The organism is Gellertiella sp. DMC107 (assembly GCF_056313605.1).
In genome coordinates this window covers 903,480-960,117 of sequence record NZ_JBQUZZ010000001.1, presented here as the reverse complement: position 1 = coordinate 960,117, position 56,638 = coordinate 903,480, and the positions used below count along the sequence as shown (strand labels likewise).

Here is a 56,638-nt window from a genome sequence, read left to right as displayed (position 1 = left end):
CACTGGCCGTTGAGGCCGGGGAACAGGACGCCGAGATAGGTGCCGATGCCGAGCGCGATGACGGCAATGATGAGCACGATGGAGATGGCCACCATGGTGAAGGTGATGAAGCCCCAGGCGCGGCCGAGGACCCTCCCGATCATCACATATTCGGCCCCCGCATGGGGAATGGCCGATGAGAGTTCCGCATAGACGAGGGCCATGCAAAGGCCGATGATCGCGGCCAGCACCAGGCTCAGAAGCGCGCCGCTGCCCGCAAGCGCGATGACGCCCGGAAGGATGATGAAGACCGACGAGGCGGGACTGATGGCAGACAGGGTAATCATGACGGCATCGAAGGCCGAGAGGCTGCGGTGCAGCCCTTGGGTGTCAGGGGTGGCGTTCAAATCGGTTTCCTCCTCCAAATTTGAATTGAATTAAAATTGACAGGAGGAAAGCAATTGTCAATAAATATTCTCAAAGGCGGGATTTGTCGGGTTTCAAGCGTCCCGCAATTCTGTTGAAATGAACGGAGTTAAAATTGAAAGTCACGAAGTTGCGTTCTGCCGAACAGCGTCGCAAGGAATTGCTGGAGGCGGCGGAGGAGCTGATCGCCGACCAGGGTATCCATCAGGTCAAGCTGCGCGACATTGCCGGCAAGGCCGGCATGACGCCCAATGCCGCGCTCTATTATTTCGAAACGCTGGAGGCGATCTTCGAGGATGTGCTGGCCCGTTCGCTGAACCGGTATTGCGATGACCGGCAGCTGATTGCCAACGGTCCGGAGGCCCCGGCCGAGAAGCTGCGCCGCCTCATGGCCGCCGGTCTGCCCGGCGGACCGGAAGACCGGCTCGGCCGGCTGATCTACGAGATGGGCAGTTTTGCGCGCACGGATGCGGCCTCGGCGGCCCGGTACATCACGCTCTTCGAACGGCAGGTGGCCATCTATATGGCCGTGCTGGAGGCAGGCGCAGCGCGGGGCGACTTCCGTCTCGCCGGCCCCGCGCGTGACATTGCGCGCAGCCTGGTCGTCATGGAGGACGGTCTCGGCCTCGGGCTGACCAACAAGGTGCAAACCCTCAGGAAAGAAGAAGCGATAGCGCTTCTCACCACCTATGCCGGCGCAATGACCGGCTTTTCGCTTCGGGAGGAAGATGAAAATGACGCATGATGGAGCCGTATCGGATCATTGGCTGAAGGCGCCGGACGGCGCGCCGCGCGCCCGCGCCTTCGGGCTGGCCTTGCGCGGCCAGCCGGGCGCCCTCAATGCGATTACCGATGTGGCCGGTGTGGAAGTGGGGGTAACGACGCTGATCGAGGACCGGGAGGGCAAGGCGATCCGGACCGGCGTCACCGCCATTCTTCCCCGCGGCAAAAAAGGAACCGGCGCTTCCTGCGCGGCGGCTGTGCACAGCTTCAACGGTAATGGTGAAATGACCGGCTTCAGCTGGATCGAGGAATCCGGAAGCCTCAGTCAGCCGATCGCCATCACCAATTCTCACTCCATCGGTGCGGCCCATGAGGGGCTGATCCGCTGGATGGTCGACAATCGTCCGGATGTGGCCCGTCAATGGATGTTGCCGGTCGCTGCCGAAACCTATGACGGATTCATGAGCGATATCAACGGGGTGAATGTGCGTCCCGAGCATGTGATCGCCGCGCTTGACGGAGCGAAGGGTGGTCCGGTGCCGGAGGGCTCCTGCGGAGGCGGCACCGGAATGGTCTGCTATGGCTTCAAGGGCGGGAATGGCACCGCCTCGCGTCAGGTGGAACTCGGTGGAAAGACCTATACGGTCGGCGTCTTCCTCCAGACCAATTTCGGCTCCCGCGAGGAGTTGACCGTTACCGGCACCTGGCTCGGCGAGATCCTCAAGGACAACAATCCGATCGAGGACCTCGTACGGTCCGGCGCGGCGGTGGAAGGGGCTGGCTCCTGTATCGGCATCGTCGCCACCGATGCGCCGCTCCTGCCGACGCAATTGAAGGCCATGGTGCGGCGGGTTCCTTTGGGCCTGGCACGGACGGGAACGACCGGTTCGCACTTCTCGGGGGATATCTTCCTCGCCTTTTCCACTGCCAATACGGGTGTCCTCGACAGCCGCATCCCGGACGCGGACCCGGCCGCCGGCACGCCGCGCGCCTTCGACATCCTTCCCTGGCCGGCCATGAACGGCCTTTACGAGGCTACGGTGCTGGCAACGGAAGAAGCCGTACTGAATGCCCTGATCGCCAACCGGTCCATGATCGGCAAGGGCGGGCTGGCCATGCCGGCCTTTCCGCATGCAGCGCTGGCCGAACACGTGCTCAGCCGTTGACCTCGCATCAGGCCGCCGCCCCGATTTTTGGCGGCGGCTTTGCAGCCCGGCGGGACGCCGTGCACCGCTTCCGAACCCGCAGCTCTCGTATGTGACTTCTCGCAGGCGGGCGCAAAGATTGATTTACTATAATAGTTATAAAAAATAGTTTGAATGCGCGTTTTGACCGCATTTCCGGCCGTGGACATGGGGTTCGCGGCTCTCTTCAGGCGTCATGACGACGTTATTCCTTCAAATCTTGTCATACTCGGCGTCCGCTTTCCGGATGCCGACGGGAGGGACGATGTCCATTCGTGCACGCATCTATTTCGTGGTCGGCCTCATGGGGGTGATCTGCGTCTTCACGGGAGCCGTGGCTGCCTTTGTCGCCATCCGTTTCAATGCCGACCTGGAGGCCTACCGGAACATTTCCGAGCGGGCTTATCTGGGCGAGCATCTCAACCGCCAGGTGACCGCCACGGTCATGGAGGCACGCGGCATCTATGCCGCTGCCGATACGGAAAAGGCCAAGAAATTTGCCGATGGCCTGATGGAGCAGCTCGATGGCATCGACGAAACGCTGAAGGCCTGGCGGCCGCTGGTGCCGGCGGAGGGGCAGGCGGCTTTCGAGGCTGTGGCAGCCCGTGCCGCAGAATTCCGAACCTTCCGTTCCGAGACGGCACGCCTTGGCACGACCGCTTCCATCGAAGCAGCGAACGAGCAGGGCAACAACGAAGCCAACCGTGCAAACCGCAAGGCGTTTCAGGCCGAGATCGATGCCGTCATCCAGGCCGACCGGGAAAATCTCGAAGCGGTCAAGGCCGGTATCGGTAGCCTGATGACCACGATGATCGCCGTGGTGCTGGCAACGGTAGCGGGTGGGCTGATCGTCGGCGGGGGCGTTGCCTTCCGCATCGCGCGGCGCGAAATTTCCATCCCGATCCAGGAACTTACCTCGACCATGACCCGCATCGCCAATGGCGATCTGGCGACCGCTGTTCCCTATGGTGACCGGCGCGACGAGATCGGCGAAATCAGTGCGGCCGTCTCCATTTTCCGAGACAATGCGCTCAAGATCCGCGAGATCAGCGCCGGCGATCAGCATATGCGCGAACGGACCGCACAGTTCCAGCGCGCCGTTGCGGCTTTGGTGGAAGAGGCCAATGCCGGCCGGTTCGCCTCGCGGCTCGGCGATGATTATGGTCGCGATGACCTCAATCTGCTCGCTCGCAGCCTGAACACCCTTGTTTCAGGCGTGGGAAGCGCCCTTGGCGAGATGCAGTCGGTCATTCAGGCGCTCGCCGGCGGCGACCTCACGCGCCCGATGGCAGGCAGCTATTCCGGCGCCTTTGCCGATCTGCAAGGCAACATCAACAATGCGCTGGTCCATCTTCAGCGCAGCCTCGGCACGGTGCAGCACACGACGACCGAAATCGGTCGCAACGCTTTTGAGCTGCGGGCTGCCTCGGACAATCTTGCCAAGCGGACCGAGCAGCAGGCTGCCTCGCTGGAGCAAACCTCCGCAGCGCTGGAGGAGATTACCTCCGCCGTCAAGGCGTCCAGCGAACGGGCAGAACGGGTGAATGTGACGGTGCAGGAGGCCACGAAAAGCGCCAAGCAATCCGCCTCCATCGTCCGCGATGCGGTCGATGCCATGGGGCGGATCGAGGCAGCCTCCAGCGAGATTACCCAGATCATCAACGTGATCGACGAAATCGCCTTCCAGACCAACCTGCTGGCTCTCAATGCCGGCGTGGAAGCCGCGCGGGCGGGGGAAGCGGGCAAGGGGTTTGCCGTCGTGGCGCAGGAGGTGCGCGAACTGGCGCAGCGGGCTGCGCATGCGGCGAAGGATATCAAGGGCCTCATCACCAAATCCGGCGAAGAGGTGACGGTCGGCGTCCGGCATGTGCAGGCCACGGGCGAGGCACTGGCGGAAATCGAAAGCCGCGTCGTGCGGATCAGCGAGGATATCCACGCCATCGCCACCGCTTCGCGCGAGCAGTCCATCGGACTGAGCGAGGTCAGCACCGCCGTGAACCGCATGGATCAGGTGACCCAGCAGAATGCCGCGATGGTGGAGGAGACGGCGGCCGTCACGAGCCGACTCAATGAGGAATCGGAGAGCCTGGAGGCGATCGTTTCCGGTTTCCGGACCGGTGGAGCGTCATCGAATACGGGTCGCCGCGCGGCCTGATGTACGGGCCGGGGGATGCAATCCCCCGGGAACCTGCGTTCAGCAGAGCGAAGCCGTGGGACATCGCGTCTTGCGGCTTTTTCTTTTTCAAATCAGGGGGATCAGATGGTGGGCGTGACAGGGATTGAACCTGTGACCCCTACGATGTCAACGTAGTGCTCTCCCGCTGAGCTACACGCCCATCCGATGAGGCGCATACATCACATTACCCCTTGCTCCGTCAACTGCCTTTTTGATGTTTTTTTGAATGCCGACCACGCAAGCCCGCATTTGCAGGCTATCGCGCCTGTTGAAAACATCTGTTTTGCCCAAAAGCGGAAACAAAAAAATCCGGCTGCGCATCCGCAACCGGATTCCTGAGCCTGTTCAACAGGATCGGCCTGTGCGTCAGGCGACGAGGAGCTTGTTGACCTCATCGACGAGGTCGCGCAGGTGGAAGGGTTTGGAGAGAACCTTCGCATCCTTGGGCGCCTTCGAATCGGGGTTCAGCGCCACCGCGGCAAAGCCGGTGATGAACATGACCTTGAGGTCAGGATCGAGCTCGGTGGCGCGACGCGCCAGCTCGATGCCATCCATCTCCGGCATCACGATGTCGGTGAGAAGCAGCGAGAAGGGTTCTTCGCGCAGCCTGTCATAGGCGCTGGCGCCATTATCGAAGGAAGAAACTTTGTAGCCTGCCTTTTCCAGTGCCTTGACCAGAAACCGGCGCATATCGTTGTCATCTTCGGCGAGAAGAATTTTCTGACTCATACTGTGGGACCGCTGCTCGAAAGAAGTGAAAACTCCGGATTTCAACAATGAACGTTAGGGCGAATTCGGTAAAGATCTAGTGAAGACGCCGAAAGTCCATCCGCGAATTCACATATTTGATCATATGGACTTCGCCTTGCCATACTGGCAACATGAGACAAAATTGTAACAGATGATTTGATCGGGGGCCACGGGAATTGATGCCGCATGATGCAAGCGGACATGGGATATTCGAGGTGCGGGAGCCCTCGGTCCAGCGCATTCCGTTCGTGTTCAATTCTCCCCATAGCGGGCGGGTCTATTCTCCATCCTTTCTGGCGCAGTCGAAACTGAGTGCCCACCAGATCCGTCGTTCGGAAGATCCTTTCGTCGACGAGCTCTTCGCTGCCGCAACAGCGTTCGGCGCTCCCATGCTGGTCGCGCATTTTCCCCGCGCCTATGTGGACGTGAACCGGGAGCCCTACGAGCTGGACCCGCGCATGTTCGACGGTCAGCTGCCACCCTATGCCAATATCGGATCGCCCCGGGTGGCCGGAGGACTGGGCACGATCCCGCGCATCGTTGCGGAAAACATGGAAATCTATGGCCGCCGGCTGCCGGTCAGCGAGGCCATGGAACGAATCGAAACCATCTACAAGCCCTATCATGCGGCGCTCCGGCGGCTGATTGCCCGCACCCATGCCCGATTCGGATTCTGCGTGCTGGTGGATTGTCATTCCATGCCGGGCAATGTCCGCCTGCCGGGTTCGGGCGACCGGCCCGATGTGATCCTCGGCGACCGCTATGGCACAAGCGCTTCGGGCACCCTGTCTCGCGGCGCGATGGATATCCTCGACGATCTCGGCTTCAGTATCGTCCGCAACAAGCCCTATGCCGGCGGCTTCATTACCGAACATTACGGCCGGCCCGCCCGGGGCCTGCATGCGCTGCAGATAGAAATCAGCCGTGCGCTTTATGTGGACGAGGGCACGCTGGAAAAAAGCCGCGCCTTTCCCGGGGTCGTGCAGGCGCTGACCGCCTTCATGCAGCGCTTCATCGCCCATGCCTGTCATGGAGACCAGGTGGGCAGTCTGGCTGCAGAATGACGGCCTGAAACAAAACCTCCATTTGCAATCCCGGTCAGATCGTTTATTGAAAAGATCTCTTCAATGCCGCCGGACGGGCAGAATTCCAAGGGGTCTACCGCATGTATCCAGATCGCGCCTTCTTCAACCGTCTGGCCGATGCTGCCCGGGCGGAAACCCTGCCGCGTTTTCGCACCGGTCTCGATGTGGTGAACAAGGAGCAGAAAGCCGGATTCGACCCCGTGACCGAGGGCGACCGGGCTGCGGAGCTTGCCATTCGCGCGCTGGTGGAGGCCCATTTCCCCGAGCATGGTTTTCTGGGCGAGGAGCATGAGGATGTGGGTCTTGACCGCGATCTCGTCTGGGTGGTCGACCCGATCGATGGAACCCGCGCCTTCATTTCCGGCGTCCCCGTCTGGGGCACGCTGATCGGCCTGCAGGAGAAGGGCCGCGCCATCATGGGGCTGATGGACCAGCCCTTTACGGGCGAGCGCTATTTTGCCGACGGCCAGAAGAGCTGGTATTCCGGCCCGGGTGGCGAACGTCAGCTGAAGACGCGCGATTGCGCTTCGCTTTCCGATGCCATTCTCTTCACCACCTCGCCGCATATCTTCGGTGAGGACCTCGACCGGTACATGCGGGTGCAGAACAGCGTACGCCTCTTCCGCTACGGCATCGATTGTTATGCCTATGCGCTGCTGGCCGCCGGGCATGTGGACATCGTCGTGGAAAATTCGTTGAAACCCTATGATGTCGGGGCGCTCATTCCCATTATCGAACAGGCCGGTGGGATCATGACCGACTGGGAGGGCGGACGCCCGGAAAAGGGCGGGCGGATTCTTGCCGCTGGCAGCAAGGCCGTGCACGAAGAGGCCATGGCGCTTCTCCACGGGTGAGCTTCTTTCCCGCCAGGCCTTCTGCGCCGCTCAATAGGCGGCGCCCATCCCCTGTTCCACCGCATCGCTGCCCGGCATGAAGGCGGCAACGGCGCCCAGCGCCTGTGCCCTGAAGATATCCCGCTCCTGAAATATCTCGTGGCCCGACCCGGCAATGGGAATGAGCTGGCAGGCGCGGAACTTGCGCGCCAGCGCTTCCTGTGCGGAGAAGGGAACGAGCTTGTCCATGGTCGGAGCCAGGATGAGGGTGGGAATGGTGATCCGCGTCAGGTGATCCGGCCGGGCGACGCGATCCATGGCGCGAAACGCCTCCGAAAGCCAGCGACAGCTGGGCGGCCCGAGGCCGAGCTCGGGATGGGTTTCCAAAATCATCTGATTGCGCCGATAGCGCTGCGGATCCGTGGTGACCACATTGTCCGCGAAAGGAACGGGGGAGGGCTCGCCGGTCAGCGGTAAATTCCCGAGACCCGTCAGGCAGAGGGTGCGGGTGAGGAACCGGATCAGGCCGCTTGGCAGCGTCTGGCCGGTCAAGCCGAGAAAGGGCGCACTCAACGCCATGCGCTCGATCCGGCTTGCGAGATAAGGCGCGGCGGAAAGCGCGATCAGCGCCCCGGTAGAGTGGCCGATCAGGAAGAAAGGCAGCCGGGTATCCGGCAGGACGATATCCGTCAGGAAGATGGAGAGATCTTTTTCATAATCGGTAAAGCGACGCACGTGGCCGCGTCTCTGCCGGGGCAGGAGCCGGTCCGAACCGCCCTGTCCGCGCAGGTCGAAGGCGGCGACCCAGAGGCCTTGCGCATTCAGGTCGCGGATCGTCTCGAAATATTTCTCGATGCATTCGTTGCGACCCTGCAGAAGCACCACCGTACCCTTGGCCACCGAGTGGGAGGAGCGAAAGATCGCATAGCGCAGCTTCACACCCTTGTGGCCGGTGAAATAGCCCGCAGTGTGATTGTCCGGCACGGGATTGTCGGGTGAGGAGCGAAGAATGGGAACCATGAAAGGCAATCGGCGGGAGAGGATCGGAGCGACACCCTATGGGTAGCGCCCGCCTTCGGAGCGGTCAAAGAAAAAAGCCGGAACGCGTCATTTTTGGGGGCGGCGCACGTTCCGGCTTCTTAGCAGCAACCGGTGAAATCGGGGGCGACACACCGGTGACCAGGAGTGTTGTCCTCCTGTTGTCATGACCTAGCAGGGGCCGTCTGAACTCTCCCCGAATGGCCGGTTCATCCGCCATTCAGCTTCGGCGAAAATCTCCTTCCCGCGCTCTTGAAACGGGAAAATCGCCTTCCCATCTCCTTTCTGCAGGCGCCAAAAAGGGCCTGTGGCGCTCCCCGGCAATTGCCAATGCGGGATTTTGGGGAGCCACCGACATCGCTATCCGTCGCTCAAAGGAGGACACCATGCGTCACGTAGATTTTGCTCCGCTTTACCGTTCCACCGTCGGCTTCGACCGCCTTTTCAACATGCTTGATGGCGTCGGCCAGGCCGAACAGTCCTATCCGCCCTACAATATCGAGCGGACCGGCGAAAACACCTATCGCATCACAATGGCCGTTGCTGGCTTCGACGAGAAGGAACTCTCCATCGAAGCGCATGCCCATGTGCTGACCGTCAAGGGTGAAAAGGCCGAGGAAGCCGCTGCCGAAACGGAATTCCTCTATCGCGGCATTGCCAAGCGCGCCTTCGAGCGCCGCTTCCAGCTTGCCGATCATGTGGAAGTCCAGTCGGCTTCGCTGAAGAACGGCCTGCTGCACATCGACCTGCTCCGGAACATTCCCGAAGCCATGAAGCCGCGCCGCATTTCCATCGCCGCCGATGCGGCCGGTGCCAAGTCGATCGAGGGCCAGGTTTCGGTCAACTGAACCTGAAGTCCGGTCGCGACAAGCGCGATCCTCCCAAGCGCTCGCAAGCCTCCCTTCCCGCACGGAAGGGAGGCTTTTTCGTGGGTTTCAGCGCAGAATGGCGAGAAGGTCGTCCACGTGCTGCTGTGTCGTCGCAAAGCTCGTGACCAGACGGGTGAGAACCTCGCCTTCCCCGACGAGATGGGGCTGGTCCGCCGGGACGGGCCAATCGTAAAAGCGGGCACCGGCGGCGAATGCCTTTTCCATCTTCGTCTGCGGCATGATGGCGAAGACTTCGTTGGCGGTTGTCTTCCAGGCATTGCGGCAGTCGGACAACTGATCCAGGCCGGCGCGCAAGCGATCGGCCATGCGGTTGGCATGGGCTGCCAGTTCCAGCCAGAGATCGCCCTCCAGATAGGCGTCGAACTGGGCGGCGATGAACCGGGATTTTGAAAAGAGCTGCGCCGAGCGCTTGCGCAGGAACGGCATTTCGCGGGCCAGATCCTGATCGAAGAAGACCAGCGCTTCCGCCATCCAGCAGCCATTCTTCGTGCCGCCGAAAGAGAGAATGTCCACCCCGCTCTTCCAGGTCATCTCGGCGGGCGAGCAGCCAAGCGCGGCCAGGGCATTGGCAAAACGCGCACCATCCATATGGAGCGGCAGGTTCCGGCTTCTGGCAACCGCCGCAATCGCCTCTATTTCGCTGCGCGTATAGACCGTGCCGAATTCCGTCGCCTGGGTGATGCTGACGGCTGCCGCCTGGCCGAAATGCACGCCGCCCTCCGGGAAACGGGCCATCGCCGCGGCGAGTGCGTCCGGATCCACCTTCGCTTCCGCGCCACCCACCGGATGGAGCCGCGCGCCATGGGCAAAGAAGCCCGGCGCACCGCATTCATCCGTGTTGATGTGCGCCTCGTGATGGCAGAAGGTCAGGCCGCCCGGCTTGGTGACGCTGGCCAGCGCCAGCGAGTTGGCGGCCGTGCCCGTGCCGACGAAGAATACGGAAACATCCTTTTCAAAGACTTCGCTGAAGCGTGCATCGACCTTCCGGTCGAGGTCGCTCGTGCCATAGGCGGAGGCAAAGCCTTCCGAGGCATCGAAAAGAGCCCGGGCGATCACCGGATGGGCGCCAGCCCAGTTGTCGGAAGAAAAATACATCGGAAACGGACCTTCGTGAGAGGCGAACAAGAGGACAGGAAACGAGATTAAGGAATCGTCCCGCCTTATCAACCATTGCTCGCTGACCTTTTATACGTCTGCATAGTTTTGAAATTATCGAACCTCTGCGGTGATATTCGCGACATAAAATTTCACGACCTGTCATTCCACTGTAATCTTGCTGCGCAAATTTCGCCTACGTGTCTAGAAAGCGCTTGCTAAAGCGCCTTCGCTCTGGCATAGAAAACGGGAAATTAGGACAGTCTTGCTGTCCTAATTTCCGGAAATGCCCCCTCGCATCGCTTCCTTTCACCGAAGGCTGGCGTGTCGCGGATGGCAAAAGATAAATCGATTTGAGGGACTTGGCCGCTGCGTTCTCGTCCCTCGGGGTCGACCGGGAAGGTCCCGGCGGCGAGCCGACAGGAGGAAGACGATGTCCGAGCATGAGTTCAAGGGGCGCGATGCCCGCGAAACCACTGTCACGGCGGCGCGTTCGACGAAAGCGGCGGAGCGCACCTTCGAAGGTCTTCCCCGGGCGCAGGGTCTTTACGATCCCGCCAACGAGCACGATGCCTGTGGTGTCGGCTTCATTGCCCATATGAAGGGACAGAAGTCCCACCAGATCGTCAAGGACGGCCTGTTCATGCTCGAAAACCTCACCCATCGCGGCGCCGTCGGCGCTGATCCGCTGATGGGCGACGGCGCGGGCATTCTCGTCCAGATCCCGGACCGTTTCTTCCGCGAGGAAATGGCAAGGCAGGGTGTGATCCTGCCGAAGGCCGGCGAATATGCGGTTGGCTACCTCTTCATGCCGCAGGACGAGCAACTGGTCGCCCATTTCAAGGATGTGATCGCGGACGTGGTGGCGGAAGAGGGGCAGGTGCTGCTCGGTTTCCGTGACGTGCCGGTCGACAATTCCTCTCTTTCCAAGGCGCCCGACATTGCGGCGACCGAGCCCCGCCATATCCAGGTCTTCATCGGTGCCGGCCGCGATGCCGCCACCAATGACGAATTCGAACGGCGGCTCTTTACCCTCCGCAAGGTGATTTCCAACCGCATCTATGCGGAAGCGGATGGTGGCGATCTCGGCTTCTATGTCGTCTCGCTCTCCACCCAGACGGTCGTCTACAAGGGCATGTTCCTCGCCTATCAGGTGGGCGCCTACTACAAGGATCTCGCCGATCCCCGCTTCGAGACGGCGGTTGCGCTGGTGCACCAGCGTTTCTCGACCAACACTTTCCCCTCGTGGAAGCTCGCCCACCCCTATCGCATGGTGGCCCATAACGGCGAAATCAACACGCTGCGCGGCAATGTGAACTGGATGGCGGCGCGCCAGGCTTCGGTTTCCTCGCCGCTCTTCGGCGAGGATATTTCCAAGCTCTGGCCGATCTCCTACGAAGGCCAGTCCGATACGGCCTGCTTCGACAATGCGCTCGAATTCCTGGTGCGCGGCGGGTATTCCATGGCCCATGCGGTCATGATGCTGATCCCGGAAGCCTGGGCCGGCAACCAGTCCATGTCGCATGAGCGCAAGGCTTTCTACGAGTACCACGCCGCCCTGATGGAGCCGTGGGACGGCCCGGCCGCCGTTGCCTTTACCGATGGCCGGCAGATCGGCGCGACGCTCGACCGCAACGGCCTGCGTCCGGCCCGCTACATCGTCACCGACGACGACCGGGTGATCATGGCCTCCGAAGCAGGCGTGCTGCCCGTTCCGGAAGAGAAGATCGTCAAGAAGTGGCGCCTCCAGCCCGGCAAGATGCTGCTGATCGACATGGTCAAGGGCCGCATCATCTCCGATGAAGAGGTGAAGTCCGAACTGGCCACCGCCCATCCCTACAAGGAATGGCTCGACCGCACCCAGCTGATCCTCGAGGACCTGCATCCCGTCGAGCCGCGCGCGCTGCGCCGCGACGTGTCGCTGCTCGATCGCCAGCAGGCCTTCGGCTACACTCAGGAAGACACGAAGCTCCTGATGTCGCCGATGGCGACGACCGGCCAGGAAGCGGTGGGCTCGATGGGGACGGATACGCCGATCTCGGCCATGTCCTCCAAGTCGAAGCTGCTTTACACCTATTTCAAGCAGAACTTCGCGCAGGTGACGAACCCGCCGATCGACCCGATCCGCGAAGAGCTCGTCATGAGCCTCGTGTCCTTCATCGGCCCGCGTCCCAACATCCTCGATCACGGCGGGGCGGCCAATGCCAAGCGCATGGAAGTGCGCCAGCCGATCCTGACCAACGGCGATCTCGAAAAGATCCGCTCCATCGGCCATACGGAAGACCGGTTCGACACCAAGACGCTGGACTTCACCTATGACGTCTCGCGCGGTGCGGAAAGCATGCCCGAAATGCTCGACCGGCTTTGCGAGCGCGCCGAGCAGGCGGTTGCCAGCGGCTACAACATCATCGTTCTCTCCGACCGTCAGGTGGGGCCTGACCGTATCGCCATTCCGGCGCTGCTCGCCACCGCTGCCGTCCATCACCACCTGATCCGCAAGGGCTTGCGCACTTCGGTCGGCCTCGTGGTGGAATCGGGCGAGCCGCGCGAAGTGCATCACTTCTGCTGTCTCGCCGGTTTCGGTGCCGAGGCGATCAACCCCTATCTCGCCTTCGACACCCTGCTCGACATGCACAAGCATGGCGCCTTCCCGCCGGAGGTGGACAAGGAGGAAATCGTTTCCCGCTACATCAAGGCGGTGGGCAAGGGCATCCTCAAGGTGATGTCCAAGATGGGCATTTCCACCTATCAGTCCTATTGCGGCGCGCAGATCTTCGATGCGGTCGGCCTGTCGTCGGATTTCGTGCAGAAGTTCTTCTTCGGCACCGCGACCACCATCGAGGGCGTCGGTCTCGAGGAAATCGCCCGCGAAACCTTCGCCCGCCATCAGGCGGCTTTCTCCACCAGCGCGCTGACGGCGCGCACGCTCGATATCGGTGGCGAATATGCCTATCGCATGCGTGGCGAGGACCATGCCTGGACGCCCGATGTGGTCGCCTCGTTGCAGCACGCGGTCCGCGGCAATGCCAAGGATCGGTATCTGGAATTCGCCGAGCAGGTGAATGAAAGCACGGTGCGCATGAATGCCATCCGCGGTCTTTTCAAGATCAAGGGTGCGGACGCGCTCGGCCGCAAGCCGATTTCCATCGACGAGGTGGAGTCGGCTTCCGAGATCGTGAAGCGTTTCTCGACCGGGGCCATGTCCTTCGGCTCGATCAGCCGCGAGGCGCATACGACGCTGGCCATTGCCATGAACAAGCTTGGCGGCAAGTCGAACACCGGCGAGGGCGGCGAGGAAGCGGATCGCTATCTGCCCCTGCCGGATGGTTCCATGAACCCGGAGCGCTCGGCGATCAAGCAGGTGGCTTCCGGCCGCTTCGGCGTGACGACCGAATATCTGGTCAATGCGGACATGCTGCAGATCAAGGTCGCCCAGGGTGCCAAGCCCGGCGAGGGTGGCCAGCTGCCCGGTCACAAGGTGGACGCGACCATTGCCAAGACCCGGCATTCGACCCCGGGTGTCGGCCTGATCTCGCCGCCCCCGCATCACGACATCTATTCGATCGAAGATCTGGCCCAGCTGATCTACGACCTGAAGAACGTCAACCCGGCAGCGGATATCTCGGTCAAGCTCGTTTCCGAAGTGGGTGTGGGCACGGTGGCTGCCGGTGTTGCCAAGGCCCGCGCCGACCATATCACCATTTCTGGCTTCGATGGCGGCACGGGCGCTTCACCGCTCACGTCGCTGAAGCATGCCGGCAGCCCCTGGGAAATCGGGCTTTCCGAAACCCAGCAGACGCTGGTGCTGAACGGCCTGCGTTCTCGCGTGGCCCTTCAGGTCGACGGCGGCCTGAAGACCGGCCGGGACGTGATCGTCGGTGCGTTGCTCGGCGCGGATGAATTCGGTTTTGCCACCGCGCCGCTGATTGCGGCTGGCTGCATCATGATGCGCAAGTGCCATCTCAACACCTGCCCGGTTGGCGTCGCCACCCAGGACCCGGTGCTGCGCAAGCGCTTCAAGGGTGCCCCCGAGCATGTGATCAACTACTTCTTCTTCGTTGCCGAAGAAGTGCGGGAGATCCTTGCATCGCTCGGCGTTCGCTCTCTGAACGAGATCATCGGTCGCTCGGACCTGCTCGAAAAGGATGAGGCGATTGCCCACTGGAAGGCCCGTGGTCTCGATTTCAGTCGTCTCTTCCACAAGGTCGAGGCGCCGAAGGAAGCGACCTTCTGGACCGAACGGCAGAAGCATCCGATCGACGATATTCTCGACCGGAAGCTGATCGAGAAGGCAAAGGCGGCGCTGCAATCGAAGAAGTCGGTGACCATCGAAAGCACGATCCGCAATGTCGACCGTTCGGTGGGCGCGATGCTTTCCGGCGAAGTCGCCAAGAATTACGGTCACAGGGGCCTGAAGGACGATACGATCAATGTGAAGTTGACCGGCACGGCTGGCCAGTCCTTCGGGGCCTTCCTCGCGCGCGGCGTCACGCTTTCGCTCGTCGGCGACGGCAACGACTATGTGGGCAAGGGCCTTTCCGGCGGCCGCATCATCGTCCGCCCGCCGGAGGACACGAAGATCGTCGCGGAAGAGTCGATCATCGTCGGCAACACGGTTCTCTACGGGGCCACCGAGGGTGAGTGCTACTTCCGCGGTGTCGCGGGCGAGCGCTTCGCGGTCCGCAATTCCGGGGCGATCGCTGTCGTTGAGGGCGTGGGTGACCATGGCTGCGAATACATGACCGGCGGTGTCGTCGTCGTGCTCGGTGAAACGGGCCGCAATTTCGCGGCCGGCATGTCGGGTGGTGTAGCCTATGTGCTGGACGAGAAGGGCGATTTCGCCTCCCGCTGCAACATGGCCATGGTCGAGCTGCAGCCGGTGCCGGAAGAGGACGACCTGATGGAGAAGCTGCACCATCGCGGCGGCGATCTCCAGCACAAGGGCCTGGTCGACGTGTCGGGCGACATGACCCGTCACGACGAGGAGCGTCTCTATCAGCTGATCGCCAACCACCATCACTATACCGGTTCAGAGCGCGCCCGCGCGATCCTCGACCGGTGGAGCGACTATCGTCCGAAGTTCCGCAAGGTCATGCCGGTCGAATATCGTCGCGCCCTCGAAGACATGGAACGGCTGGCCATGGGGGTCGCGGCGGAGTGATTGCTTGATCTCACCGGTCGGCATATGCTGTTGGCATATGCCAAGCCGCAGGAGGGGAAGATGGCCTATCCAGACCAAAGCAATGACCGACCGGTCCGCAAGACGGTTCAGGTCTTCAAGAATGGCCGCAGCCGCGCGATCCGGATTCCGAAAGAGTTCGAGTTCGAAGGTGACCAAGTGGAAGTGACAAGGGATGCGAAAGGCAATCTCATCCTTTCTCCGGTCTCATCTCTGAAGAGCTGGGCTGAAGTCATTGCCTTTATCAAGGAAGGACCGGCAATCGATTTTCCCGAAGTTGAGGATTATCCGCCCCGGGCCGTAGGCCTTGATTGGGAAGACGAGAGATGACGTATCTTCTGGATACGAACATCATCTCGGATTTTCTCCGGAACCCAGATGGGTCGGGGGCAAGGCGGATTTCTGAATGCCCTGGTGGTCAGTTGGCCACCAGCGTGCTTGTGCAGGCAGAGCTTCGGTTCGGTTACACCAAGAGTGGAGTCCTGAGGCACAAGCTTGCGGTCGAGATGATATTGGCGCGACTGACTGTCTTTGGATGGGATCATCCTGCCGATCTTGTCTATGCGGAGATCAGATCATCTCTCGAGAAAAGAGGTGAGCGCATCGGGCAGATGGATATGCTGATCGCCGCCCATGCCATGGCGCTTGATGCGGTCCTGGTGACTGACAATGTGAAGGAATTTTCCCGGATTTCGGGATTGAGAGTGGAAAACTGGATCCGGTGAGCCGGAGCGACTGAACGGACGGACAAGACGATGGGCAAGGTTACAGGTTTCATGGAAATTGACCGGCAGGTGGCGAAGTATCAGCCGGCCTCCGACCGCATTCGCCATTTCCGCGAATTCACGCTTCCCATGTCGGACCCGGAAGTGCAGAAACAGGCGGCACGCTGCATGGATTGCGGCATTCCCTATTGCCACGGCCCGACCGGCTGTCCGGTTCACAACCAGATCCCTGACTGGAACGATCTGGTCTATAACGGCAACTGGGAGGAAGCGATCCGCAACCTCCACACCACAAACAATTTCCCGGAATTTACCGGCCGCGTCTGCCCGGCTCCCTGCGAGGAGGCTTGCACGCTGAACCTCGAAGATACCCCGGTCGCCATCAAGACCGTGGAGCAGGCGATTGCCGACAAGGCCTATGAACTGGGCTTCATCGTGCCCCAGCCGCCGACCACCCATACGGGCAAGAAGGTGGCGATCATCGGTTCCGGCCCTGCGGGCCTCGCCGCCGCGCAGCAGCTCGGCCGTGCCGGCCATGAGGTGCATGTCTACGAGCGGGAAACCAAGCCCGGCGGTCTGCTCCGCTACGGCATTCCGGACTTCAAGATGGAGAAGAACTTCATCAACCGCCGCGTCGAGCAGATGCGCGGTGAGGGCGTGACCTTCCATTGCGGCGTCAATGTCGGCGTGACTCTGCCGGTCGAGAAGCTTCTCGCCGAACATGATGCCGTTCTCTATTGCGGCGGCTCGGAAACCCCGCGTCCTGCGGGCATTCCGGGCGTCGATCTGGCCGGCGTGCATGATGCCATGCCCTATCTCGTCCAGCAGAACCGCCGCGTCGGCCGGGAAAACACCGACAGCACGGGCTGGCCGTCCATGCAGATCCTCGCCGGCGGCAAGCATGTGGTCGTGGTCGGCGGCGGTGACACGGCGTCTGACTGCGTCGGCACCGCCTTCCGCCAGGGCGCCGTCAAGGTGACCCAGCTCGACATCCGTCCGCAGCCGCCGGAAAAGGAAGACAAGCTCGCCGTCTGGCCCTTCTGGGCGACGAAGATGCGCACCTCTTCCTCGCAGGCCGAGGGCGCGATCCGCGAATTCCAGGTGGCAACGCTCGAATTCATCGGCGAGGACGGTGTGCTGACCGGGGTGAAATGCTGCGAGGTGGATGAGCGCCGCAAGCCGATCGCCGGCACGGAATTCGTCATCAAGGCCGACCTTGCCTTCATCGCCATCGGCTTCTCGGGTCCCTTCAAGGACAGCGTGCTGAAGGAGCTTGGCAACAAGCTGGTCCTCAACACCGACAAGCGCGGCTCCACCAATGTGGTGGCCAATGACCGGGATTACCGCACCTCAGTGGACAAGCTCTGGGCCGCTGGCGACGTCCGTCGCGGCCAGTCGCTGGTGGTCTGGGCAATTCGCGAAGGACGCCAGGCGGCCCGCGCCATCGACGAAGCGCTGATGGGAAGCACCATCCTGCCGCGCTGAAAAAGCTCCATGCTCCCAAGCATCTTGGCCCCGTCTTCGAAAGAAGACGGGGCCTTTTTATCGATCATATTCCGTTGCAAATCGCCGCGATACGAGCCCTTCGGTCGAACCTAGAGATTGGGCAGGCTGAAATCATCAACGCGGCCGGTGGGGGCGGGGGCGGCTCCGACCGGCATGGTGCTGGCGAGCGTGGCCGGGCGACCGGGCGCTCCGAGGAGCTCGCTGCCACCATCCAGTTCCGGATCCGTCAGGCTGATGGGCGGCGTTCGAACCGGTGGACCGCTCGGTTTGTCCGCCTGCTTGTCCGTCAGCAGGCTCCGGTCATCCAGGCGGATGACATCCTCGACGGTCAGTGGCTCCCCAAGCAACTTGCGGATCGGCTTTTCCGCATAGAAGGCCAGCTTGCGTTTGCCAGCCGCAGCCATACCGACGCCATCCGAGGTACGAAGGCGGGCGGGCTGGCCGTTGAAATCGGAGCCCGACTGGATGAATTTGCCGTTTTCGTCGACGAAACCATCCCAGATGTCGACAAATTCCGCGCCCATTCTGGCGGAAGCATTGCGATAGACAATGTTGAATTGCAGCGCGGCAGCGGTGGACTTGGCACTCTTGAAGGCCGGCAGGCCGACCCAGATCATCGGCACGCCCGCATCCTTGCCTATCTTCAGCAGGGATTCGACGCGGCTTGCATAGGCCTCATTCCAGGCTGGCGTATCGAATTCCGCCTTGCCGGACGCCAGGCGCATCTGCTGGCGGTCGTTGGAGCCGATCATCAGAACCACGGCCGCGGGCTTCAGGTCGCGGATCATGTCCGGCAGGTTCTTCTGCCAATCGTAATAATCGTCACGCACAAGACCGGATGCATTGTTGGCCTTGGTATCGACCACCATGGTCGGATCCTGGGCAAAGGCAGCCGTTAAGCCCTGCGCGAGACCCGAGGCCAGGAAATCGCCGATCACGAGCACATGCCGCGCATCCGGGTTCTTGGTCACCGGCGGCGTGGCGGTTTCCAGCAGTGTCACGCTTTGCGAATTGCGTTTCTTGATCCGTGGCTTCTTGCGGGTCGGCAATTCGATGATATCCGGCTGCTGCCGTTTCGGGCCTCCGAATATCCAGTCGAAAAGGGTCTGGCGCTTGCGCACTTCCTGGGCCTGCGAGGCGGAGGGGAGGCCACCCAATAGAAAGGCCGCGGCCATCATGACAAGAAGGACCGCCCGGATACCGGTTCGTTGTACAATGGCGAGAAACATGCGCGGCTCGTAGAGGTCGGCAACCCAAAAATTGCCCGGAGCACCATTATAGGCCTAACCGTGACAGGGAAAAGGCCAAAACGCCATTTCCCGCAATGGCTTTACTGGCGCAGCGCCTTGAGGAGCTGCCGCGACGGTTCGCCATCCGGCTGCAAGCCGAGCCGTTGCTGGATCGAGGTAATGGCCGCCTTCGAGCCGGAGCCGAAATTGCCGTCGACTTCGCCCTCGTAATAGCCGAGCTCCTTCAGTCGCGACTGCAACTCGAATTTCTCGTTAATGTCGAGAGAGCTGTCCGGGCGGGGCCAACTCTGGCGCATGCCGGGATAGCCCGCGATCTGGTCCGCCAGCTGCCCGACGGCGAGCGCATAGGTATCGGCCGCATTGTATTTCTTGATGACGAAGAAGTTCTTGGCCATCAGGAAGCCGGGGCCCTTGCCGCCAGCGGGCATTTTCAGCTGGGCGCGATCGCCGCCATTCTTGAAGCCCTTGCCGTTCGGGCGGGCGAAGCCGAGTTGCTCCCACTGCGCAAGCGTCAGGGTCTTGCCCGCATAGGCCTGGCCGCCGGCGGGCACCATGACCTCATAGCCCCAGGTCTTGCCGGAGACCCAGCCATTCTGCTTCAGCAGGTTGGCGGAAGTGGCCAGTGCATCGGGGATCGAGTTCCAGATGTCACGCTTGCCATTGCCGTCGGCATCGAAGCCGTACAGCAGATAGCTCGTCGGAATGAACTGGGTGTGACCCATGGCGCCGGCCCAGGAGCCGGTCATCTGGCGCGGGCCGATATCGCCAGCCTGCAGGATCTTCAGCGCCGCAATCAGCTGTTTCTGGGCGAATTTTGAGCGCTTGGGATCGGAATAGGCAAGCGTGGCCAGGGCTTGCGGGATGTAATGGAGCTTTTCTTCCTTGGCGAGGATCGCGCCGTAATTGGATTCCATCGACCAGATGGCGAGAAGAATGTGCTTGTCCACGCCGAAATGGCGTTCGATCGCAGAGAGGGTCGAGCCATAGCGGTGCAGCATTTCCTGGCCGACCCGAACGGTATAGGGATTGACGCGACTGTCCATGTATTCCCACACGGGCGTCTTGAATTCGGGCTGGAAGCCGGCCTTGCGCAGGACCTCCGGATCGGGCTCGTTCACGCCCGCAAAGGCGGCTTTGTAGGTGCGCGCCGAAATGCCGGCCTTGGCGGCCGTCGGATAGAATTTGATGACGAAGTTGCGGAACGCCTCGTCGGCCAGGGCCGGTGTGTGGCCGCCCAGCTGCAAGGCAACAAGTGCCGAGAGTGCCAGTTTTCCGAGTGTCAGGCTTTTCCTGGTCCGCATCGTGCAATCCCGTTCATTGGCTATACGCATGGTGCAGGGCAGCTCATGCCGCTCCCTGCAGCGAGGCTAACGCGAGACTCTCAACAAAATCTTTACCATGTTGCCGCACTGGCGTCATTCTTTGGAAAAAAGTAGCATTTCGAAACTAATTCAGAGACCGCATGGCATGATCCGTCATGTTCGACGCGCCGTTGGAGGCCAATTTGGGACAGCATCGTAAAGTTCGCAAGGCAGTTTTCCCCGTTGCGGGTCTGGGCACCCGCTTTCTTCCCGCTACCAAAGCCGTTCCCAAAGAAATGCTCACCGTCGTCGACAAGCCGGTCATCCAGTATGTGGTGGATGAAGCGCTGGAAGCGGGCATCGAGCATCTGGTCTTCGTGACCGGTCGCGGCAAAGGCGTGATCGAGGATTATTTCGACATTCAGTACGAGCTGGAGCGGACCCTCAAGGAGCGGTCGAAAACAGTGGAGCTGACCCTTCTGTCCGATATCCTGCCAAAGGCGGGCATGGCGAGCTTTACCCGCCAGCAGGAGCCGCTGGGTCTCGGTCATGCGGTCTGGTGCGCGCGCGACATCGTGGGCAACGAACCCTTCGCGCTGTTGCTCCCCGACATGATCATGCGGGGCGAAAAGGGCTGCATGGCGGGCATGATGGATCTTTACAACCAGTCCGGCGGCAACGTGATTGCGGTCGAGGAATGCCATCCAGACCAGGCCCACAAATATGGTATCGTGGGCGTGGGCGATGCGGTCGGTTCCGGCTTCAAGATCACCGGCATGGTGGAAAAGCCGGCCAAGGGCACCGCGCCTTCCAACTATTTCATCAATGGCCGCTACATTTTGCAGCCCGAGATTTTCGACATCCTGGAAACGCAGGAGCGCGGTGCCGGGAACGAAATCCAGCTGACCGATGGCATGCTGAAGCTGGCCGGACGTCAGGATTTCGTCGGATATCACTTCCGCGGCGAGACGTTCGATTGTGGCGCGAAAGACGGCTTCATCCTCGCCAACGTGGCCTTTGCTCTCGAGCGGGCGGATATTCGCGGCAGTGTCCAGGCGGAGATTGCCAAGCTGCTGGCGCGCGCCGGCGGCTGAGCGACGAAAAGGACACGGGGACACAGCCGCTGCGGACAGCCCGCGGCGGCTTTTTTTATCGCTTCAGGGTAAGCCCGACGCCGGCGCGCATCACGTCGGTTTCCGAGCCCACATCCGGCTGGGTGCGCTCCCAGGAAACATCGGCCGTCAGATCGAGATAGCGGTTCAGACCGTAGGCCATGCTCGCGCCCAAAGTCGTGACCACATCATTGCTTGCCGTTCCGGCGGGCCGGTAATCGCGCCAGTTCGCGCCGGCAGAGAGCTTGGCCACGAGATCGTCCCGCACCTGCTGGGTCAGCGCCAGGGTGAGCGCGCGGGATACATAACCCGACTGCCCGGCTGCCACGGAGGGTTCCACATCGGTCAGCAGGCCCAGCGTGATATCCGTGCCGCGGCGTGGCGACCAGCTGGCGGAGGCATCGAGAACCACGGCATCGATGGCCGCAAGCCGGGCATCGGCAAAGGTCACGTGGCGATATCCCAGCCCCAGCTCCCCCTTCAGCTTTTCGCCGAGATCCACCTGCACGCCGGCTTTTCCGCCGAGCGTTTCGGAATTGCGCTCGTAACCCGCGCTATCGGCCGCCTCGTCATAGAAGGTGCGGCCCGCCGACGCTTCCAGGAAAGGAATGAGTGCCGGGGACAGATCGTAGCCGACGCGGACACGGAGATTGCCCTCATTCCGGTTCCGGTCGCTCAAGGAAACGGTCGACCCATCGGACAGCGTTGCATCGGAATAGGTGGTGCGACTGACATCGACTGCCGCAAGACCGCGCAGCAGCCCGAAATCCCGTTCGATGGTTGCGCCCCCGGTCAAGGTCTGGACGCGGGACTGGTCCACGGCATCGAGCAGTGCATTCGGATCGGTCGCGCTTTCACGGGTCAGCGAATAGCCGCCGGTGAGATGGGCTATGGTATCCCTGGAGAGATCGAGCCTCAGATCGGCATTCACCGAAGCGGAAGGTTTGGTCTGGCCTTCCCCGGAAAGATTGCGCTGGAAAATGCCGTCGCCCGTCACGGTTAGCTGGTGTCTGGACCAGTCGGAGGTGAGCGTGCCTTTCAGCTCCGTCTGCATGTAGGTGCGTGTCGTGTCCGTGCCGGCCGATTTCGTCGTCTCGCTTGCAAGGGAATTGTTCAGCGTCGGGCGGAGGGTAAAGGTGCCAAGGCCTATCCCGGGTGTCTGCTCCTGGTCGGAGCGCAGTGCCGGCCGAAGCCCATCGATTGGTTGCGCCCGGAGATTGTCGCGGCCGAGATTGGGATCTTCTTCCGGAAGATCGTTATTGTCATAAACGGACAGCCTGGTCGCTCGCGCATTGACCGGTTCGCCATCGGAAATCTGCGTTCGTAAGGCCGGCTGCTGGAGAACCGTTCCGTCGGCGGGAGCGGCGGAGGTGTCGGACATTCCGGGATCGGCCGTATCATCAGGCGTGGCCATTACAGCGCCGTTCGCCGGATAGGCGGACGGATCGAGGCTCTGCGCCTGGACGGATGGAGCCAAAAGCGCGGCCACGGCAACACCGGCCAGCAAGCCCGACCGGGACTTGAGGCGCGGAAAGCCTGATGGAAGGCGGCAAAGGATCATCGACGTGCAGAACCCGGAAACTGGAATGGTTACCCATTTCTAAAGTGTCGTGGTTAATGCTTGGTTTATTTCTCGACGCCTTGCCGTCTGAGCGGACATTTCGTAGAGGGGAGGGCAGGTCCTGCAATCGGGACGGACGAAGGTGCGGTCGGCGGAGACGGGCAAACCCGAAAAACCGCTCCCGAAGCGGGGTTTTCGGGCTCTGGGAATTGGACAGACGGGCCGGAAAGCGCTAACGCTCCTGCCATGAACGAGATTGCTGCACCCACCCTCGCCGCCGATGCGATTGCCTCGGCGCTCAGAACCATCGAGACCGAACGCAACGGCCTTCTTTCACTCGAGAAGGCCCTGAGCGGCCCGCTCGCGGCGCCCTTCGCCGCTGCGGTCGAACGTATTTTCGGAATCAGCGGGCGCGTGATCGTCACCGGCGTCGGCAAGAGCGGCCATATCGGATCGAAAATGGCAGCCACCTTTGCCTCCACCGGCACGCCGGCCTTCTTCGTCCATCCTGTCGAGGCCAATCACGGCGACCTCGGCATGATCACGCGGGACGATGTGATCATCGCCATGTCCTGGGGCGGCGAAAGCACGGAGCTGAAGGGCATCATTGCCTATTCGCGGCGCTTCCGCATTCCCCTGATTGCGATGACCTCCGGCGAGACCTCCACTCTGGCGCGGGAATGCGATATCCTTCTTCTGCTGCCGAAGGAGCAGGAAGCCTGCCCGCACGGGCTTGCGCCCACCACATCGACCATGATGCAGCTTGCCATGGGGGATGCGCTGGCGATTGCGCTTCTGGAAAGCCGGGGCTTTACGGCCCAGGATTTCCGCACCTTTCACCCGGGTGGAAAGCTGGGCGCGAGCCTTACTCACGTGGGCGATATCATGCACAAGGGCGACCGCATTCCGCTGGTCCCGGCCGGCACGCCGCTGACCGAAGCCGTCATGGTTCTCTCCCGGAAGCGCTTCGGCTGTGTCGGTGTCGTCGATGCCGATGGCCGGCTCTGCGGTATCGTCACCGAGGGCGATCTTGCCCGCAATCTGGCCCGTCCCCTTTCGGAGCTGCTGGTCGACGACATCATGACGCGCACGCCGAAGACCATCACCGCAAGCGTGCTGGCCCCCAGCGCGGCCGCCATGCTGAACGAAATGGGGATTACGGCGCTCATCGTGATCGATGAGGAGAGGCGTCCCACCGGTATCGTGCATTTCCACGACTTCCTGCGGGTTGGGGTCGCCTGACAGGAAAAGGGCGGCTCGCCGCCGCCCCCTGACCTAAGCTGCTTCCACCGACAATGTGGCTCCATCGGCTGCCGTCACGCGGACGCGTGTTCCTGCGGGCATGTCCGCGCCCTGGACGGGCCAAAAGGTGTCGTCGATCTTCAAACGCCCGCGGCCATCGCGGACCGGCTCGCCAAGGGTGGCAACGCGGCCGACAAGCGAGGCGCCGCGCTGGTTGAGAAGCGGCTCGTCACTTCCGCCGGGACCGGCATAGAACCGCCGTCCGGCCAGTACGAAAGCCACAGAGAGGATGGCGAAAGCAATCAGTTGCACTTCCCAGGGCCAATAGGTGCTTTGCCACAGGCCAAGGGACAGAAGGCCGATGGCAATGGCCGCCAGACCGATCCAGACCAGAAACACGCCGGGCAGGATGAGTTCGGCACCGAGCAGCACAAGCCCCAATACCCACCAGCTCCACGGACCGAATTCTGCGAGAAAGGCCGTCAGCATGGGTTCAGGCCTCCGGCGGCTGCTGTCCGGGGGTGGCCGGCCAGACATTGACGGGCGGCTGCTCGCGCGGAGAGGGTGGCGTGGCGGCCGCCATCTGGACTTCCGGCGTGCTGCGGGGTGCCGGGCGGCGCGGTGCGGGCTCGGAGCGGGGCGGATCGCCGAAGACATCCTTGGCGATGGCGCCGATGCCGCCGAGCGAGCCGATCAGGGAAGAGGCTTCCATCGGCATCAGCACGATCTTGGCATTGTTGGCCCGGCCGATCGAGGCCAGGGCCTCGGTATATTTCTGAGCGACGAAGTAGTTGATGGCCTGGACATCGCCTGACGCGATCGCTTCCGACACCATCCTGGTCGCCTTGGCTTCCGCCTCGGCCAGGCGTTCGCGGGCTTCTGCGTCACGGAAAGCGGCTTCGCGCTCGCCCTCGGCCTGGAGGATGGCAGCCTGCTTGGCGCCTTCCGCGCGCAGGATCTGCGCATTGCGGGAACCCTCCGCCTCCAGCACCTGGGCGCGCTTTTCGCGCTCGGCCTTCATCTGCCGGGCCATGGCATCCACGAGATCGACCGGCGGACGGATATCCTTGATCTCGACGCGGGTGACCTTGATCCCCCAGGGGCCGACGGCATCGTCGACGACGCGCAGCAGCTTCTCGTTGATCACTTCCCGGTTCGACAGAAGTTCGTCCAGATCCATCGAGCCCATGACCGACCGGATATTGGTCATGGTGAGGTTGAGGATCGCGTTTTGCAGGTTGGAGACCTGATAGGCGGCTTGGGCCGGGTTCAGCACCTGATAGAAGGCCACCGCATCGGCGGCGACCGAGGCATTGTCCTTGGTGATCACTTCCTGGGTGGGAACGTCGAGCACCTGCTCCATGATATTCATCTTGGCGCCGATGGTCTCGATGAACGGGGTGATGATGTTCAGACCCGGCTGGAGGGTGCGGGTATAGCGGCCGAAGCGCTCGACCGTGTAGAGATAGCCCTGAGGAACGGTCTTCACCCCGGCAAACAGAACGAGAATGACCAGCAGAACCAGCCCGACCACCACAATATCGAAACCCGTCATTCCCTCTGCCCTCCGAAGGTTACCCGCCGATTCAGTCCGGCCAACACTACAACTGGAGGGTCACTCCTCCAATTGCAAGACGGGACTGACGCGCGCTTTGCTTTTCCCGTCAGATCCAGCCGCCCAATTCGCGGCGGACCACATGTTCCAGAACCCACATGCCGTCTGTGCTGTCGTTGAGACAGGGAATATGCGTGAACTTCTCGCCGCCATTGTGCAGGAAGAGCTCGCCTGCCTCGCCGGCAATTTCCTCAAGCGTCTCCAGACAGTCGGACACGAAGCCGGGGTTCATGATTGCGATCTTCTTCACGCCTTCGGAAGCGAGCTTTTCCACGGTCTTGTCGGTATAGGGCTGCAGCCATTCCTCCGGCCCGAAGCGGGACTGGAAGGTGACCATCAGCTTGTCCTTCGGCAGACCGAGCTTTTCGCGCAGCAGGCGCGCGGTCTTCATGCACTGGCAGTGATAGGGATCACCCTTCTGGAAGTAGGATTGCGGAATGCCGTGGAAGGACGTGATCAGGAGGTCCGGCTCCCAGTCCAGCGTCGCATAGTGGTTGCGAACCGAATTGGCGAGCGCCTCGATATAGACCGGGTCGTCGTGATAGGGCGGCACGGTGCGCAGCGCCGGCTGCCAGCGCAGCTTCAGCAGCGTCTCGAAGGCCTTGTCGTTCACGGTTGCCGTCGTGGCGGCGGCAAACTGCGGATAGAGCGGGAAGAGCAGGATCTTCTCGCAGCCCTGGTCCTTCAGCCAGTGGATGCGCGAGGGAATGGACGGCTGCCCGTAACGCATGCCCCAGTCGATCACGACATTCGGATGATCCTTGAAGGCTTCGGCCAGCTTTTCGCCCTGGCTGCGGGTATAGGTGCGCAGATAGCTTTCGTTGAGATCGTGGTTCCAGATTTCCTCATAGGCCTTGCCCACCTTCTGCGGGCGGCGGTTCAGCACGATGCCGAACAGGATCGGATACCAGAAGAGGCGTGACCATTCGATCACGCGGCGATCCATCAGGAATTCCTTCAGGTAGCGCCGCATGGAGGTGTAGTCCGTGCCGTCGGGCGTTCCGAGATTGACGAGGAGAACGCCCACCTTGCCGAACTTCACCGGGGGATGATTGGCGGGGAAATGGGATGTGTCAGCGGCCATGGAGAGATCTCTTTTTGAATTCTGTAAATCAGGCGCAGCCCATATAGGGCAGGCGACGTCTGGAAACATCCCTCTTTTCACGAAAAACCGGCCCGGGAAAGCCGGGCCGGTCAATTTGTCTCAAGCGTCTATCCGGATTACTTCGCCGGAATGGTCAGCTCCTTGCCGACGGGCAGCGCACGCGGCTTCGGATTGCCATTGGCCTCGGAGATCTTCTTCCAGTCGGCACCAGCGCCGAGATATTTCTTCGAGAGATCCCAGAGCGTGTCGCCCTTCTCGACCACATGCCGGTTGCCAGCGGCCGAAGGTGCGACGGCAGCGGACGGGGCAGGGGCGGTCGCAACCGCCGTATCGGTCGAAGCAGCCGGTGCGGCGGGGGCGGCAGGGGCTTCCGCCGGTGCTGCCGCCATCTCACCCACGCCGGTGATCCGGCCATCCGTATAAGGCTTGTAAGGCCGGTTTGCGGTCAGGTAGGCGGCAACGGCGTCTTCCAGGCTCGGGCCGTAATCATAGGCCTTCATGCCCTTCTCGGCGAAGATCGCGTATCCGTCACCGCCGCTGCGCAGATAATTGTTGGAGACCACGCCATAGGTCTTTTCCGGATCGAGCGGCTGGAAGCCTTCGCCTTCCTTGACGGACACCTCGGTGATGCGGCTGCCTGCCGGTTTGGAGCGGTCGAAGGTGAACTTCATTCCCGCGACCTGCGGGAAGCGTCCGCCGCCTTCTTCCACCTGGCTCACGCCATTTTCCAGGGCAGCCTTGATGTCTGCGCCCTTCAGTTCGAAAGTGGCAATGGTGTTCTGGAAGGGCAGCACCGTCAGCACTTCGCCCATCGTCACCGGGCCGGCATCGATCGAGGCGCGCAGACCGCCGCCATTGGCAATGGCGATGGTCACGCCCTGACCCTTGACGCGGTCGAGCATGGCATCGGCGACGAGATTGCCCATGGAGCATTCCTTCTGCCGGCAATTCTCACGCGCGCCATCGATCGCTTCGGTCGTCTCGGAGACTTCCTTCTGGCGGATTTCCTCCAGCGGCTTTGCCAGCTCCGCAACCCGTGTGGCAAAGCCCGCATCCGGCGTCACCGATTTGTCGAGAAGCTTCGGTGCGCCGCTCGTGGCCTTGACCGTGCCCTGGTCGTCGAAGGTTACGGAGAGGTCGCCCAGATATTTCGAATAGGCGTAGGAGGTGACGATCGGAACATCCTTCCCGGCCGGGTTCTTCACCAGCGTCGGGTAGGGACCGGCGGCCTTCTCATCGGTATTCGAAAGCAGGGTATGGCTGTGACCACCGACGATCACGTCGATCCCGTCGACGGCGGCGGCGATCTGCTTGTCCCGCTCGTAGCCCACGTGCGAGAGCAGCACGATCTTGTTCACTCCCTGGCCTTCGAGATCCTTGACCTGTTCCTTCAGCGTCGAGATTTCGTCACCGAAGAGAACGTCCTTGCCCGGCGAAGAGGTTTCATCCGTATCCGTGGCCAGCACCGAGACGACAGCCACCTTGTCGGCGCCGAATTCCTTGATGACATAGGGCTTGTACTTGCCGGCAATGGGTGTGTTGAGGCCGGCCAGCGTGTTCGCCGAAATCATCGGAAATTTCAGGGCTGCGATGAACTTGGCCAGCTCTTCCGGCCCGTCATCGAATTCGTGGTTGCCGATCGCCATGGCGTCAAAGCCGATGCCATTCATGAATTCGGCAACCGGCGCGCTCTTGTAGGTCGTGTAGAAGAGCGACCCCTGAAACTGATCGCCGGCATCCAAGACCAGCACGTTCTTGCCGGCGAGCTCAGAGCGGCGGGCATCGATGGCCGCCTTGACACGGGCAATACCGCCGAAGCACTCGCCCTTCTGCTCGTCTTCCGCACCACAGGTGGAATCATATTTGTTGATCGGCTCGATGCGCGAGTGGAAATCGTTGATGTGCAGAATGTCGAGCTGGAAATCGGCAAAGGCAAAGCCGGAACTGAAGCCGATGAAGGCGCTAGCCAGCAGCGCGGAACGGAGGGGGCGAAACATGTCTCTTCTCCTTGTCTTAGTCATCAAGACCGGAAATCAATCTGAAAACCATCATGATTTCATGACAGGCGGCGGCCTGTCCCTCGTCATTCGCGGCCCTGGACCGGCGAAGACAGGGAAATGCTTTCATCTGCGGGGGCGGCTTGCAAGCAAAAAGAGCAGGGGGCGGATGGGGTGGTAAACGCCGTGCTTCGCAATCGGGTGCGAAAAAGAAGGCCCCCGGCGCATGCGCGGCGGAGGCCTTTTCTCGGAAAAGATGCGTGCGATCAGTTCGGCATGGCCGCTGGCGGGGTGATCCCACCGACCGGCTGGACCGGAGCAGCCGCAGCGACCGGCATGTCGGAACGGCGGGAGAGAGAGAATTGCGCCCCGCTGTCGGAGGTGCAGTTCAACTGGCTTGCGGTCGCCAGCTGGCAGTTGGCTCGCTGGGACTTCTTGGTTTTGGCCGATATGAAGGAGACCTGCACGAGCCCGGACGGATCGACGGTATAGGTGCCGGTTGCGAGCACCGCATTGTAGCCATCGGTTGTCCGCGTGACGAACTGACCGCCCTGGAACGTAGAGACCAGGGCATTCTTGTCTTGCCAGGCGCCTTCCACCGTCGGTACCTTGGCCGGGGCTGGCAGCTCACGGGCCGGCTCCGACGTCTGGCAGGCGGACAGCAAGGCTCCGGCGGCGAGAAGTGCGAGAACCCTTTGGCTATGCATGGTCTGTCTCCGGCGATTCGCGTGTATTCGATAGCAAAAACATGGACCGCCACCGGCGGCATGACAAGGCCGGGACAACGCAAGAATGCGTTCCCGGCCCCGATTTCACGCACCCTGTGGCTTAACGGACAAGGATATTCCGGAACTGCCAGGGATCGGACGTGTCCAGATCCTCGGGGAAGAAGTCATTGCGGTTCTTCAGCGGGGTCCAGTCCGTATAGTGGCCTTCGACTGGGCCGAGATAAGGGGACTGCACTTCCAGGCAGCGGCGGTAGTCCATCTCGTCGGCTTCGACGATGCCGGCCTTCGGGTTTTCCAGCGCCCAGACCATGCCGGCGAGAACGGCCGAGGTGACCTGCAGGCCCGTTGCGTTCTGGTAGGGGGCGATCTGACGGGTTTCTTCCAGGGACAGGCGCGAGCCGTACCAGTAGGCGTTCTTGTCGTGGCCGTAGAGCAGGACGCCCAGTTCATCCACGCCATCGACCAGCTCGTCTTCGTTGAGCACGTGCAGCTCCGGCTGGTGGTTGCCGCCGTTGCCGAACATCTCGTGCAGCGACAGAACGGCATCATTGGCCGGATGGTAGGCGTAATGGCAGGTCGGGCGGAAGGTCACGTCGCCATCCTTGTCGCGGACGGTGAAGTAATCCGCGATGGAGATGGATTCGTTATGGGTCACCAGGAAGCCGTACTGCGCGCCCGGCGTCGGGCACCAGGTGCGCACGCGGGTATTGGCGCCCGGTTGCTCCAGATAGATGGCGGCCTTGCTGCCCTTCTTGTGCTTCTTGGCATTCTTCGGCATCCACTTTTCATGGGTGCCCCAGCCGAGTTCGGCCGGCTGCATGCCTTCGGACAGGAAGCCTTCGACGGACCAGGTGTTCCAGAAGATGTTGAGCGGCTTCGGGCTCTTGGCGCGCTGGGTGTCGCGCTCGGCAATGTGAACGCCCTTGACGCCCAGCTTCTTCATCAGCTTGGCCCAGCCTTCGCGGTCATCCTGCGAGGGCTCATCGAACTTCACCTTCATGTCCTTGGCGAGGTTGACGAGCGCCTGCTTGACGAACCAGGAGACCATGCCGGGGTTTGCACCGCAGCAGGATACGGCCGTGGTGCCGCCCGGGTTCTTTTCCTTTTCCTTGCGCACGGTTTCACGCAGCGCATAGTTGGTGCGGCTGGCATTGTCGGCTTCGCTGTCGAAATAGAAGCCGAGCCAGGGTTCGACCACCGTATCGATATAGAGAACGTCGAGCTTGCGGCAGAGCTTCATCAGATCGAGCGAGCCGGTATCGACCGACAGGTTGACGCAGAAGCCCTGGCCCTTGCCTTCGGTGAGCAGCGGCTTCAGCAGGGACTTGTAGTTGTCCTTGGTGACATATTCCTGGATGTGGCGAACCCCATGCTTCTCGAAGATCTCGGCATCGCCCGGATGCATCTTCGGATCGATCACCACCAGCCGGCTCTTGTCATACTTGAAATGACGCTCGATCAGCGGAAGCGTTCCGCGACCGATCGATCCGAAACCGATCATCACGATCGGGCCGGTGATTTCTCCATGAACCGGATGGTTTTGTTCTGCCATTTTTTGCGCACTCCTGGGAATGTTAGATCGAATATCCGCCGGAAGCCGCCGGCATCGGAGATCAATGCGGATGAAACGGCCCTTCCGGGGCCGTAAACCGTGCTGGCAGCAGGGAGTATTGCCCTTATCGGGCCGCGTCAAGGCTCGTCAGGGTGAATGTCCGCCGCCAGAGGCCACCGGACCTGTCGTAGCGCAGGCCTGTGACGATTTTGTGCAGATCTCAGTCTTTTAGCGCGTCGAGGCCCGCCGCCGTGCGGGTGACGGCCATTTCGGTGATGCGATATTCGGCTATGGCATGGATGGTGAAGGGATCGGCGGCACAATAGGCTTCGATTTCGTCCCGCGTCCCCTTTGCGAGAATGACACCGCCGGTGCGCGGGTTCTTGCGTCCCGAGGTCAGGAAAAGACCGCGGGCATAGCCCTCGTTCACCCAGTCCATATGCGGACCCATAACGGCATCCGCCGCTTCGAGCGGGGCGACATAGGTCAGGTCGAGAATGAACATGCGCGTTCCTTTCGGTCAGGGATACAGGCGCGCCGGGATCAGGCCGCGCAGGGAATTGCCGAGGAACAGGTCCTGACCGGCAAGATCGGCTGGCGTGAGGACGGCTTCCCGTGCCACGCCGGCGTCGATCAGCGATTGGCGCTCCACGCCGGCCAGCAGGCCGCAGGCGAGCGCGGGGGTGAGAAACCCGCCCTTTCCATCCGGCAGGAACAGGCTGGTGATCGTGCCTTCGCAGATTTCGCCACGCTCGTTGAGGAGGAGCACCTCGTCGGCTTCGGCAAGGGGAAATTCGGCGCGGGCCGCCTCGTAATGGCCGCGGTGGCTTGTCTTGTGGCGCAACAGGGTATCGGCCGAGGAGAGATGCGTTTCTGCCGCAATCCGCGCCAACCAGACCGTGCCTTCGGACACCGGTGCGAAGGCGGCATGGGTCAGCGTCAGGCGACCCGTCGGGTGAAGTTCGATCCGCACCCGGCGCAGGCCCTCGTCATCGGGAACCGCGTTCAGCACCTCCTCGAAATCCTCCGCACGGAAGGAGAGGCCCAATGCGTGCGCAGAGCCCGCCATGCGGGCACGATGGCGGTCGAGATTGCGGAAGCCGACACCCGGTTCGAACCGCAGTGTCTCGATCAGCGAGAGCGCGCTCATCGTTCGATCCGCTGGTCGCCGACGGCAAAGCGGGCCTTGAGCAGGCATTCCTCGTATTCGGCCTCGGCCACGCTGTCGAAGACGATGCCGCCGCCGACATTGAAGACCGCCCGTCCGTCGTCGAAGAGGCTGATGGTCCGGATCGCGACCGAGAAGCGCATGGCGCCGGCCGGATCGATGAAGCCGATGGCGCCGCAATAGATATCGCGCGGGCCGGCCTCCAGCGCATGCAGGATGGACATGGCGCTCATCTTCGGCGCGCCGGTGATCGAGCCGCAGGGGAAGAGGGCCGCAAAGATGTCGGTGAGCGTCACCTCGGGCAGGAGTTTCGCCCGGACATGGCTCACCATCTGGTGGACGGTCGGGTAGGTCTCGACATCGAAGAGCTTGGGCACGGAGAGCGTGCCGACTTCGGTGATCCGCGAGATATCGTTGCGCAGCAGATCGACGATCATGCGGTTTTCGGCCTGGGTCTTTATGTCGTCCTTCATGCCCTGGATGATCGCCTGATCCTCCACCGCATCGCGCCCGCGCTTGGCGGTTCCCTTCATCGGATGTGTCTCGATCCAGCCGTCGCGGTCGACCTTGAAGAAGAGTTCGGGCGAGCGGGAAAGGATGACCGGCCCGTCGAGATTGACAAGCGCACCATATTTCACCGGCTGGCGGTCGATCAGAGACCAGAAGGCGGCGCGCGGGTCCCCCTTCCAGCGGGCCTCGATCGGCATGGTGAGATTGCACTGATAGGCATCGCCCTGGCGCAGATGCCAATGCAGCTTGTCGAAGCGTGTCCTGTAGGTGTCGAAATCCCAGATGGCCCGCGGACTGTCGAGCAGCGGCTCGTTTTCGACGCGCTGCACCGGTTTCGACAAGGGGTGGCCTTCCTCGGACGGCATGGCGAAGACGCCGAACTGCAGATAGGGCGTCTCGCGCCCGTCCACGGCAAAGCCTTCGAGCTTTTTCTCGAAAAGGTGGCCGGCTTCATAGGAAAGCGCGCCGGCAAGCCACTTGCCAGCCTTCTGGGCCGCTTCCATGCGCTGAAGTGCGGGAAGGAAATCCGCGCGCGAACGCACGGAAATCACCTCTTCCGGCTCGGAAAAGATCGTGCACTGCCCTGTCGTGTCGTCCCTGAAGAGGACAAAGGGGTCGGTGTTGGTCATGTTCTGGTATGTGCCCCACGGGCAAGGCGGCATCCGCCTTGCCCCGATGTCAGAAAGTGGCTCTCATCTGGCGCAGCCGCCCGTTCGGGCAAGTGCGTCAGGCTGTCCCATCAAGCGCTTCCAGCTCGTCGATCAGCCCTTCAATCATCGACAGGCCCTTGCTCCAGAACGACGGATCGGTCGCATCGAGGCCGAAGGGCGCGAGGAGTTCGGAATGATGGCGCGAGCCGCCGGCCTTGAGGAGCGCGAAATACTTGTCCTGGAAGCCCGTTTCCGCCTTCTGGTAGACCGCATAGAGCGAGTTTACCAGGCAATCGCCGAAGGCATAGGCATAGACATAGAAGGGCGAATGGATGAAGTGGGGGATATAGGCCCAGTAGGTCCCGTAGCCCTCCGATATGCGGATGGCAGGCCCGAGGCTTTCGGACTGGACGGAAAGCCAGAGATTGCCGATATCCTCCGAGGTCAGCTCGCCTTCCTTGCGGGCCGTGTGGAGCCGCCGCTCGAATTCGTAGAAGGCAATCTGGCGCACGACCGTGTTGATCATGTCCTCCACCTTCTGGGCCAGCATGGCCTTGCGCTGCCGCTTGTCCGTGGTTTTTTCGAGCAGGGCGCGGAAGGTCAGCATTTCGCCGAAGACGGATGCGGTTTCGGCGAGCGTCAGCGGTGTCTGGCACATCAGGGCGCCCTGTCCGGCAGCCAGCACCTGATGCACGCCATGGCCGAGTTCGTGGGCGAGTGTCATCACGTCCCGCGGCTTGCCGAGATAGTTGACGAGCACGTAAGGGTGGGCAGAGGGCACGGTCGGATGGGCGAAGGCGCCCGGCGCCTTGCCAGGGCGAACCGGCGCGTCGATCCAGCCTTCCTCGAAGAAGCGGCCGGCAATGCGGGCCATTTCCGGATCGAAAGCGCCATAGGCAGAAAGCACGGTGTCCTTGGCTTCGGTCCAGGAAATCGTCTCATTGGCGGTTTCCGGCAGCGGGGCATTGCGGTCCCAGAAATTCATCTGCTCCATGCCGAGCCACTTCGCCTTCATCGCATAGTAGCGGTGGGACAGGCGCGGATAGGCTTGCCGGACGGCAGCGGCCAGCGCATCAACCACTTCACGCTCCACGCGGTTGGCCAGATGGCGGCTGTCGGCAATGTCCTCGAAGCCGCGCCAGCGGTCGGAAATCTGCTTGTCCTGCGCCAGCGTGTTGGTGATCAGCGTGAAGGTGCGGATGTTCTCCTGGAAGGTGGCGGCTAGCGCTTGTGCCGCTTCCTTGCGCTTCTCGCCATCCGGATCCTGAAGCTGGTTCAGGGCCACTTCCAGCGACACCTTCTCGCCGCCGATCTCGAAGCGCAGCGCTGCCATGGTTTCGTCGAACAGGCGGTTGAAGGCGGCGGCCCCTGTCATGCCCTTCTCCATGAAAAGCTGTTCGAGCTTGTCATCGAGCTGGAACGGCTTGTCCTTCCGCAGATCCACGATCCAGGGCTTGTAGTGGCCGGTCTTGCCGTCGCGGGCCATGGCCGCATCGATCAGCGCATCGTCGACGCGGTTCAACTCCAGCGTAAAGAAGATGAGATGCGTCGACAGCGCCGTCAGACGCGCCTGAACATCGCCGTAAAGCTTGCCGTTTGCAGGATTGGTCGTATCCGAGAAATAGGTGAGGCCGGCAAAGGAAGAAATCTTGCCGAGCAGATCGTCCAGCGCTTCATAGTCGGCGATGGCAGCGCCGAGCCCGTCTTCACCATCCTTGCCGGCGGCTTCGGCCAGTTTGCCCTTCCAGCGCGCCTCGAATGCCCTAGAGAGGCTTTCCGCCTTTTCGAGATCGGCCTTGAAGGCCGGATCGCTGCCCGAGGCGTAGAGATCGGAGAGCTTCCAGCTCGGCAGATCGCCAAGGCCTGGATCGCGGGCGGCGGCATCCGCAGAAGAGCGGAGGGGGAGGGCATGGTTCATCGACGGCATCCTCGTTGGTGGTCGCGCGGGCCGCATCGGGCCGCGCGTGAAGTGCCCAGAGATGTATTGCTTCGTCCGCTGCGCGGCAAGACGGGGCAGGGGCAAGAAGCTTAAAGGCCCGGCCCAAAAGCGGCCGATGTCTAAAATGCGAGCTTTTCCTAAAACGAGATGTTCAAGCCGCTCTGACAAGGTCGCAGAGAATAATGATGATTGAGCATGCCTATAAATTGGAGAACCAGACGTGACGGCACACATTCTTGTCGTGGACGATGATCCGGTCCAACGCCGCCTTCTCAAGGGTGCGATCGAGCGGCATGGTCATATTGCGCATCTGGCCGAAAATGGCCGGGCCGGTCTCGAATTTCTCAAGGCGGCCGCGGTGGAATACCGCGTCGTCGTTCTCGATCTTCTCATGCCGGAAATGGACGGACTTCAGTTTCTCGAGGCACTCGGCGACCTCGGGATCGAAATTCCGTGCATCGTGCAGACCGGACAGAGCGGCATCGACACGATCGTGCAGGCCATGCGGGCCGGCGCCTTCGACTTCGTCGTCAAGCCGGTGTCGCCGGAGCGAATCGCGACCGCGATCGCAAATGCCCTGAAGCTTGACCAGCGCGAAGCGCGGGCGAGAGCCGGACGGCGCGGCAAGAGCGGCGCCGTGGGCTTCTCGGATATTGTTTCGGCAAGCCCGGCCATGCTGCGGGTGCTGGAACTGGCGCAACGGGCGGCCACGTCGGACATTCCCGTGGTGCTCGAAGGCGAATCAGGCGTGGGCAAGGAATTGATCGCGCGCGCGATCCAGGCCGGCAGCGACCGGGCCGGAAAGCCTTTCGTGACTGTCAATTGCGGCGCGATTCCTCCGAATCTTGTGGAAAGTATTCTGTTCGGTCACGAGAAAGGGGCCTTCACCGGCGCCACCGAACGGCACAGCGGCAAGTTTGCGGATGCGGATGGCGGCACGCTCTTCCTCGATGAAATCGGCGATCTGCCGCTCGAAGTACAGGTTAAACTGTTGCGCGCCGTGCAGCAGGGCGAGATCGAAACCGTCGGCGCCAGCAAGGTGCAGAAGGTGGATGTGCGGCTGATTTCCGCGACCAACAAGGATCTGATCGAGGAGGTGAAGGCCGGTCGGTTCCGTGAGGATCTCTATTACCGCCTGAATGTCTTCCCGATTTCCATTCCGGCCCTGCGTCGGCGCAAAGAGGATATTCCGCATCTGGTGCGGGTGTTCCTGCAGCGCTTCGCGGCCGAGCAGAAGCGGCGCGGACCGCTCGGGATAGCGGGCTCGGCCATGGCGCTTCTGACGGCCTATGATTGGCCGGGCAATATTCGCCAGCTGGAAAACGCCATGTTCCGCGCCGTCGTGCTTGCCGAGGGCGACGAGCTGACGGAGGCTGATTTTCCACAGATTGCGGCGCAGGTGCCGGGCTATCTGGCGCCGCTCGCCGGGCCTCCCCGTCTCGAGCTCGCGGAAACGGGACCGGCCCGCTCTGTCGATTTCGCCCGTGAACCGGATGCGGCAGAAGCGCGCATGCCCCGGACCACAACGGCCACGATTGCCAGCACCAGCCCGGCCGGCGAGGTAAGAAAACTTTCCGAAGTGGAAGAGGAATTGATCCGCTTTGCGCTGAAATTCTATCGGGGGCAGATGAGCGAGGTTGCGCGCAAGCTCGGCATCGGACGGTCCACGCTTTACAGAAAGCTCAAGGATTACGGCATCAATCCCGACGATCCGCTGCAGACGGCCGCCTGACACTCCGCCTCCGGACAGGGTCGGGTTTGCTCCACCCGGCCTGACGTCCCTGTTGCTTGCGCATCCCGATCCGGCCATGATCGGATGTTAACGGTGGCGCAAGCATATTTTGTCACCATCTGTAAAGAACTTGTTAGTCACATGTTCACTATGTATGAAGAGGTTGTCTAACTGTGGCAAATTTGCCATTGTGCGGCCGCAATTACAGGTGATCTGGAGCAGCACGCGCAATCAAGTGCGTGGGACGGGGATTGAGTTGCATAGCGATTTCGAAAAATCCTGCATGCAGACGGGCGATGACCGGGGCCTGATGGCCCGGCTGACGCGCCGTGTTGCACGCATGATCGGTACGGGAATGCTTCTCGGAGCCTTGTCCGCGCCCTTCCTCATGGCGTCGCATGCCGATGCCCTGGCGGAAACCCGCAGCCTCAAGCTCTATTTCGTGCATACGGGCGAAAAGGCTGTCATCACCTTCAAGCGGAATGGCGTGTATGACCGGCAGGGACTGCAGCAGCTCAATCGCTTCCTGCGCGACTGGCGCCGCAACCAGCCGACGAAGATGGACCCGCGCCTTTTCGATCTGATCTGGGAAGTTTACCGCAAGAGCGGCTCCAATACCTATATCAACGTGGTGTGCGGCTTTCGCTCGCCCGAAACCAATTCCATGCTGCGGTCGCGTTCCAAGGGCGTGGCCGAGAAGAGCCAGCACATGCTCGGCAAGGCCATGGACTTCTTCATTCCCGATGTAAAACTGGCGAAGCTGCGCGAGATCGGCATGAAGATGCAGGTCGGTGGCGTCGGTTTCTATCCGAGGTCCGGTTCCCCCTTCGTCCATATGGATGTGGGCAATGTGCGCGCCTGGCCGCGGATGAGCCGTCAGGAACTCGTGCGTCTCTTCCCGAACGGACGGACGCTGCACGTGCCTGCCGATGGCAAGCCGCTGCCGGGCTACCAGGAAGCCATGGCCGATTACAAGCGTCGCGTCGGGTCTACCCATATCGAGATCGCGGATACCGGCGGATCGAAGAAGAAGGGCCTGCTGGCCTTCCTGTTCGGCGGTGGTGCGGACGAGGGTGAAGATACTGCGTCTGCCGAAACGGCAGTTGCCTCCGCTGCGCCGACGCCCCGCAAGGAAGAAGTGCTGACCAACCCCACCGAAACGCAGCCGATCCTCGCCGCTGCGGGTGAAGCGCCGTCGGCCGCCATCAATGCGCCGATCCCGCTTGGCCGTCCGGCCTTCAACGATCAGGTCGGCAACAGCGGCGTTGCTGCAGCGCTGGTCGAACCGCCACAGAATTCTGCCGCCGAAGCCCTGGCTGCCGCCTCCATGCCGCAGCCGACGGGTGAAGAAAGCTATCCGGACCTTCAGGCCTATCACATTCCGGTGCCCACCCTGCTCGGCAAGCGCCTGCAGAATGGCGATGCCCAGCCGGATGTCGAAACGGCCGCGCTTGCGCCCGACGAGATGCCGCAGGAGCTTGCCGATGTTCCCGTTCCCGTCAGCCGTCCGGCTGGCGCGGAGGCTCTGCTTGCCAAGGCGGAGGGTGCGGAAGAAGCGGCTGCCGACGAGCAGGAAGTGGCCGCTCTGTCTCCGGATGCGGCTGCCGCGCTGGAAAACGGCGCCGTTGCCGCCAAGGGCGGCCCGATCGCCACCGTTCCCGAAGTGGCGGCCCTGGCCGATGCGCCAGCTGAAGAGGCCCAGCCCGCAGCGGATACCGCTGATGAGGCCTACAGCACCGATGAAGGCGAAGACAGCGAGGAAGTCGCGGCCCTCGAAGGCCAGCCCGACGCCCAGTCGGCCAACTTCGGCGACAGCTTCGACCCGCCGGTTGCCGCGGCCGAACCGGCTGCTGACGCGCCGATCGCAAAGGGTCTGCCCGTGAAGGCCGGTCGCCCGACGGCGAAGGATGCGGCTGTGGCTGCCAAGAGCCAGAAGGCCCTGACGGGCGACATGCTGGCCAAGTGGGCGCTCAACAACGCGCATTCCGGCGACGAGAGCAAACAGGTCAAGGCACCGCGCTTCGTCAGCCTCGCCATGCGCGAACAGGCGCAGGCCCCGGCTGCCGGTGGCTTCACGACCAAGATCACCACCATCGATCCCGCCCGTTTCAACTGATTTCAGGCGCAGGAACAGATAAAGGGCTGCAACGGAGTTCGTTGCAGCCCTTTTGTTTTTTGACATCGAGTCTGACGAGGCTTGAGGTTCGCGGCCTGTTCCCGGAAGGTCACACATACACTGGTTTATGCAAAATATAGTATATTATAAAAAAATAAAAAACCATTGATTGCAGACGCTTATTTGCTAACCTTGTGCCCCGGGGGTGCCGGAACATGGTAGCGGATATCGAGCAATTCATCAGTCGATGGCAGGGGCAGGAGGGAGGCCAGGAGCGAGCCAATTACGGCATGTTCCTAGTGGAACTCTGTGACGTCCTCGGACTGCCGCATCCCGACGCGGCAAGCGCATCTCACGAGACGAACGATTACGCATTCGAGCGCGTGGTCAGAGAAGCGGGTCGCGACGGCGCAGCGTCGTTGAAGCGGATCGATCTCTACAAGCGCGATTGCTTCGTTCTGGAGGCGAAGCAAAGCCGGCTTTCAGGAGATAAAAAGATCCCTGCTGCTCCGATGTTGTCGGGCCTCGAGAGCACGCCACGGGGACGCCGGGTGAGCGCCAACCGGTCTTGGGACGTGCTGATGATGAATGCGCGCACGCAGGCGGAGAATTACGTGCGCCTTCTCCCGGCCTCGCATGAGCCGCCGCCATTCGTACTGGTTTGCGATGTCGGGCATTGCATCGAGGTCTACGCGAATTTTCGCCGCGACGGCAAGGCCTATGACCAGTTCCCGGACCGGCGGTCGTTCCGTATCTACCTGGAAGATCTGCGTCAGCCGCATATTCGCGCGTTGCTGGTGGCGGTATGGACAGACCCGCTGTCGCTCGATCCTTCCCGTCACGCCGCAAAGGTCACCCGTGATATCGCGGCCCGGATTGCCAAGGTCAGCCAGGCGCTGGAAAAGGCGGGGCATCCCACCGAAGAGGTGGCGATGTTTCTGATGCGCGTGCTTTTCACCATGTTCGCCGAGGATGTGGAACTGCTGCCGAAGGACAGCTTCAGCCAGTTGCTCGCGCTGTGCGCAGGAAAGCCCGCGATATTTCCCGGAATGATGGAGGACCTCTGGAAGGCGATGGATGAAGGCAAATTCGCCGCCGCCATCCAGACCAACGTCAAAAAGTTCAATGGGGAATTCTTCAGGAATCGGCGCGCGCTGCCGTTGGCCGGGGAGGAAATCGGCGAGCTTGCCGCCGCAGCCGCCTATGACTGGAAGGATGTGGAGCCGGCCATTTTCGGCACCTTCCTGGAGCAGGCGCTCGATCCCGGAGACCGGCGCAAGCTCGGCGCGCATTACACGCCGCGCGCCTATGTGGAGCGGCTGGTGATCGCAACCGTCATCGATCCGCTGCGCGCCGAATGGGATGTTGCCCGTTCAACGGCCGACCGTCTGAAATCCGAAGGGAAGGCCGAAGCGGCCATCCGCACCGTGCAGGCCTTTCATGACAGGCTCTGCGAAATCCGGGTGCTCGACCCGGCCTGCGGCACGGGCAATTTCCTCTATGTTTCTCTCGAGCTGATGAAGCGGCTGGAAGGCGAGGTGCTGGAGGCGATCAACGATCTCGGCGGGCAGGAAGCGCTCTCGCTCGAAAGCCATACGGTCGATCCGCACCAGTTTCTCGGCATGGAGATCAATCCGCGTGCGGCGGCCATTGCCGAACTGGTGCTCTGGATCGGCCATCTGCAATGGCATTTCCGCAATCGCGGCGTTGCCCCATCGGAGCCCATCCTGAAGGCCTTTCACAATATCCAGTGCATGGATGCGGTGCTGCTGTGGGATGGCTACCCGGTTCCGAAGGTGGAAGCGGGCAGGGAGATCTGCCCGAACCCTCGCAGGCCGGTATGGCCGGAGGCGGATTACATCGTCGGCAATCCGCCTTTCGTCGGGGGAAAGGATATCCGCGCCCGCATGGGCTCGGCCTATGCCGAGGCGCTCTGGAAGGCGCACCGGCACATGAACGACAGCGCCGATTTCGTCATGTACTGGTGGGATCGCTCGGCAGAAATCCTGCTGGAGCCGAAGAGCCGGCTGAAGCGCTTCGGCTTCGTCACCACCAATTCCATCAGCCAGGTTTTCCAGCGTCGGGTCATGGAGCCCTATCTCAATGCGAAGAAGCCGCTTTCGCTTCTCATGGCCATCGCCGATCACCCGTGGACCAAGGTCACCCGCGACAGCGCCGCCGTGCGCATCGCCATCACGGTGGCGGAGGCGGGGAAGAAAGACGGCGTACTTCTGGAGGTGATCGGCGAAGAGGGGCTGGAGACAGACAGTCCGGTCATACAGTTCGCCGAGAAACGGGGTAAGGTAAATTCGGATTTGACGGTTGGGGTGGATGTGACTGGTGCAGCCGAACTCAAGTCAAATTCGGGTATCTGTTCACCCGGTGTGAAGCTGCACGGTGCGGGGTTCTTAGTAAGTCAATCAAAAGGATCTGAGTTAGGCTTGGGTAAGTATCCTAGTTTGGAAAAACATATCCGGAATTATCGCAATGGTCGCGATTTGATGGCTAGGTCGCGCAATTTCTTGGTGATTGACGCCTACCCGCTATCCCAAACCGAACTTCGAATGCTTTATCCCGAAGTCTACCAGCATGTCTTATTGAACGTGAAGCCAGAGCGCGACAGAAACAACATGCAATTCAGGCGGGATAACTGGCATTGGTTTGGTGCGACCCATGAGACGTTCAGAAGCTTTTCAAAGTCCTTAGAAAGGATAATTGTTACCGTCGAAACTGCCAAACATCGCGTTTTCCAGTTTCTTGACGCGTCGATCTTACCGGACAACATGCTGGTCGCCATCGGCTTGCGAGACGGCGTTTCTCTTGGCGTTTTGTCTTCGCGTTTTCATGCGGCTTGGGCGCTCCGCGCAGGCGGCTGGCTTGGTGTTGGCAATGATCCTCGGTACTCCAAATCCCGCTGTTTCGATCCCTTCCCATTCCCCGCCGCCGCCGAGCAACAGAAAGCCACCATTGCCGCCATCGCCGAGGAGCTGGATGCCCATCGCAAGCGGGTGCTTGCCGCGCACACACATCTGACGCTGACCGGCCTTTACAATGTTCTGGAGCGGTTGCGGGCCGGGGCAAGGTCCGGCGATCTCGATCCGAAGGAGCGGCGCATCTTCGATGACGGGCTGGTTCTGATCCTGAAGGAATTGCACGACCGTCTGGATGTTGCCGTGGCGGAGGCCTATGGATGGCCTGCGGATCTTCCCGAGGAGGAGGTTCTCGCCCGGCTCGTGGCGCTCAACCGGGAACGGGCGAAGGAGGAAAAGCGCGGGGTGGTGCGCTGGCTTCGCCCGGATTACCAGATTCCGCGCTTTGGCTCCGACCGGGAAAAGGCCGAGCAGCTGGAAGCGGATCTGGGCGAGACCGATTCGGCAAAGGCGGGCACAAAACCGTCCTTCCCCGTCAACGAACTGGATCAGACACCGGCGGTGCTCTACCAGCTCATGGCATCGCAGGAGGCGCTCGATGCCGCCCTCATTGCTGCCCGTTTTCGGCAAGGCCAGAAGGCCCGGCGCTCCGTCGCGGCGGTGCTCGCCTCGCTGCACCGCATGGGCATCATCTCCACCGAAACGGGCAGGACCTACCAGTTCCGGCGCGCCGCCTGAGCCCTCCCCCTTGCGGGGAGGGAAAACGCGCCTCTTTCGAGGCGGGCCTTGACGTTATTCCATGCCCAGTGCGGCCATGTAGGTCTGGAGGATGGTTTCTTCTTCCATGCGCTCGTTGGCATCCTTCTTGCGCAGACGGATGATGGTCTTCATGGCCTTGGTGTCGTAGCCACGGCCCTTGGCTTCGCCGTAGACATCCTTGATATCGTCGGCAATCGTCTGCTTTTCCTCTTCGAGGCGCTCGATGCGCTCGATGAACTGGCGAAGCTCGGCGGCGGCGACGTTTTCGACCGTATTCTGCTCATCCATGTCTCAAATCCCTTTGGCTCATCCGTCGGCGCCCGCCATTCGGCGGGCTGGACGGGGTTGAAATGAATTGGCTGCTGACCTGCCCAGAACTTGCGGCAAAATCAAGTCCCTTCCGGAGCGCTTCGGAAAAAAGCAAGCGTGCCGTCAGTAGGGGCCGGTGCGGGAGGGGAAGATCTGCCGCTGGTGCAGGCGGGGATCGGCATCGAGCGCCGCGAAGATCGGTGCGAGGCGATCCACCCAGGCATCCACGCCCGGATCGTCGCCGATCAGGTCCTGGCGAAGCTCCAGAAGGGCGTGCGGAATGCCGGTGCGCATGCAGTGCCGGTAAAGCGTATCGCCCTTCAGCGCGCCGTCATAGGGCTCGTTGTCGCCGATCACGAGATCGCCTGCGGCGTTCAGCCGGTCGATCAGCGGCAAGGGCGCACGGCCATCGGAATCCCAGAGCACCGCCGCGTGCCAGGGGCGGGGAACGCCCTTCCAGACGGGCGTGAAGGAATGCAGCGACAGAACCAGGGGCACCGCGCCCGCTTCCCGTTCTGCCCGAGCGATGGTTTCCGCAATCGCATCGTGGTAGGGGCGGTGGAAACGCGTGATCCGGCGTTGCCATTCCTCGCCAGATATCGGATGGTTCCCCGTCACAATCGCGCCATCCGAGATCTTCATGATCAGGGTCGGATCGTCCTCGCCCCGGTTGGGATCGATGAGAAGGCGCGAGAAACGGGACAGGACGGCATGGCAGCCAAGGCGCGCGGCAAGACGGCGCGTCAAGGGTTCGATGCCGATGTCATAGGCAATGTGACGGCTGAAGGCGGAGGCGGGCAAACCGAGGTCGCCATAGGCCGCAGGAATGATATTGGTCGCGTGATCGGCGAGCAGCACCAGGCTGGACCGCGGATTGCCGGCAAGGATTTCGAAGGGCCCGTCGTCTTCAGGGGGCGCGGGCAGGGGCGAAGTTGGCATGAATGTGAACCGTTTCGTGTCATCCGCAGGAGGTGGTGATCGCATGGCTTCGAAAGGAGCGCAACCATTGAATGTTTTGCATGCGACGCCCGCTGGTCCTCTTAAATACAATCGATTGAATTTGGTGGCGGGGTTGCGTTGACATTCCCGGCCCGCCGTCGCAAGAAGTGAAAAGGACAAACAAACATGGAGTCCCAGCGGAACGCCGTGACCTCTTCCAGCAGATCTCTTTCCAGACTTCTTCTCGGCCTTGCGGTGGCCGCCGGTGCCATGGGCGTTTCAGGGGTCGCGCATGCGGAATTCCGCGTGTGCAACGGCACCCAGAACCTCGTTGGCGTGGCCATCGGCTATCGCGCAAAGGAAGGCTGGACGACGGAAGGCTGGTGGCAGATCCCGGCATCCACCTGCGCCACCCTCATCGAGGGCAAGCTGCAGTCCCGCTATTATTATCTCTATGCCGAGGACGCCGCCCGTGGCGGGCGTTGGACCGGCGACATCAAGATGTGCGTGGCCCAGGACAAGTTCAAGATCACCGGCGTGAAGGACTGCTTCAAGCGCGGTTATCTGCAAATGGGCTTCAAGGAATATGATACGGGCCGTCAGGCAGGCTGGATGGTACAGCTTAACGACGCCTCCGGCAGCCAGGAAAGCCAGAAACAATGAAGCGTAACCGCAAAGTCAAGATTCTCGCCACGCTCGGACCCGCCTCCGCCGAGGAGGAGATGATCCAGAAGCTGCACGAGGCCGGCGCGGATCTTTTCCGAATCAACATGAGCCATGCCAGCCATGATCTCATGCGCACGCTGGTCGGGCGCATCCGCGCGGTGGAAACCCGCTGCGGCCGCCCCATCGGCATCCTGGCGGATCTGCAGGGCCCGAAGCTTCGCGTCGGCAAGTTTGCCGAAACGAAAGTGACGCTGAAGGTCGGCCAGACCTTTACCCTCGACAATCGCGACGAGCCGGGCGACGAAAACCGCGTTTACCTGCCGCATCCGGAAATTCTCCAGGCCGTGAAGCCGGGCCATCGGTTGCTGATCGACGACGGCAAGCTGGCACTGCGCGCCGAGACCTGCAACGGCACCTCGATCGTCTGCACGGTCGTCGCCGGCACGAAGATTTCGGACAAGAAGGGCGTGAGCCTGCCCGATACGCTGCTGCCCGTCGGCGCGCTGACCGACAAGGATCGCGCCGATCTCGATGCGGTGCTCGCCACCGACGACGTGGACTGGGTGGCGCTTTCCTTCATCCAGCGGCCGGAGGATCTGGCCGAAGTGCGCAAGATCGCCCGCGGCCGCGTGGGTCTCATGTCCAAGATCGAGAAGCCGCAGGCCATCGAACGCATCGAGGAAATCATCGAGCTCAGCGACGCGCTGATGGTCGCCCGTGGCGATCTCGGTGTGGAAATGCCGCTGGAATCGGTTCCGGGTCTGCAGAAGCAGATGATCCGCGCCTGCCGCCGGGCCGGCAAGCCGGTGGTCGTCGCCACGCAGATGCTCGAATCCATGATTTCCTCGCCGGTTCCGACCCGCGCGGAAGTCTCCGACGTCGCCACAGCCGTGTTCGAAGGCGCGGATGCGGTCATGCTCTCGGCGGAATCGGCTTCGGGCGAATATCCGGTCGAGGCGGTGTCCACCATGGCATCCATCGCCTCCACCATCGAGCGCGACCCGCATTATTCCGGCATCATCTACGCCCAGCGCCCGCAGCCGGAAGCGACCGGTGCCGATGCAATCTCGCTTGCCGCCCGCCAGATTGCCGAAACGCTGAAGCTTTCGGCCATCGTCACCTATACGTCTTCGGGCACGACCGGCCTTCGCGCCGCCCGCGAGCGGCCGCAGGTGCCGATCATCGCGCTCTCGCCCATCGTGCAGACGGCGCGCCGCCTCTCCGTGGTCTGGGGCCTGCATTGCGTGATCGCGCAGGATGCGACCGATCTGGACGACATGGTCAATCGCGCCTGCCGTATCGTGTGCGCCGAAGGCTTCGGCAAGCCGGGCGACCGGGTGATCATCTCCGCAGGCGTGCCGCTCGGCACTCCCGGCGCCACCAACATGCTGCGCATCGCCTATATCGGCTCCGACGGCCTCAGCGGCATCTGAGTTCGGGCTTTACGGCAATAACAAAAGGGCGCTTCGGCGCCCTTACTTTTTTGCAGCAAGCCGCTTTTCCACCTGCCGGGCGAGCGCCTGAAGATCGCGGGGCTTGCCGCTGATCTTCTCGATTGCAGCGATGGCAAGGTCGGTGGCGAGGTAATCCGGCTTGTGGCCGAGGCCGTGGATCCAGAGCAGTTCCGAGCCGGCAATGTCGCGATGCAGGCCCCGGGAATGGATGTTTTCGAGCACGATCTCGTCGGCATCGCCGGTGATGATCACCGTTTGCGTCCGGATGTCGGGGTAGTGGCGGGCAATGCGGCTCACGTAGTCGTGGAGGTTGGCGACGTCGATGGCGTTGTACCGGAAGGTTTCCGGCCGCAACACGAGGGGAATGGCGGCCTCCTCGAGATAGTTCTCCGGCGGCCTGTTGGGATGGAAAACCGATTCGGCCCCGGAAGCGATGCGCTGCAATCCGGCGGGCAAGGCAAGCGTGTGCGTAAAGAGCCAGCCGACGACCGGCATCGAGGCAACCCGGTAATACCAGTCAACGCCGCCCGGCCATGGATGGGTGGCGGCTGCCAGGAAGACCAGCCCCCGCACCCGGTCCGGATGACGCAGCGCCAGGCTGGCCGCGATGGCGCCCCCGAAGGAATGGGCCACCACGACGGCCTGCCGGATCCGGTAGTGATCCATGACCTTGACGATGGCATCCGCCTGTCCGTCCGGAAACCCGTTCTCCGGCCCGCCACGATCCGAATAGCCGTGGCCGGGGCGGTCGACGAAGAGCAGTTCCGCGCGGCCTTCCAGCGGCGCCAGGAAGGCGCCTGCGGGGTCGCGCAGGTTGCCGCTCGCCCCGTGAATGAAGAGGAGGGGCGGGAGATCTGCGTCCGGCCCTGCTGCGCGGTGCAGCGCGTTCAGGCTGTAGCCTCCAACATCGATCCGTTCGCCGATGTTCGGAAAGGCTGCCTCCAGCGCGCGTCCCTTGAGCCAGGAGAAGAGGAGCAGCCCAGCGAGAAGCAGAATTAGAAAGGCAAGGATGAAAAGCACGATGCGCAAGGGAGGTATACCTGATCGGGAATAACAAGCGGAACGGGCCTGGCCCTCCGCTTAAGTGCGGCTCCCGGCAATTTTTTCAAGGAGGTCACGGGCCTGATCCTGCGCGGTGCGATCTGCGGGATAAAGATCGAGATAGGCCTGCCACACCTTCAGGGCGGCCTCGTCGCGCCCTTCCATGGTGAGGATGCCGGCCAATCCGGACAGCGCGCCGAGATGGCGCGGCTCGATGGCCAGCGTCTTGCGAATGTCCGAGACGGATTTGCGGTTGTTGCCGAGGGCGAAATGCAGCGTGGCACGCAAATTGTAGCCTTCCGCATAGTCGGGACGAAGAATCGTGACCTGGTCGATATAGTCGAAGGCGGCGGCATTTTGTCCCGCGGCGATGGCGGTCGCGGCCCGTCCCATCAGCAGATCCACGGTGGCGCTGTCCGATTCGGTGAGGACGGCGCGAATCTCTCCGGCAATGGTCTTGGCCGAATCCGGATTGCCCTCGCGCTTCAGCCTGGCGAAGAGCTCGTCGAGGCGGGTTTCCCGCGGCGCCAGGGTGAGGCTGCCCGTGCCCGGTGGCGGCTGCAGTTGCGGCGCCTCGATGACATCCGCCTGCGGCGCCTCTTCATCGGCAAGGGCCGGAGAGGCGAGCGGAATCAGGGCTGCGAGAAGAAGAGGTGTAATAGGAAAACGCATGGCGGACATCATAGCCCGCCATGCGTAAGGTTCCAACAGTTTAATGCACCTTGCCGGTGCAGGCAGCCGGAGAGACCGGCCGCGCAATCAGCCCTGACGGGCCTTGAAGCGCGGGTTCTGCTTGTTGATGATGTAGACGCGGCCCTTGCGGCGCACGATGCGGTTGTCGCGGTGACGGGCCTTGAGCGACTTGAGCGAATTCTTGATCTTCATTTTTCTGATCCGCGATGTTTGACGGGGAACTCGACATTCGCCCGGGAACTGTGAAACTTCAAAGCGTGCTCGTGCCCGCTTCCTTGGGTTGGCAGGCAATTACCTGTTTGACCCTTTTCTGTCAACCGCTTCGGGGCGTGAATCCGGCCCGCGCGGTGGATGAACCCGCGCTTTTATGCCGTCTTGCGGCCGGAAAGTACGGTAACATGCCCCATCTTGCGGCCCGGCCGCGCCTCGGTCTTGCCATAGAGATGGACGAGGGAATCGTCCCGCTTCAGCCAGCTGGGCACGTCGTTCATGTCGTCGCCGATCAGATTCTGCATGACACAGTCTGAATGACGCTGCGGATTGCCGAGCGGCAGGCCGGCAATGGCGCGGATATGCTGTTCGAACTGCGAGATGACGCAGGCAGCCTCCGTCCAGTGGCCGGAATTATGCACGCGTGGCGCGATTTCGTTGGCGACCAGCGATCCATCGGCCAGCACGAAGAATTCCATGCCCACCACGCCCACATAGGAAAGCTCGTTGAGCAGTTTTTCCGCGGCACGCTTTGCAGCCTCCGCGGTGTCTGCGCCGATTGCGGCCGGCAGGGTGGATGTATGGAGAATACCGTTCCGGTGCACGTTTTCAGCCGGATCGTAGGCGGAGACCGTACCGTCAGTCGCGCGCGCCGCGATGACCGAGATTTCCCGCACGAAGGGGACGAAGCTTTCGAGAATGAGAGGCACCGCGCCCAGCGCAGCATAACCGCCCTCGGGGCTGTCCTCGGGGCCGCGATAGACCTTCTGTCCCTTTCCGTCATAGCCGAGGCGACGGGTCTTCAGCACGCCCTTGTGGCCGAAGGCGGCAAGCGCCTCCTTCAGGTCCGCATCGCTGTCGATGGCCCGGAAATCGGCGGTCGGGATGCCGCAGGCATTGAGGAAGCGTTTCTCCGTCAGGCGGTCCTGCGCCACTTCCAGCGCCTTCGGCGGCGGATAGACGGGCAGGCGGGCCGCGAGCCGCTCGGCGGCCGAGACGGGGACATTCTCGAATTCATAGGTTACGACGCCGGCCAGTTCCGCCAGGCGGTCGAGGGCATCGGGATCGTCGTAGGCGGCGGTGATCTGGCTGTTGGCCACCTGGGCGGCCGGGCAGTCGGCCTGCGGCTCCAGGATCACGGTGCGGAAATTCAGGCGTGCGGCAGCCATCGCCAGCATGCGGCCGAGCTGGCCGCCGCCGATAATGCCGATCGTATGGTTTTTCATCAGGCTTCGTCCATGGGATATTCGGCAACGGCATCCGTCTGACGCTCGCGCCATTCATCGAGGCGCTCGGCGAGCGCATCGTCATAAAGGGCAAGCACGGCGGCCGCGAGAAGGGCTGCATTGACTGCACCCGCCTTGCCGATGGCCAGTGTGCCAACCGGTATGCCAGCGGGCATCTGCACGATGGAGAGCAGGCTGTCCTGGCCGGACAGGGCCTTCGATTGCACGGGAACGCCGAAAACGGGCAGGGGGGTCATCGAGGCGCACATGCCGGGCAAGTGCGCAGCACCGCCAGCACCGGCGATAACCACCTTGAAGCCTTCGTCCCGTGCCGATTTGGCAAAACGCACCAACCGGTCCGGCGTGCGATGTGCCGACACGATACGGGCCTCGTAGGCAATGTCGAGCGCATCCAGCGTATCTGCGGCATTCTTCATGGTCTCCCAGTCGGACTGGCTGCCCATGATGATGGCGACCGGAGGTCTTTCGGTCATCTCGGTCTCCTCGGCGCGGTCAGGCAATGATGTCGGGGATGATCTGGTCTTCGAGCTTGGTGATCTTGTCCTTGATCGCCAGCTTCTTCTTCTTCATCCGCTGGATGCGCAGCATGTCGCAGCCGGTCTGGATCATGGCATTGATGGCCGCATCATAGTCCTCGTGCTCCTGCCGGAGCCGCGCCACAATCAGCCTGACTTCCGCCTGATCCTGATCCGCCATTCCTCGATCCCCATTCCAGTCTCGCGGACCATTCTGTCCGCATCCCCATGCTTTGAGCAAGCTCCTATCACCAAATACCGGTAACGGGAAGTTAGGCCTGCGGCAGAAATCGCCTTCGACAAAGCTTCATAAACGTGTCACACTCCTTTTGTTGACCACGAGCCCCGGCTCGCCCGGGCAAATAAAGAGAGGAAGGACATTCATATGACCATTGAGGCTCATCTGAAATCGCTTGAACAGAAGCATGTCGCCCTTGAAAGAGAACTCCATTCCGCCATGACATCGCCCTCTACGGACGATCAGCACATTTCGGACCTCAAGCGCCGCAAGCTTCGTTTGAAGGACGAGATGGAGCGCTTGAAGACCAGGCACTGACCGTCATGCGGATGACAGCCTGACACCATAGGAGGGTGACTAGGCAACCGAAAGAAACCTTCATCAAAGCCCGTGCCGTCGTGGTTCGTTCCGGCACAGGCGAAGGGCCTAAAGGCCAAGGCAATCAAAAGCAGCGGGGAAATCGCCCCGCATGAACCGGCAAGCGCTTCCGGGCGCAGGCATCGATCTGCACAAGGATCGGCCGGTCGTTCTCACAACCATCGGCGGCATACCCCCGCCTGGGGCGAAAGCCCGCCGATGGCCTTGAGGGCGGTGTTGCAACCTCATCTCCAAAATCAGGGTTCTGCCCAGAACTGGTCCAGCCACAGGATCAAACGGTCGAAGCCGCGCGGGTTGATGCCATAGAAGCGCCGCGTACCTTCCTGGTGGACCGTTACCAGCCCGCAGTCCAGAAGCGCTTTCAAATGTTGGGAAACCGCCGGGCGGCTGATGGGGAGGCCCTCCGCCAGCACGGATACGGTCTTTTCACCGCGCCGCAATTCCTCGAGCAACAGCCGGCGGTGCGGATCGGCAATCGCGCTGAATGGATCGATGCTGGACATGGCCTTGGCTCTCATCCCCCGCGCCGTGCCCGGGAAAAGGCGCGGCGGAAGGCGAGACTAGCGGAGTTTTTGCAGCGCGAAAAGATATCTTTTGCGGGTGCTAAGAGGGTCAGCCCGGCAGCCCGCTGATGAAGAGGCGCAGGCCCGCCAGAAGCGCCATGCCATACATGACAGGATAGTAGGTTTCCGGGCGCATGCGCTTGACAATCCAGGCGCCGGCCATGGTGGCAAAAGGCGCAAAGGGCAGGAGCGTCAGCGAAATCCAGAGATTTTCCGTATCGATCTGGCCGAGCGAGGCATAGGCCCCGAGTTTGACCAGATTGAGCACCGCGAAGAAGCGGACGGAGGTGCCGGTGAACGCCTTGGGATCGAGTCCGAGTGGCAAGGCATAGATCTGGAAAGGCGGGCCGCCCGCATGGGTGACGAAGCTGGTATAGCCGGACAGCGTGCCCCAGAAGCCGGCAGCCGCCCGGTTCGGCTGCTTCGCGGCGATGATCGTGCCGCGCGCGGCGCGCAGCCGGTTATAGAAATAGCGCAGCGCAAAAAGGACCGTCATGGCTCCGATCAGAAGCCGGAGGATCGCTCCCGGAACCATGGCCGCCGTTGCCCAGCCGATGCCGATCCCCAGCATCGCGCCCGGCAGCATGCTCAGAAGCAGGGGGGTATTTCCGTGCTTTCGCCAGATGAACAGCGACACCCAGTCCATGAAGATCAGCACGGGCAGCAGGATGGCTGCAGCCTTGACCGGTGAAATGACGAAGGCCAGCAGCGGAACCCCCATCATGGACAAGGCCTCGCCCATGCCGCCTTTTGTGAGGCCCACGAGGATAACGGCGGGGATGGCAGTCAGATAAAAGGCGGTGTCCGGCGTCATGGAGAGTTGATCCTTTGGCAGGAGAGGTCTATCGGATTCCGGATAAAGACACGAGGGCGTCCAGGGCTGTATCCGGCCATTCGGGACGACGATCCAGAGAAAATTGCCATGAGCTCACCAGAAGACCGTTGCCGCCTCGTTCTGATCCTGCCCGAAGAAGCCGGGGAAGATGGTGGCGTGGCCGCCCTTTCCGCCGCCCTCAAGGGTGGCGATGTGGCCTCCGTCATCCTGCCGCAATACGGGTTTTCCGATGCGGAGTACCAGAAGCGGGCGCAGGCGCTCGTGCCGCTCATCCAGGATGCCGGTGCGGCGGCCCTTTTGTCAGGCGACAGCCGGGTGGCGGGCCGGGTCAAGGCGGACGGACTTCACATCGAGGGGAAAGCTCCGGATCTCGCCGAGGCCATGGAACGGCACAGCCCGAAAATGATCGTGGGCGGTGGCGGGGCCACCGAGCGCCACGCGGCGCTGGAACTCGGCGAATGCCGGCCCGACTATGTGTTCTTCGGCAAGCTGGATGGCGATATCAAGCCGGAGGCCCATCCCAAGAATCTGGCCCTTGGCGAATGGTGGTCTTCGATGATCGAGATTCCCTGCATCGTCATGGGCGGCACCTCGGTCGATTCGGCGCTGGCGGTGGCCGAGGCAGGCGCGGAATTCGTGGCGCTTCGCGAGGCGATTTTCTCAGCGCCGCAGGGTACGGCTGCCGCCGTTGCCGAAGTGAATGCGCTTCTTGACGAAAAAGCGCCACGGTTTGCTGATTGAGACCAGGGCATGAGCCGCTTCGCACCCTATATCGGACCTGTTCTTGCCGCCGGCCTCGTTTCGGGAAGCCTCGGCATGCCTGCGCTTGCCGTGGATACGGTGGTCAACCGGCCGGTGGGCGATGCGGCAACCGATCTGAAGCAGGGGCGCGTCCAGCCCGAAAACAATGCGCTCGAGCGCATGAACGGCAACGCGCAGAAGCTGATGCCGCCGGATGCGGACCAGCAGCGCAAGAAGGATGGCGGCCTGACGCTTCTGGAGCGGATGGGCGCCGACCTGCCCCCTCTGCCGCCGGAAAAGGAATATAAGGGGCCGATCGATGAGGCCTATGGGGCCTATCAGCTCGGCCTCTTCCTCACCGCCATGGAAAAAGCCCTGCCGCGCGCGCAGCTGGGCGATGCAGCGGCGCAGACGCTGATCGGCGAATTGCTGTCCAACGGGCTTGGCGTCAAGCGTGATCCGAAGGCTGCCGCCTTCTGGTACCAGCAGGCTGCCGACCACGGCGATCCCGCTGCCATGTTCAAATATGCCCTCCTGTTGATGGAAGGCACGGTCGTCAAGAAGGACAAGGCCAAGGCGGACGTGCTGATGAAAAAGGCCGCCGATCTGGGCAATGCTTCGGCCGCCTTCAATTATGCGCAGGTGGTGGTGGGCGATCATCCGGGGCCGGACGGGCTCAAGATGGCCTTGCCCTATTATCTGAAATCGGCCGAGCAGGGCATTGCCGATGCGCAATATGCCGTTTCGCAGATCTATATGGCGGTCGAGGATCTCGGTGCCGACCGCAAGCTGAAGGCCCTGACCTGGATCGAACGGGCGGCCCGGGCCGGCTTCGATACGGCGCAGCTCGATCTCGGCCTCTGGCTCGTCAACGGCACTGCCGGCCCGCGCGACGCCAAGGCGGGCTTCGAATGGCTGAAGATCGCGGCCGAGCGCGGCAATATCTCGGCTGCCAACAAGGTGGCCCATCTTCTGATCGAGGCGATCGGCACCCGACCCGATCCGGTCGAGGCGGCGAAATGGTATGTCATCTCCCGCCGCGCCGGTCTTGCCGATCCGGGGCTTGAGGACTTTTTCCTCGGCATCGAGGACGACAAGCAGCAGAAGGCCATCGCGCTTGCCGATGCCTTCCGGCCACGCCGATGAGCCTGGAGGATCCTGCGGCTTTGGCCGATTTCGATTGTCAGAGCTGCGGTGCCTGCTGTGCCTACAGCGCCGAATGGCCGCGTTTTTCGCTGGAAAGCGAGGAGGCTCTGGCGCTCATTCCCGAAGCCTTCGTCGCCGCGGACCTCTCCGGCATGCGCTGCGAGAACGATCGCTGTCTCGCCCTCGGCGGGGAAATCGGCAAGCATGTGGCCTGCACCATCTATGCCGTTCGCCCCGAGGTCTGCCGCGCCTGCATGCCGGGCGATCCCGAATGCCTGATGGCGCGGGCGGCGCATGGCATCGGGCAGGCGGCCTGACTGCCCGTTCCAGCCGTGCACTGCCCACATATCGGCCCTGCACGGGGCCAAGACCGCCCCGGCCCCTTGAATTCGCGCGCGTTTTGTGGTCTTGAGGCGGCAATATCTCGTATTGCTGGTCTCCACCCGCCGCGCTGCCCGGCTGCGCTGGCCTGACCGGACTGCTTTCAAGGAAAACCCACGCAATGGCTCGTTCAGCACTTCTCAATGTCATGGTTCAGGCTGCCCTCAAGGCGGGCAAGTCGCTTTCGCGCGATTTCGGCGAGGTGCAGAACCTTCAGGTCTCGCTGAAGGGGCCCGGCGATTTCGTGTCGCAGGCCGATCGCAAGGCCGAGAAGATCATCCATGACGAGCTGATGAAATCCCGCCCGACCTACGGGTTCCTCGGTGAGGAAAGCGAAGAGATCAAGGGCACGGACGGGGCGCATCGCTGGATCGTCGATCCGCTCGACGGCACGACCAACTTCCTGCATGGCATTCCGATCTTCGGCGTGTCGATTGCGCTCGAGCGCAACAACGAGATCGTCGCCGGCGTCATCTACAATCCGGCCATGGACGAGCTTTACACCGCCGAGCGCGGCGGCGGCGCCTTCCTGAACGACCGCCGCCTGCGCGTTGCCTCGCGCCGGTCGCTCTCGGATGCGGTCATTGCCTGCGGCGTTCCGCATCTCGGCCGCGGCAATCACGGCAAGTTCCTGGTGGAACTGCGCCATGTGATGGGCGAAACCGCCGGCGTACGCCGCTTCGGCGCCGCCTCCATCGATCTCGCCTATGTGGCGGCAGGCCGTGTCGACGGCTACTGGGAGAACGACCTTTCGGCCTGGGACATCGCGGCCGGCATCGTGCTGATCCGCGAAGCGGGCGGCTATGTCTCCGATTTCAACGGCGGCACGAACATCCTCGAAACCGGCACCGTGCTTGCCGGCAACGAGCTGATCCACAAGGCGCTGCTCGAAGTGACGCACCGCCCGGTTCCGGCGCGCTGATCTTTCTGCGGATCTTCCGTGGCCTTAAAGAAAAGGCGATGCCCCCTGCGGGCATCGCCTTTTTGTCATGGTCCGGCGCGATAAGGGGCGATGGCAGCGCGCCTGATCGGAACGATTGCAGCGGTCAATGCATTCCCCTCCAAGGTGGGTTTCGCCGCCAATAGGGTGAGGATGAATGCGTTTCCCCGGCGAGAACTGTTTCATTTTCGGGCGGCTCTGGGTTAGGCTTTTGCCAATTGACCAATTGCGTCGCACGAAACACTTCGGGATCTCCATCGCATGAACATCGATCCTACCATTTCAGGCGCGGCCGATGCCCGCCCGGGCCGCTACGGGAAGAAGCTTTCCAGCCCGATGCCGGTCTTCTGGACGATGATCCTTTTCCTGATCATCATCGCTTTCATTGCCGCCATTCTTTACCGCCAGATCCATACGGCCTTCATCGCCAATCCCGGCCTCAACGGACTGATCCTGGGTGTCGAGCTGATCGGCATCATCCTGGTTTTCTCCCATGTGCTGGGGCTCCGGCCCGAGGTGACCTGGTTCAACAGCTTCCGCGCCGCCGGCCATGCGGACCGGGTGGGGCGCGAGCCGAAGCTTCTCGCGCCCATGCGAGCCCTGATCGGCAATCAGGAGACGATGGCGATCTCGACGGCGGCGCTTCGCTCGATCCTCGATTCGATTGCCACGCGCCTTGACGAGACGCGGGACATTTCCCGCTATCTTATCGGCGTCCTGGTGTTTCTCGGCCTGCTCGGCACCTTCTGGGGTCTTCTCGGAACCATTGCCTCGATCAACCAGGTGATCCAGACCCTGGACCCCGGAACGGGCGATGCCTCCGCCGTGCTGCTGTCGCTGAAGGAAGGCTTGTCGGCGCCGCTCTCCGGCATGGGTACGGCCTTTTCCTCCTCGCTTCTCGGTCTTTCCGGGTCGCTGATCCTCGGCTTTCTCGATCTGCAGGCCGGCCGTGCCCAGAACCGCTTCTACACCGAGCTGGAAGACTGGCTGTCCTCGGTCACCGACGTGAACAGCGACCGCGCGCCCGCCGCAGGACCGGTGCAGGCCGCGCCCGTCGAGGAGCTTCGCGCCATCACCGAGCAGCTCGAGCGGCTTTCGGTGGAAGGCGGCGATTCCGGCAGGCTCTCCGAAGCCACCGCCCATTTGGCGGAAGGCATTCAGGGGCTGGTGAAGACCATGCGCGGCGAACAGCAGATGCTGCGCAACTGGATCGAGGCCCAGCAGGAGGAAACCAAGGCCATGCGCCGTACGCTGGACAAGCTCGCCGACCGGCTGAAGGAGCGCTGATCCATGGCGCTTTCCCGCAATCGCCGGACCCAGCGCAGCATCGACTACTGGCCGGGCTTCGTGGATGCCCTCTCGACGCTGCTGCTGTCGATCATGTTCCTGTTGACGGTCTTCGTGCTCGGGCAGTTCCTGCTCAGCCGCGAGATTTCCGGCAAGGACGAGGTGCTAACGCGTCTTAACAGCCAGATCAACGAATTGACGCAGGCACTGGCACTGGAGCGCAACGGCAAGCAGGACCTCGAAGATTCGCTCGCGGCGC

General features: G+C 62.2%; 50 protein-coding genes, 1 tRNA gene and 1 pseudogene (2 of these 52 only partly in view). 24 read left to right on the top strand and 28 right to left on the bottom strand.

Features of this window, described 5'->3' with window-relative positions:
- Positions 1-386 carry the beginning of an APC family permease gene (locus ACT54B_RS04500; RefSeq protein ID WP_476043117.1) on the bottom strand. 997 nt of this gene lie to the left of the window's left edge, so 386 of the gene's 1,383 nt are visible here — the first part of the coding sequence; the start codon lies at positions 384-386; its stop codon lies beyond the left edge, outside the window.
- 134 nt (positions 387-520) lie between these two features.
- Between ACT54B_RS04500 and ACT54B_RS04495 the strand changes: the two genes are divergently transcribed.
- From ACT54B_RS04495 to ACT54B_RS04485, 3 genes are all read left to right on the top strand, one after another.
- Positions 521-1,150 carry a TetR/AcrR family transcriptional regulator gene (locus ACT54B_RS04495; protein ID WP_476043115.1) on the top strand — a complete coding sequence of 210 codons (630 nt, stop codon included), beginning with the start codon at positions 521-523 and terminating at the stop codon, positions 1,148-1,150.
- Positions 1,140-2,294: a DmpA family aminopeptidase gene (locus tag ACT54B_RS04490; RefSeq protein ID WP_476043113.1), complete on the top strand. Its 1,155-nt coding sequence runs from the start codon at positions 1,140-1,142 to the stop codon at positions 2,292-2,294. Before ACT54B_RS04495 ends, ACT54B_RS04490 begins: the two co-directional genes overlap by 11 nt.
- A gap of 283 nt (positions 2,295-2,577) precedes the next feature.
- The gene (locus tag ACT54B_RS04485; RefSeq protein ID WP_476043111.1) at positions 2,578-4,467 is read left to right on the top strand and encodes a methyl-accepting chemotaxis protein; all 1,890 of its coding nucleotides are present in this window, start codon (positions 2,578-2,580) and stop codon (positions 4,465-4,467) included.
- 106 nt (positions 4,468-4,573) lie between these two features.
- On the opposite strand, the gene ACT54B_RS04480 is transcribed toward ACT54B_RS04485, so the two are convergent.
- Both ACT54B_RS04480 and cpdR1 read right to left on the bottom strand, forming a co-directional pair.
- Positions 4,574-4,648: transfer RNA gene (locus ACT54B_RS04480), tRNA-Val, on the bottom strand.
- A gap of 206 nt (positions 4,649-4,854) precedes the next feature.
- Positions 4,855-5,217 (bottom strand): response regulator CpdR1, encoded by a 363-nt coding sequence (gene cpdR1 / locus ACT54B_RS04475; RefSeq protein WP_183364287.1) that lies wholly within the window; start codon positions 5,215-5,217, stop codon positions 4,855-4,857.
- A gap of 200 nt (positions 5,218-5,417) precedes the next feature.
- Here cpdR1 and ACT54B_RS04470 point away from each other — a divergent pair, with 200 nt between their 5' ends.
- Positions 5,418-6,302, top strand: a complete 885-nt coding sequence (locus tag ACT54B_RS04470) for an N-formylglutamate amidohydrolase (RefSeq protein ID WP_476043110.1) — start codon at positions 5,418-5,420, stop codon at positions 6,300-6,302.
- Positions 6,303-6,403: 101 nt separating this feature from the next.
- Complete coding sequence (hisN, locus tag ACT54B_RS04465; protein ID WP_476043109.1) at positions 6,404-7,177, top strand: histidinol-phosphatase; 774 nt, start codon at positions 6,404-6,406, stop codon at positions 7,175-7,177.
- A gap of 30 nt (positions 7,178-7,207) precedes the next feature.
- On the opposite strand, the gene ACT54B_RS04460 is transcribed toward hisN, so the two are convergent.
- Positions 7,208-8,176, bottom strand: a complete 969-nt coding sequence (locus ACT54B_RS04460) for an alpha/beta fold hydrolase (RefSeq protein ID WP_476043107.1) — start codon at positions 8,174-8,176, stop codon at positions 7,208-7,210.
- A 404-nt stretch (positions 8,177-8,580) separates the two neighbouring features.
- Here ACT54B_RS04460 and ACT54B_RS04455 point away from each other — a divergent pair, with 404 nt between their 5' ends.
- Positions 8,581-9,042, top strand: a complete 462-nt coding sequence (locus ACT54B_RS04455) for an Hsp20 family protein (RefSeq protein WP_476043105.1) — start codon at positions 8,581-8,583, stop codon at positions 9,040-9,042.
- A gap of 87 nt (positions 9,043-9,129) precedes the next feature.
- Here the strand turns inward: ACT54B_RS04455 and ACT54B_RS04450 are convergent, their stop codons facing one another.
- Positions 9,130-10,179: a threonine aldolase family protein gene (locus ACT54B_RS04450; protein ID WP_476043104.1), complete on the bottom strand. Its 1,050-nt coding sequence runs from the start codon at positions 10,177-10,179 to the stop codon at positions 9,130-9,132.
- A gap of 520 nt (positions 10,180-10,699) precedes the next feature.
- Between ACT54B_RS04450 and gltB the strand changes: the two are divergent.
- The 4 genes and pseudogenes from gltB to ACT54B_RS04430 form a co-directional block, all read left to right on the top strand.
- Positions 10,700-15,340, top strand: a pseudogene (gltB, locus tag ACT54B_RS04445) (glutamate synthase large subunit); the annotation flags it as partial.
- A 60-nt stretch (positions 15,341-15,400) separates the two neighbouring features.
- On the top strand, positions 15,401-15,688 hold the full coding sequence (locus ACT54B_RS04440) for an antitoxin (RefSeq protein ID WP_476043102.1): 288 nt from the start codon (positions 15,401-15,403) through the stop codon (positions 15,686-15,688).
- Positions 15,685-16,083: a PIN domain-containing protein gene (locus tag ACT54B_RS04435; RefSeq protein ID WP_476043101.1), complete on the top strand. Its 399-nt coding sequence runs from the start codon at positions 15,685-15,687 to the stop codon at positions 16,081-16,083. Before ACT54B_RS04440 ends, ACT54B_RS04435 begins: the two co-directional genes overlap by 4 nt.
- Positions 16,084-16,113: 30 nt before the next feature.
- Entirely contained in the window at positions 16,114-17,568 is a 1,455-nt protein-coding gene (locus ACT54B_RS04430; protein WP_476043099.1) for a glutamate synthase subunit beta, read from the top strand.
- A gap of 110 nt (positions 17,569-17,678) precedes the next feature.
- On the opposite strand, the gene ACT54B_RS04425 is transcribed toward ACT54B_RS04430, so the two are convergent.
- Both ACT54B_RS04425 and ACT54B_RS04420 read right to left on the bottom strand, forming a co-directional pair.
- Complete coding sequence (locus ACT54B_RS04425) at positions 17,679-18,818, bottom strand: SGNH/GDSL hydrolase family protein (RefSeq protein WP_476043098.1); 1,140 nt, start codon at positions 18,816-18,818, stop codon at positions 17,679-17,681.
- Positions 18,819-18,919: 101 nt separating this feature from the next.
- The gene (locus ACT54B_RS04420) at positions 18,920-20,140 is read right to left on the bottom strand and encodes a lytic murein transglycosylase (protein ID WP_476043096.1); all 1,221 of its coding nucleotides are present in this window, start codon (positions 20,138-20,140) and stop codon (positions 18,920-18,922) included.
- A gap of 203 nt (positions 20,141-20,343) precedes the next feature.
- Between ACT54B_RS04420 and galU the strand changes: the two genes are divergently transcribed.
- Positions 20,344-21,234 (top strand): UTP--glucose-1-phosphate uridylyltransferase GalU, encoded by an 891-nt coding sequence (galU, locus tag ACT54B_RS04415; RefSeq protein WP_476043095.1) that lies wholly within the window; start codon positions 20,344-20,346, stop codon positions 21,232-21,234.
- A gap of 55 nt (positions 21,235-21,289) precedes the next feature.
- On the opposite strand, the gene ACT54B_RS04410 is transcribed toward galU, so the two are convergent.
- Entirely contained in the window at positions 21,290-22,813 is a 1,524-nt protein-coding gene (locus tag ACT54B_RS04410; RefSeq protein WP_476043094.1) for an outer membrane beta-barrel protein, read from the bottom strand.
- 246 nt (positions 22,814-23,059) lie between these two features.
- On the opposite strand from ACT54B_RS04410, the gene ACT54B_RS04405 reads away from it, so the two are divergent.
- A complete protein-coding gene (locus tag ACT54B_RS04405; protein WP_476043092.1) occupies positions 23,060-24,055 on the top strand; it encodes a KpsF/GutQ family sugar-phosphate isomerase in 996 nt (331 codons plus the stop codon).
- 33 nt (positions 24,056-24,088) lie between these two features.
- Here the strand turns inward: ACT54B_RS04405 and ACT54B_RS04400 are convergent, their stop codons facing one another.
- From ACT54B_RS04400 to ACT54B_RS04355, 10 genes are all read right to left on the bottom strand, one after another.
- Complete coding sequence (locus ACT54B_RS04400) at positions 24,089-24,544, bottom strand: NfeD family protein (protein WP_476043090.1); 456 nt, start codon at positions 24,542-24,544, stop codon at positions 24,089-24,091.
- 4 nt (positions 24,545-24,548) lie between these two features.
- Positions 24,549-25,610 (bottom strand): SPFH domain-containing protein, encoded by a 1,062-nt coding sequence (locus tag ACT54B_RS04395; RefSeq protein WP_476043089.1) that lies wholly within the window; start codon positions 25,608-25,610, stop codon positions 24,549-24,551.
- A 109-nt stretch (positions 25,611-25,719) separates the two neighbouring features.
- A complete protein-coding gene (gene hemH, locus ACT54B_RS04390) occupies positions 25,720-26,754 on the bottom strand; it encodes a ferrochelatase (protein WP_476043088.1) in 1,035 nt (344 codons plus the stop codon).
- Between the two features lie 137 nt (positions 26,755-26,891).
- On the bottom strand, positions 26,892-28,772 hold the full coding sequence (locus ACT54B_RS04385) for a 5'-nucleotidase C-terminal domain-containing protein (RefSeq protein ID WP_476043086.1): 1,881 nt from the start codon (positions 28,770-28,772) through the stop codon (positions 26,892-26,894).
- 266 nt (positions 28,773-29,038) lie between these two features.
- Positions 29,039-29,479: an outer membrane lipoprotein Omp10 gene (gene omp10, locus ACT54B_RS04380; RefSeq protein WP_476043085.1), complete on the bottom strand. Its 441-nt coding sequence runs from the start codon at positions 29,477-29,479 to the stop codon at positions 29,039-29,041.
- Between the two features lie 121 nt (positions 29,480-29,600).
- Positions 29,601-31,052 (bottom strand): homospermidine synthase, encoded by a 1,452-nt coding sequence (locus tag ACT54B_RS04375; RefSeq protein ID WP_476043083.1) that lies wholly within the window; start codon positions 31,050-31,052, stop codon positions 29,601-29,603.
- Between the two features lie 220 nt (positions 31,053-31,272).
- Positions 31,273-31,557: a YciI family protein gene (locus tag ACT54B_RS04370; protein ID WP_476043082.1), complete on the bottom strand. Its 285-nt coding sequence runs from the start codon at positions 31,555-31,557 to the stop codon at positions 31,273-31,275.
- Positions 31,558-31,572: 15 nt separating this feature from the next.
- Positions 31,573-32,202, bottom strand: a complete 630-nt coding sequence (locus ACT54B_RS04365; RefSeq protein WP_476043081.1) for an aminotransferase class IV family protein — start codon at positions 32,200-32,202, stop codon at positions 31,573-31,575.
- The gene (locus ACT54B_RS04360) at positions 32,199-33,359 is read right to left on the bottom strand and encodes an aminodeoxychorismate synthase component I (protein WP_476043079.1); all 1,161 of its coding nucleotides are present in this window, start codon (positions 33,357-33,359) and stop codon (positions 32,199-32,201) included. The genes ACT54B_RS04365 and ACT54B_RS04360 overlap by 4 nt, the downstream gene beginning before the upstream one ends.
- Before the next feature lie 97 nt (positions 33,360-33,456).
- On the bottom strand, positions 33,457-35,298 hold the full coding sequence (locus tag ACT54B_RS04355; RefSeq protein ID WP_476043077.1) for a M3 family oligoendopeptidase: 1,842 nt from the start codon (positions 35,296-35,298) through the stop codon (positions 33,457-33,459).
- 241 nt (positions 35,299-35,539) lie between these two features.
- Here ACT54B_RS04355 and ACT54B_RS04350 point away from each other — a divergent pair, with 241 nt between their 5' ends.
- The 3 genes from ACT54B_RS04350 (at position 35,540) to ACT54B_RS04340 (ending at position 42,775) form a co-directional block, all read left to right on the top strand.
- Entirely contained in the window at positions 35,540-37,051 is a 1,512-nt protein-coding gene (locus ACT54B_RS04350; RefSeq protein WP_476043076.1) for a sigma-54-dependent transcriptional regulator, read from the top strand.
- A gap of 283 nt (positions 37,052-37,334) precedes the next feature.
- A complete protein-coding gene (locus ACT54B_RS04345) occupies positions 37,335-39,167 on the top strand; it encodes a peptidoglycan L,D-endopeptidase MepK (RefSeq protein WP_476043075.1) in 1,833 nt (610 codons plus the stop codon).
- Between the two features lie 215 nt (positions 39,168-39,382).
- Entirely contained in the window at positions 39,383-42,775 is a 3,393-nt protein-coding gene (locus tag ACT54B_RS04340; RefSeq protein ID WP_476043073.1) for a class I SAM-dependent DNA methyltransferase, read from the top strand.
- Between the two features lie 54 nt (positions 42,776-42,829).
- Here ACT54B_RS04340 and ACT54B_RS04335 read toward each other — a convergent pair whose 3' ends face one another.
- Together ACT54B_RS04335 and ACT54B_RS04330 are read right to left on the bottom strand one after the other, a co-directional pair.
- Positions 42,830-43,084, bottom strand: a complete 255-nt coding sequence (locus ACT54B_RS04335) for a DUF2312 domain-containing protein (protein ID WP_476043071.1) — start codon at positions 43,082-43,084, stop codon at positions 42,830-42,832.
- A 144-nt stretch (positions 43,085-43,228) separates the two neighbouring features.
- Complete coding sequence (locus ACT54B_RS04330; RefSeq protein WP_476043070.1) at positions 43,229-44,044, bottom strand: N-formylglutamate amidohydrolase; 816 nt, start codon at positions 44,042-44,044, stop codon at positions 43,229-43,231.
- 186 nt (positions 44,045-44,230) lie between these two features.
- On the opposite strand from ACT54B_RS04330, the gene ACT54B_RS04325 reads away from it, so the two are divergent.
- Positions 44,231-44,707, top strand: a complete 477-nt coding sequence (locus tag ACT54B_RS04325) for a DUF1036 domain-containing protein (protein ID WP_476043069.1) — start codon at positions 44,231-44,233, stop codon at positions 44,705-44,707.
- The gene (pyk, locus tag ACT54B_RS04320) at positions 44,704-46,143 is read left to right on the top strand and encodes a pyruvate kinase (protein ID WP_476043068.1); all 1,440 of its coding nucleotides are present in this window, start codon (positions 44,704-44,706) and stop codon (positions 46,141-46,143) included. The genes ACT54B_RS04325 and pyk overlap by 4 nt, the downstream gene beginning before the upstream one ends.
- Before the next feature lie 42 nt (positions 46,144-46,185).
- Here the strand turns inward: pyk and ACT54B_RS04315 are convergent, their stop codons facing one another.
- The 6 genes from ACT54B_RS04315 to ACT54B_RS04290 form a co-directional block, all read right to left on the bottom strand.
- The gene (locus tag ACT54B_RS04315) at positions 46,186-47,184 is read right to left on the bottom strand and encodes an alpha/beta fold hydrolase (RefSeq protein ID WP_476043509.1); all 999 of its coding nucleotides are present in this window, start codon (positions 47,182-47,184) and stop codon (positions 46,186-46,188) included.
- A 60-nt stretch (positions 47,185-47,244) separates the two neighbouring features.
- Positions 47,245-47,877 (bottom strand): tetratricopeptide repeat protein, encoded by a 633-nt coding sequence (locus tag ACT54B_RS04310; RefSeq protein ID WP_476043067.1) that lies wholly within the window; start codon positions 47,875-47,877, stop codon positions 47,245-47,247.
- A gap of 87 nt (positions 47,878-47,964) precedes the next feature.
- Entirely contained in the window at positions 47,965-48,090 is a 126-nt protein-coding gene (gene ykgO, locus ACT54B_RS04305; protein ID WP_183364319.1) for a type B 50S ribosomal protein L36, read from the bottom strand.
- A 173-nt stretch (positions 48,091-48,263) separates the two neighbouring features.
- Complete coding sequence (locus tag ACT54B_RS04300) at positions 48,264-49,334, bottom strand: 5-(carboxyamino)imidazole ribonucleotide synthase (RefSeq protein ID WP_476043065.1); 1,071 nt, start codon at positions 49,332-49,334, stop codon at positions 48,264-48,266.
- A complete protein-coding gene (gene purE, locus ACT54B_RS04295; RefSeq protein WP_476043064.1) occupies positions 49,334-49,828 on the bottom strand; it encodes a 5-(carboxyamino)imidazole ribonucleotide mutase in 495 nt (164 codons plus the stop codon). The genes ACT54B_RS04300 and purE overlap by 1 nt, the downstream gene beginning before the upstream one ends.
- Positions 49,829-49,847: 19 nt before the next feature.
- Positions 49,848-50,051: a YdcH family protein gene (locus ACT54B_RS04290; RefSeq protein ID WP_476043063.1), complete on the bottom strand. Its 204-nt coding sequence runs from the start codon at positions 50,049-50,051 to the stop codon at positions 49,848-49,850.
- Between the two features lie 204 nt (positions 50,052-50,255).
- Here ACT54B_RS04290 and ACT54B_RS04285 point away from each other — a divergent pair, with 204 nt between their 5' ends.
- Positions 50,256-50,426, top strand: coding sequence for a YdcH family protein (locus tag ACT54B_RS04285; protein WP_476043062.1), 171 nt, complete (start codon positions 50,256-50,258; stop codon positions 50,424-50,426).
- Positions 50,427-50,722: 296 nt separating this feature from the next.
- Here ACT54B_RS04285 and ACT54B_RS04280 read toward each other — a convergent pair whose 3' ends face one another.
- Positions 50,723-50,989, bottom strand: coding sequence for an ArsR/SmtB family transcription factor (locus tag ACT54B_RS04280; protein WP_476043061.1), 267 nt, complete (start codon positions 50,987-50,989; stop codon positions 50,723-50,725).
- A gap of 109 nt (positions 50,990-51,098) precedes the next feature.
- Positions 51,099-51,863: a sulfite exporter TauE/SafE family protein gene (locus tag ACT54B_RS04275; RefSeq protein WP_476043060.1), complete on the bottom strand. Its 765-nt coding sequence runs from the start codon at positions 51,861-51,863 to the stop codon at positions 51,099-51,101.
- A gap of 108 nt (positions 51,864-51,971) precedes the next feature.
- Here ACT54B_RS04275 and ACT54B_RS04270 point away from each other — a divergent pair, with 108 nt between their 5' ends.
- From ACT54B_RS04270 to ACT54B_RS04245, 6 genes are all read left to right on the top strand, one after another.
- Positions 51,972-52,625, top strand: coding sequence for a thiamine phosphate synthase (locus ACT54B_RS04270; protein ID WP_476043058.1), 654 nt, complete (start codon positions 51,972-51,974; stop codon positions 52,623-52,625).
- A gap of 9 nt (positions 52,626-52,634) precedes the next feature.
- A complete protein-coding gene (locus ACT54B_RS04265; protein ID WP_476043057.1) occupies positions 52,635-53,771 on the top strand; it encodes a tetratricopeptide repeat protein in 1,137 nt (378 codons plus the stop codon).
- On the top strand, positions 53,768-54,088 hold the full coding sequence (locus ACT54B_RS04260) for a YkgJ family cysteine cluster protein (protein ID WP_476043056.1): 321 nt from the start codon (positions 53,768-53,770) through the stop codon (positions 54,086-54,088). Before ACT54B_RS04265 ends, ACT54B_RS04260 begins: the two co-directional genes overlap by 4 nt.
- Before the next feature lie 185 nt (positions 54,089-54,273).
- Positions 54,274-55,074, top strand: a complete 801-nt coding sequence (locus ACT54B_RS04255) for an inositol monophosphatase family protein (RefSeq protein ID WP_476043054.1) — start codon at positions 54,274-54,276, stop codon at positions 55,072-55,074.
- A 279-nt stretch (positions 55,075-55,353) separates the two neighbouring features.
- Positions 55,354-56,379 carry a flagellar motor protein MotA gene (locus ACT54B_RS04250; protein WP_476043052.1) on the top strand — a complete coding sequence of 342 codons (1,026 nt, stop codon included), beginning with the start codon at positions 55,354-55,356 and terminating at the stop codon, positions 56,377-56,379.
- A gap of 3 nt (positions 56,380-56,382) precedes the next feature.
- Positions 56,383-56,638: the 5' end (the start) of a peptidoglycan -binding protein gene (locus ACT54B_RS04245; protein WP_476043051.1), read on the top strand. The gene runs 776 nt beyond the window's last position; the window shows 256 of its 1,032 coding nt (coding positions 1-256); the start codon lies at positions 56,383-56,385; its stop codon lies off the right edge, out of view.

Excerpts from the sequence above, each read along its gene's own strand:
- ACT54B_RS04335 (WP_476043071.1), bottom strand. The coding sequence starts at position 43,084 with ATGGATGAGCAGAATACGGTCGAAAACGTCGCCGCCGCCGAGCTTCGC.
- ykgO (WP_183364319.1), bottom strand. The coding sequence starts at position 48,090 with ATGAAGATCAAGAATTCGCTCAAGTCGCTCAAGGCCCGTCACCGCGAC.
- ACT54B_RS04255 (WP_476043054.1), top strand. The coding sequence starts at position 54,274 with ATGGCTCGTTCAGCACTTCTCAATGTCATGGTTCAGGCTGCCCTCAAG.
- hemH (WP_476043088.1), bottom strand. The coding sequence starts at position 26,754 with ATGGCCGCTGACACATCCCATTTCCCCGCCAATCATCCCCCGGTGAAG.
- ACT54B_RS04450 (WP_476043104.1), bottom strand. The coding sequence starts at position 10,179 with ATGTATTTTTCTTCCGACAACTGGGCTGGCGCCCATCCGGTGATCGCC.
- pyk (WP_476043068.1), top strand. The coding sequence starts at position 44,704 with ATGAAGCGTAACCGCAAAGTCAAGATTCTCGCCACGCTCGGACCCGCC.
- ACT54B_RS04410 (WP_476043094.1), bottom strand. The coding sequence starts at position 22,813 with ATGATCCTTTGCCGCCTTCCATCAGGCTTTCCGCGCCTCAAGTCCCGG.
- ACT54B_RS04425 (WP_476043098.1), bottom strand. The coding sequence starts at position 18,818 with ATGTTTCTCGCCATTGTACAACGAACCGGTATCCGGGCGGTCCTTCTT.
- ACT54B_RS04400 (WP_476043090.1), bottom strand. The coding sequence starts at position 24,544 with ATGCTGACGGCCTTTCTCGCAGAATTCGGTCCGTGGAGCTGGTGGGTA.
- ACT54B_RS04455 (WP_476043105.1), top strand. The coding sequence starts at position 8,581 with ATGCGTCACGTAGATTTTGCTCCGCTTTACCGTTCCACCGTCGGCTTC.
- ACT54B_RS04470 (WP_476043110.1), top strand. The coding sequence starts at position 5,418 with ATGCCGCATGATGCAAGCGGACATGGGATATTCGAGGTGCGGGAGCCC.
- ACT54B_RS04260 (WP_476043056.1), top strand. The coding sequence starts at position 53,768 with ATGAGCCTGGAGGATCCTGCGGCTTTGGCCGATTTCGATTGTCAGAGC.
- ACT54B_RS04385 (WP_476043086.1), bottom strand. The coding sequence starts at position 28,772 with ATGTTTCGCCCCCTCCGTTCCGCGCTGCTGGCTAGCGCCTTCATCGGC.
- purE (WP_476043064.1), bottom strand. The coding sequence starts at position 49,828 with ATGACCGAAAGACCTCCGGTCGCCATCATCATGGGCAGCCAGTCCGAC.
- ACT54B_RS04420 (WP_476043096.1), bottom strand. The coding sequence starts at position 20,140 with ATGCGGACCAGGAAAAGCCTGACACTCGGAAAACTGGCACTCTCGGCA.
- ACT54B_RS04280 (WP_476043061.1), bottom strand. The coding sequence starts at position 50,989 with ATGTCCAGCATCGATCCATTCAGCGCGATTGCCGATCCGCACCGCCGG.
- ACT54B_RS04275 (WP_476043060.1), bottom strand. The coding sequence starts at position 51,863 with ATGACGCCGGACACCGCCTTTTATCTGACTGCCATCCCCGCCGTTATC.
- ACT54B_RS04370 (WP_476043082.1), bottom strand. The coding sequence starts at position 31,557 with ATGTTCATTCTCGACCTGACCTATGTCGCCCCGCTCGAAGCGGCGGAT.
- ACT54B_RS04355 (WP_476043077.1), bottom strand. The coding sequence starts at position 35,298 with ATGAACCATGCCCTCCCCCTCCGCTCTTCTGCGGATGCCGCCGCCCGC.
- ACT54B_RS04440 (WP_476043102.1), top strand. The coding sequence starts at position 15,401 with ATGGCCTATCCAGACCAAAGCAATGACCGACCGGTCCGCAAGACGGTT.
- cpdR1 (WP_183364287.1), bottom strand. The coding sequence starts at position 5,217 with ATGAGTCAGAAAATTCTTCTCGCCGAAGATGACAACGATATGCGCCGG.
- ACT54B_RS04430 (WP_476043099.1), top strand. The coding sequence starts at position 16,114 with ATGGGCAAGGTTACAGGTTTCATGGAAATTGACCGGCAGGTGGCGAAG.
- ACT54B_RS04490 (WP_476043113.1), top strand. The coding sequence starts at position 1,140 with ATGACGCATGATGGAGCCGTATCGGATCATTGGCTGAAGGCGCCGGAC.
- ACT54B_RS04395 (WP_476043089.1), bottom strand. The coding sequence starts at position 25,610 with ATGACGGGTTTCGATATTGTGGTGGTCGGGCTGGTTCTGCTGGTCATT.
- ACT54B_RS04365 (WP_476043081.1), bottom strand. The coding sequence starts at position 32,202 with ATGAGCGCGCTCTCGCTGATCGAGACACTGCGGTTCGAACCGGGTGTC.
- ACT54B_RS04265 (WP_476043057.1), top strand. The coding sequence starts at position 52,635 with ATGAGCCGCTTCGCACCCTATATCGGACCTGTTCTTGCCGCCGGCCTC.
- ACT54B_RS04485 (WP_476043111.1), top strand. The coding sequence starts at position 2,578 with ATGTCCATTCGTGCACGCATCTATTTCGTGGTCGGCCTCATGGGGGTG.
- hisN (WP_476043109.1), top strand. The coding sequence starts at position 6,404 with ATGTATCCAGATCGCGCCTTCTTCAACCGTCTGGCCGATGCTGCCCGG.
- ACT54B_RS04340 (WP_476043073.1), top strand. The coding sequence starts at position 39,383 with ATGGTAGCGGATATCGAGCAATTCATCAGTCGATGGCAGGGGCAGGAG.
- ACT54B_RS04405 (WP_476043092.1), top strand. The coding sequence starts at position 23,060 with ATGAACGAGATTGCTGCACCCACCCTCGCCGCCGATGCGATTGCCTCG.
- ACT54B_RS04460 (WP_476043107.1), bottom strand. The coding sequence starts at position 8,176 with ATGGTTCCCATTCTTCGCTCCTCACCCGACAATCCCGTGCCGGACAAT.
- ACT54B_RS04435 (WP_476043101.1), top strand. The coding sequence starts at position 15,685 with ATGACGTATCTTCTGGATACGAACATCATCTCGGATTTTCTCCGGAAC.
- omp10 (WP_476043085.1), bottom strand. The coding sequence starts at position 29,479 with ATGCATAGCCAAAGGGTTCTCGCACTTCTCGCCGCCGGAGCCTTGCTG.
- ACT54B_RS04345 (WP_476043075.1), top strand. The coding sequence starts at position 37,335 with ATGCAGACGGGCGATGACCGGGGCCTGATGGCCCGGCTGACGCGCCGT.
- ACT54B_RS04325 (WP_476043069.1), top strand. The coding sequence starts at position 44,231 with ATGGAGTCCCAGCGGAACGCCGTGACCTCTTCCAGCAGATCTCTTTCC.
- ACT54B_RS04300 (WP_476043065.1), bottom strand. The coding sequence starts at position 49,334 with ATGAAAAACCATACGATCGGCATTATCGGCGGCGGCCAGCTCGGCCGC.
- ACT54B_RS04360 (WP_476043079.1), bottom strand. The coding sequence starts at position 33,359 with ATGACCAACACCGACCCCTTTGTCCTCTTCAGGGACGACACGACAGGG.
- ACT54B_RS04285 (WP_476043062.1), top strand. The coding sequence starts at position 50,256 with ATGACCATTGAGGCTCATCTGAAATCGCTTGAACAGAAGCATGTCGCC.
- ACT54B_RS04250 (WP_476043052.1), top strand. The coding sequence starts at position 55,354 with ATGAACATCGATCCTACCATTTCAGGCGCGGCCGATGCCCGCCCGGGC.
- ACT54B_RS04330 (WP_476043070.1), bottom strand. The coding sequence starts at position 44,044 with ATGCCAACTTCGCCCCTGCCCGCGCCCCCTGAAGACGACGGGCCCTTC.
- ACT54B_RS04375 (WP_476043083.1), bottom strand. The coding sequence starts at position 31,052 with ATGGCAGAACAAAACCATCCGGTTCATGGAGAAATCACCGGCCCGATC.
- ACT54B_RS04270 (WP_476043058.1), top strand. The coding sequence starts at position 51,972 with ATGAGCTCACCAGAAGACCGTTGCCGCCTCGTTCTGATCCTGCCCGAA.
- ACT54B_RS04310 (WP_476043067.1), bottom strand. The coding sequence starts at position 47,877 with ATGCGTTTTCCTATTACACCTCTTCTTCTCGCAGCCCTGATTCCGCTC.
- ACT54B_RS04290 (WP_476043063.1), bottom strand. The coding sequence starts at position 50,051 with ATGGCGGATCAGGATCAGGCGGAAGTCAGGCTGATTGTGGCGCGGCTC.